Source organism: Lacimicrobium alkaliphilum (genome assembly GCF_002591895.1).
Taxonomy (GTDB): Bacteria; Pseudomonadota; Gammaproteobacteria; order Enterobacterales; family Alteromonadaceae; genus Lacimicrobium; species Lacimicrobium alkaliphilum.
The window spans coordinates 1-56381 of record NZ_NISX01000025.1 but is presented as its reverse complement, the minus strand read 5'-3'; the positions used below and the strand labels follow the sequence as shown (position 1 = coordinate 56381).

General features: G+C 50.5%; 45 protein-coding genes. 33 read left to right on the top strand and 12 right to left on the bottom strand.

Translation table 11 applies throughout. From position 1 onward, the window contains the following. Positions 1-465 precede the first annotated feature (465 nt). Positions 466-1989, top strand: coding sequence for a S10 family peptidase (locus CDA54_RS18220; RefSeq protein WP_099036479.1), 1524 nt, complete (start codon positions 466-468; stop codon positions 1987-1989). Positions 1990-2346: 357 nt separating this feature from the next. Then, positions 2347-2874 (top strand): helix-turn-helix transcriptional regulator, encoded by a 528-nt coding sequence (locus CDA54_RS18210; protein WP_099036477.1) that lies wholly within the window; start codon positions 2347-2349, stop codon positions 2872-2874. 26 nt (positions 2875-2900) lie between these two features. Here the strand turns inward: CDA54_RS18210 and CDA54_RS18205 are convergent, their stop codons facing one another. Continuing rightward, positions 2901-5585, bottom strand: a complete 2685-nt coding sequence (locus CDA54_RS18205) for a cation-transporting P-type ATPase (protein WP_099036476.1) — start codon at positions 5583-5585, stop codon at positions 2901-2903. Positions 5586-5825: 240 nt separating this feature from the next. Between CDA54_RS18205 and recC the strand changes: the two genes are divergently transcribed. The 6 genes from recC to CDA54_RS18170 all read left to right on the top strand — a co-directional run bounded on the left by recC (position 5826) and on the right by CDA54_RS18170 (position 16233). Continuing rightward, positions 5826-9110 carry an exodeoxyribonuclease V subunit gamma gene (gene recC, locus CDA54_RS18200; RefSeq protein WP_099036481.1) on the top strand — a complete coding sequence of 1095 codons (3285 nt, stop codon included), beginning with the start codon at positions 5826-5828 and terminating at the stop codon, positions 9108-9110. Beyond that, the gene (gene recB / locus CDA54_RS18195) at positions 9107-12631 is read left to right on the top strand and encodes an exodeoxyribonuclease V subunit beta (RefSeq protein ID WP_099036475.1); all 3525 of its coding nucleotides are present in this window, start codon (positions 9107-9109) and stop codon (positions 12629-12631) included. The genes recC and recB overlap by 4 nt, the downstream gene beginning before the upstream one ends. After that, positions 12625-14508: an exodeoxyribonuclease V subunit alpha gene (recD, locus tag CDA54_RS18190; RefSeq protein ID WP_099036474.1), complete on the top strand. Its 1884-nt coding sequence runs from the start codon at positions 12625-12627 to the stop codon at positions 14506-14508. Before recB ends, recD begins: the two co-directional genes overlap by 7 nt. Positions 14509-14888: 380 nt before the next feature. After that, complete coding sequence (locus CDA54_RS18185) at positions 14889-15140, top strand: hypothetical protein (protein WP_099036473.1); 252 nt, start codon at positions 14889-14891, stop codon at positions 15138-15140. A gap of 128 nt (positions 15141-15268) precedes the next feature. Beyond that, entirely contained in the window at positions 15269-15814 is a 546-nt protein-coding gene (locus CDA54_RS18180) for a GNAT family N-acetyltransferase (RefSeq protein WP_099036472.1), read from the top strand. Between the two features lie 104 nt (positions 15815-15918). Next, positions 15919-16233: a HigA family addiction module antitoxin gene (locus CDA54_RS18170; RefSeq protein WP_099036471.1), complete on the top strand. Its 315-nt coding sequence runs from the start codon at positions 15919-15921 to the stop codon at positions 16231-16233. Positions 16234-16276: 43 nt separating this feature from the next. Here the strand turns inward: CDA54_RS18170 and CDA54_RS18165 are convergent, their stop codons facing one another. Then, the gene (locus CDA54_RS18165) at positions 16277-16798 is read right to left on the bottom strand and encodes a DUF2062 domain-containing protein (protein WP_062480432.1); all 522 of its coding nucleotides are present in this window, start codon (positions 16796-16798) and stop codon (positions 16277-16279) included. 56 nt (positions 16799-16854) lie between these two features. On the opposite strand from CDA54_RS18165, the gene CDA54_RS18160 reads away from it, so the two are divergent. From CDA54_RS18160 to CDA54_RS18130, 7 genes are all read left to right on the top strand, one after another. After that, positions 16855-19110 carry a DNA internalization-related competence protein ComEC/Rec2 gene (locus tag CDA54_RS18160; RefSeq protein WP_099036470.1) on the top strand — a complete coding sequence of 752 codons (2256 nt, stop codon included), beginning with the start codon at positions 16855-16857 and terminating at the stop codon, positions 19108-19110. An 87-nt stretch (positions 19111-19197) separates the two neighbouring features. After that, on the top strand, positions 19198-20952 hold the full coding sequence (gene msbA, locus CDA54_RS18155; RefSeq protein WP_099036469.1) for a lipid A export permease/ATP-binding protein MsbA: 1755 nt from the start codon (positions 19198-19200) through the stop codon (positions 20950-20952). Next, positions 20952-21920 (top strand): tetraacyldisaccharide 4'-kinase, encoded by a 969-nt coding sequence (gene lpxK / locus CDA54_RS18150; protein ID WP_180237276.1) that lies wholly within the window; start codon positions 20952-20954, stop codon positions 21918-21920. Before msbA ends, lpxK begins: the two co-directional genes overlap by 1 nt. After that, entirely contained in the window at positions 21910-22110 is a 201-nt protein-coding gene (locus tag CDA54_RS18145) for a Trm112 family protein (protein ID WP_099036467.1), read from the top strand. The genes lpxK and CDA54_RS18145 overlap by 11 nt, the downstream gene beginning before the upstream one ends. Before the next feature lie 5 nt (positions 22111-22115). Further along, positions 22116-22868 carry a 3-deoxy-manno-octulosonate cytidylyltransferase gene (gene kdsB / locus CDA54_RS18140; RefSeq protein WP_099036466.1) on the top strand — a complete coding sequence of 251 codons (753 nt, stop codon included), beginning with the start codon at positions 22116-22118 and terminating at the stop codon, positions 22866-22868. A 20-nt stretch (positions 22869-22888) separates the two neighbouring features. Beyond that, positions 22889-23551 (top strand): SDR family oxidoreductase, encoded by a 663-nt coding sequence (locus tag CDA54_RS18135; protein WP_099036465.1) that lies wholly within the window; start codon positions 22889-22891, stop codon positions 23549-23551. A gap of 129 nt (positions 23552-23680) precedes the next feature. Beyond that, entirely contained in the window at positions 23681-24316 is a 636-nt protein-coding gene (locus CDA54_RS18130) for a PilZ domain-containing protein (protein WP_099036464.1), read from the top strand. Between the two features lie 22 nt (positions 24317-24338). On the opposite strand, the gene CDA54_RS18125 is transcribed toward CDA54_RS18130, so the two are convergent. Then, positions 24339-24803, bottom strand: a complete 465-nt coding sequence (locus tag CDA54_RS18125; protein ID WP_099036463.1) for a DUF1418 family protein — start codon at positions 24801-24803, stop codon at positions 24339-24341. Positions 24804-24849: 46 nt separating this feature from the next. After that, positions 24850-25128, bottom strand: a complete 279-nt coding sequence (locus CDA54_RS18120) for an ElaB/YgaM/YqjD family protein (protein WP_180237275.1) — start codon at positions 25126-25128, stop codon at positions 24850-24852. Between the two features lie 201 nt (positions 25129-25329). Here CDA54_RS18120 and nagZ point away from each other — a divergent pair, with 201 nt between their 5' ends. The 9 genes from nagZ (at position 25330) to CDA54_RS18075 (ending at position 38320) form a co-directional block, all read left to right on the top strand. Then, positions 25330-26343, top strand: a complete 1014-nt coding sequence (gene nagZ, locus CDA54_RS18115; protein ID WP_099036461.1) for a beta-N-acetylhexosaminidase — start codon at positions 25330-25332, stop codon at positions 26341-26343. Then, positions 26333-27700: an SLC13 family permease gene (locus CDA54_RS18110; protein WP_099036460.1), complete on the top strand. Its 1368-nt coding sequence runs from the start codon at positions 26333-26335 to the stop codon at positions 27698-27700. Before nagZ ends, CDA54_RS18110 begins: the two co-directional genes overlap by 11 nt. 156 nt (positions 27701-27856) lie before the next feature. Then, positions 27857-28885 carry an efflux RND transporter periplasmic adaptor subunit gene (locus CDA54_RS18105; protein WP_099036459.1) on the top strand — a complete coding sequence of 343 codons (1029 nt, stop codon included), beginning with the start codon at positions 27857-27859 and terminating at the stop codon, positions 28883-28885. Between the two features lie 6 nt (positions 28886-28891). Then, a complete protein-coding gene (locus tag CDA54_RS18100) occupies positions 28892-31990 on the top strand; it encodes an efflux RND transporter permease subunit (protein WP_099036458.1) in 3099 nt (1032 codons plus the stop codon). Positions 31991-32248: 258 nt separating this feature from the next. Then, positions 32249-32905 (top strand): hypothetical protein, encoded by a 657-nt coding sequence (locus CDA54_RS18095; RefSeq protein WP_099036457.1) that lies wholly within the window; start codon positions 32249-32251, stop codon positions 32903-32905. Positions 32906-32924: 19 nt separating this feature from the next. Continuing rightward, positions 32925-33443, top strand: a complete 519-nt coding sequence (locus CDA54_RS18090; RefSeq protein WP_143452323.1) for a hypothetical protein — start codon at positions 32925-32927, stop codon at positions 33441-33443. A 16-nt stretch (positions 33444-33459) separates the two neighbouring features. After that, positions 33460-34299 carry a fimbrial biogenesis chaperone gene (locus CDA54_RS18085; RefSeq protein WP_099036455.1) on the top strand — a complete coding sequence of 280 codons (840 nt, stop codon included), beginning with the start codon at positions 33460-33462 and terminating at the stop codon, positions 34297-34299. 218 nt (positions 34300-34517) lie between these two features. Continuing rightward, positions 34518-37640: a hypothetical protein gene (locus tag CDA54_RS18080; protein WP_143452322.1), complete on the top strand. Its 3123-nt coding sequence runs from the start codon at positions 34518-34520 to the stop codon at positions 37638-37640. An 8-nt stretch (positions 37641-37648) separates the two neighbouring features. Continuing rightward, complete coding sequence (locus CDA54_RS18075; protein ID WP_099036453.1) at positions 37649-38320, top strand: SPOR domain-containing protein; 672 nt, start codon at positions 37649-37651, stop codon at positions 38318-38320. Positions 38321-38573: 253 nt separating this feature from the next. On the opposite strand, the gene CDA54_RS18070 is transcribed toward CDA54_RS18075, so the two are convergent. Further along, complete coding sequence (locus CDA54_RS18070) at positions 38574-39191, bottom strand: FlgO family outer membrane protein (protein WP_099036452.1); 618 nt, start codon at positions 39189-39191, stop codon at positions 38574-38576. A gap of 24 nt (positions 39192-39215) precedes the next feature. Beyond that, positions 39216-39812 (bottom strand): FlgO family outer membrane protein, encoded by a 597-nt coding sequence (locus CDA54_RS18065; RefSeq protein ID WP_099036451.1) that lies wholly within the window; start codon positions 39810-39812, stop codon positions 39216-39218. 284 nt (positions 39813-40096) lie between these two features. On the opposite strand from CDA54_RS18065, the gene CDA54_RS18060 reads away from it, so the two are divergent. Both CDA54_RS18060 and CDA54_RS18055 read left to right on the top strand, forming a co-directional pair. After that, positions 40097-40849 (top strand): SPOR domain-containing protein, encoded by a 753-nt coding sequence (locus tag CDA54_RS18060; RefSeq protein WP_143452321.1) that lies wholly within the window; start codon positions 40097-40099, stop codon positions 40847-40849. 81 nt (positions 40850-40930) lie between these two features. Beyond that, entirely contained in the window at positions 40931-41476 is a 546-nt protein-coding gene (locus tag CDA54_RS18055; RefSeq protein ID WP_099036480.1) for a hydrolase, read from the top strand. 26 nt (positions 41477-41502) lie between these two features. Here CDA54_RS18055 and CDA54_RS18050 read toward each other — a convergent pair whose 3' ends face one another. The 5 genes from CDA54_RS18050 to CDA54_RS18030 form a co-directional block, all read right to left on the bottom strand. Then, a complete protein-coding gene (locus tag CDA54_RS18050; protein WP_099036449.1) occupies positions 41503-41706 on the bottom strand; it encodes a hypothetical protein in 204 nt (67 codons plus the stop codon). Positions 41707-41767: 61 nt separating this feature from the next. Beyond that, positions 41768-42283: a cob(I)yrinic acid a,c-diamide adenosyltransferase gene (locus CDA54_RS18045; protein ID WP_099036448.1), complete on the bottom strand. Its 516-nt coding sequence runs from the start codon at positions 42281-42283 to the stop codon at positions 41768-41770. After that, positions 42280-43581 (bottom strand): CsiV family protein, encoded by a 1302-nt coding sequence (locus CDA54_RS18040; RefSeq protein ID WP_099036447.1) that lies wholly within the window; start codon positions 43579-43581, stop codon positions 42280-42282. The genes CDA54_RS18045 and CDA54_RS18040 overlap by 4 nt, the downstream gene beginning before the upstream one ends. Next, positions 43581-47054 (bottom strand): transcription-repair coupling factor, encoded by a 3474-nt coding sequence (gene mfd / locus CDA54_RS18035; protein ID WP_099036446.1) that lies wholly within the window; start codon positions 47052-47054, stop codon positions 43581-43583. The genes CDA54_RS18040 and mfd overlap by 1 nt, the downstream gene beginning before the upstream one ends. A gap of 98 nt (positions 47055-47152) precedes the next feature. Further along, positions 47153-47755, bottom strand: a complete 603-nt coding sequence (locus CDA54_RS18030) for a PilZ domain-containing protein (RefSeq protein ID WP_099036445.1) — start codon at positions 47753-47755, stop codon at positions 47153-47155. Positions 47756-47865: 110 nt separating this feature from the next. Here CDA54_RS18030 and CDA54_RS18025 point away from each other — a divergent pair, with 110 nt between their 5' ends. From CDA54_RS18025 to CDA54_RS18010, 4 genes are all read left to right on the top strand, one after another. Beyond that, positions 47866-49074, top strand: coding sequence for a lipoprotein-releasing ABC transporter permease subunit (locus CDA54_RS18025; protein WP_099036444.1), 1209 nt, complete (start codon positions 47866-47868; stop codon positions 49072-49074). A gap of 12 nt (positions 49075-49086) precedes the next feature. Beyond that, the gene (gene lolD / locus CDA54_RS18020) at positions 49087-49770 is read left to right on the top strand and encodes a lipoprotein-releasing ABC transporter ATP-binding protein LolD (RefSeq protein ID WP_099036443.1); all 684 of its coding nucleotides are present in this window, start codon (positions 49087-49089) and stop codon (positions 49768-49770) included. Then, positions 49767-51005, top strand: a complete 1239-nt coding sequence (lolE, locus tag CDA54_RS18015) for a lipoprotein-releasing ABC transporter permease subunit LolE (protein ID WP_099036442.1) — start codon at positions 49767-49769, stop codon at positions 51003-51005. The genes lolD and lolE overlap by 4 nt, the downstream gene beginning before the upstream one ends. A 146-nt stretch (positions 51006-51151) precedes the next feature. Then, positions 51152-51502 (top strand): hypothetical protein, encoded by a 351-nt coding sequence (locus CDA54_RS18010; RefSeq protein ID WP_143452320.1) that lies wholly within the window; start codon positions 51152-51154, stop codon positions 51500-51502. Between the two features lie 55 nt (positions 51503-51557). On the opposite strand, the gene CDA54_RS18005 is transcribed toward CDA54_RS18010, so the two are convergent. Further along, positions 51558-52229, bottom strand: coding sequence for a DUF599 domain-containing protein (locus tag CDA54_RS18005; protein ID WP_099036440.1), 672 nt, complete (start codon positions 52227-52229; stop codon positions 51558-51560). Positions 52230-52531: 302 nt separating this feature from the next. Between CDA54_RS18005 and CDA54_RS18000 the strand changes: the two genes are divergently transcribed. The 3 genes from CDA54_RS18000 to CDA54_RS17990 all read left to right on the top strand — a co-directional run bounded on the left by CDA54_RS18000 (position 52532) and on the right by CDA54_RS17990 (position 56275). Beyond that, positions 52532-53473, top strand: a complete 942-nt coding sequence (locus CDA54_RS18000; protein ID WP_099036439.1) for a tRNA-dihydrouridine synthase — start codon at positions 52532-52534, stop codon at positions 53471-53473. Positions 53474-53603: 130 nt separating this feature from the next. Next, positions 53604-55007, top strand: a complete 1404-nt coding sequence (locus CDA54_RS17995; protein ID WP_099036438.1) for an amidohydrolase — start codon at positions 53604-53606, stop codon at positions 55005-55007. Further along, positions 55004-56275 (top strand): amidohydrolase family protein, encoded by a 1272-nt coding sequence (locus CDA54_RS17990; RefSeq protein ID WP_099036437.1) that lies wholly within the window; start codon positions 55004-55006, stop codon positions 56273-56275. The genes CDA54_RS17995 and CDA54_RS17990 overlap by 4 nt, the downstream gene beginning before the upstream one ends. Positions 56276-56381: the final 106 nt, after the last annotated feature.

Below are 56381 nucleotides of genomic sequence, written 5' to 3'. Positions count from 1 at the left end.
TACACAGATATTTTTACAGTCTCAAAGTTTATGATTTGTCCTCAGGGCAGGACGTCCTGATAGCTTCACCATCAATCGTTGCAAAACACCAGAAGAAAGCTGAGATACATTTTGGTAACTTTGAATTATCACTAACTCCGAACATGTAGGCTTAATAAGTGACTGTGCTTCTGTATTAATAAACCAGGCTAGTTTTCACGCCATTTCTCCTCGTTCATCAACAGGATAACCCTGTATAACTGATATCATCAACGTCCAGGTTCTGACTCGATGGTGTTTGTCATGTATTCTGATTTGGCGTTGGAACAATAGGATCACATTGGTTACAGGCCAGTGAGCAGAAGGTTTAAAAACGTCGGGCGACGGGTAGGGTGCGATAAACTTTGTCTGTTACTGTGCAGACCTGTTGCCGCTGCTGTTATGATGATGTCGTTAATCTGTTAATAACCAGAAGAAGAGTAACCTATGTTGAAATCAAATTCCCTGGCACATGGCCTGGTCTGTGCCTTGTTGGTGTTTGGCAGTGTTGCCGTCAGCGCCAATACCCGTGAAATCGAAGTAGATAGCCAGGTGGTGACGGAGCATAAAACCACCATCAAAGGTAAGCGTGTCAGCTACTCTGCCACCACAGGTACACAGCCGGTATGGGATGAAGAAGGCAAAGCCGTGGCCTCACTGTTCTATACCTACTATCAGCGCAGTGATGTAAAAGAGCAGGAGAACCGCCCGCTGATCATGTCATTCAACGGTGGGCCTGGTTCGGCTTCAGTATGGATGCATGTGGCCTATACCGGCCCGCGCACACTTAGAATCGATGAAGAGGGCTACCCGGTGCAGCCTTATGGTGTGCAGACGAATCCCTATTCGATTCTGGATGTGGCAGATATTGTCTTTATCAACCCGGTCAATACCGGTTACAGCCGCGTGCTGAAAGACGAAGAAGGCAAGCTACCGTCAAAAGAAAAACAAAAGGAAATGTTCTTTGGGGTTAATGCCGATGTGAAATATCTGGCCGAGTGGCTGAATACCTTTGTCAGTCGCCATAACCGCTGGCCATCTCCTAAATATCTGATTGGCGAAAGCTACGGTACTACCCGCGTATCCGGGCTGGCGCTGGAGCTGCAAAACAGCCAGTGGATGTACCTTAACGGTGTGGTGCTGGTATCACCCACAGATATCGGTATTGAGCGCAACGGCCCGGTCAAGTCGGCCAACCGCCTGCCATATTTTGCCGCCACGGCCTGGCATCACAACAAGCTGGAGCCGGCATTACAGAATCTGGATCTGGATGAATTATTGCCACAGGTAGAAGAATTCACCCTCAACAAACTATTACCGGCACTGGCCAAAGGCGCGTTTATTTCAGCTGAGGAAAAGGCGGAGATTACCGCCACTATGGCCCGTTATTCAGGCCTGAGTGAAAAAGCCATTGAGCAGAATAATCTGGATGTCAGCACCGCTTTTTTCTGGAAAGAACTGCTGCGCGATGAGGGTAAAACCCTGGGCCGACTGGACAGCCGCTATCTGGGCATTGATGAAAAAGAATCCGGCGATCGCCCTGATTACTGGGCCGAATTGACCTCCTGGCTGCACTCTTTTACTCCTGCCATCAACGACTATATCAAGAATGAACTCAAGTATGAGACCGACCTTAAATACAATATGTTCGGTCCGGTTCATCCCTGGGACAGAAGCAATAACAACACCGGTAAAAACCTGCGTCAGGCTATGGCTCAGAATCCCTACCTGAAAGTGATGATCCAGTCTGGTTACTATGACGGCGCCACCAACTACTTCGATGGTAAGTACAATATGTGGCATATCGACCCCAGCGGTAAAATGCGCGACAGACTCAGTTTCAAAGGCTATCGCAGCGGCCATATGATGTACCTGCGCCGCGCCGACCTGGAAGCCTCAAACGAAGATCTGCGTGAATTTATCAAAGCCTCACTGCCTGGTGAGGGCGTACCAGCCCAATATCCCCGTTAAAGGATTATATTGATGTAACTGCCTTGCCAGACAGGGTTGTCAGTTGACAACTCTGTCTGGCAAGGCTAAACTTCAGCTAAAAGAGTTTATCAATGACACGGAAAAAACACTCCAAAAAGGAAGTTGAGCAAGCCCTCGTGTATGCAGAAAAACAAGGGTGGCGAATTGAAGTGGGTGGAAGTCATGCTTGGGGGAAAATTTATTGCCCATACAATGACAGGGATTGTCGTTGCGGAGAATTTTGCATTGCCTGTATCTGGAGTTCACCGAGAAATGCGGCAAATCATGCGAAGCAGATAAAAAGAGTCGTGGATAATTGTATGGTTCACAGTAAAGGGGCCACTGAGGAGTGAGGCGATGAATGAATATGATTTTACTCTGAAATTTGCATATGTAGATCAATCCGTCGATGACGAAAACCTTATTGAGCAATTAGGTGAAGTTGGTTGTGATGACGCCATTATTGGCCTTGGCCAGAAGGGACGAATTGCTCTGCAATTTACCCGGCAGGCAGAGAATGCTGCAAATGCAATAACTTCAGCAATCAGACAGGTTAAAAGTGTTATCCCGGATGCAAAATTAATAGAATCAACGCCTGATTTGATGGGACTGTCTGATATGGCTGAATTGTTGGGATTTAGTCGTCAGAATATGCGTAAGTTAATGGTTACGAACATCCAGTCTTTTCCGACGCCGGTACATTCTGGTAACACGGCTATTTGGCATCTAGCCAGTGTTTTGCAATGGTTTGAAGGTAAACAGCGTCGGGTGATAGAGTCCGGTATCAAAGAAGTCGCTTTGGTGAATATGCACATCAATGTTACACAAGAATATGCCAGACTGGATAAAAGCGGCCAGGCTCAATTGTCTGCATTAAGCATCTGAAGCCAATCCAACAGAATTTAACCCGCCTATGGCTTATCCTGTACCAACCGTAGTCGAATTTGCTTTTCCAGTTCCACCACTACAAACAAGCCAATACCAATCCCTATGATGATCAGCCCGTCCGTGAGAGATACCGGGCGGGTGTCGAATATTTTTTGCATAAAGGGCAGGTAAGTAATGGCCAGTTGCGCGACGATGACGATACCCACCATCAGCCACACCACCGGCGTGCCTTTAATAGCCTGCCAGCTGAATGAAGTGCTGTAGCTGTGACGGATAAAAAACAGGTAAAACATTTCCATTATTACCAGAGTATTCACGGCTAAGGTGCGGGCCAGTTCCAGACTGTCACCGCGGGCGTTGGCATAACTGAAAATGCCGAACATACCGGCCAGAAACAATAAACTGACCAGCACCACCTGCCAGGCTAATACGCCCGATACTATCGGCGCATGACGATGCCTTGGCGGGCGCTGCATCGTACCAGCTTCGGTGGGTTCAAAAGCCAGCGCCAGCCCCAAGGTAGTGGCAGTAATCAGGTTCACCCACAGGATTTGCAGCGCCGTAATCGGCAGGCTCATGCCCAGCAGCAGGGCAACAATAATGGTTGCTGCTTCACCGCCATTAGTGGGCAGGGTCCAGCTGATCACCTTTTTAAGATTGTCATATACGGTGCGGCCCTGTTCCACGGCAGCGGCAATGGTGGCGAAATTATCATCGGCAAGAACCAGGTCCGCGGCTTCCTTGGCTGCTTCGCTGCCTTTTAAGCCCATGGCGATACCGGCATCGGCACGTTTCAGTGCCGGCGCATCGTTAACACCGTCGCCGGTCATGGCCACGGTGAGGTTATGGGATTGCAGCGCCATTACCAAACGTAACTTATGTTGCGGGCTGGTGCGGGCGTAGATGTCCACGTCGTTGACCAATAAGGCCAGTGCGCCGTCATCCATGGATTCAATCTCTGCACCGGTAAGCACCTTGTCAGTATTTTGCAGGCCTATTTTTTTACCTATGGCCTGGGCAGTACCAGGATGATCGCCGGTGATCATTTTTACCTTGATGCCCGCTGACAGGCAGTGTGCCACGGCATCCACAGCTTCTTCACGGGGCGGGTCCATAATGCCAATCAGGGCCTGTAAGCACAGCCCCTCATCCAGATCCTGCATCTTCAGCAGGTTATGTTCCCCGGGCACTTCTTTTACGGCCAGCGCCAGTACCCGCTGGCCCTGTGCGGCCATAGCCTGGGCCTGTTGAGCCCAGTAGTCTCTGTTTATTTCGTTCGTGCTGTCAGCACCCTGTACTCTGGTGCACAGATTAATCAGTTTTTCCGGGGCGCCTTTAACCAGAATGCGCCCGTTGCCCCGATGATCATGGTGCAAACTGGCCATAAACTTGTGTTCGCTGTCAAAGGGAATGGCATCGGTGCGTGGCCAGGCTTTGTGGCTGTCCTGCTGATCCAGCCCGGCCTTAAGAGCAAAGCTTAACAGTGCCGCTTCCATGGGGTCGCCCTGTATCGACCATTGGCCCTGCTGTTCATGCAGCGCCGCATCATTACAGAGCAGGGCGGTAAGGGCTGCAGACTCCAGCTCCGCCGGTGTACTTTGCAAGGGTTTTTGCTGTTCATCGAGAATGGCCCCTGTGGGTGCATAACCAGAGCCTTCTACCTGATAGTTCCGGGCTGGCATCTGCACCTGAATGACCGTCATCTCATTGCGGGTCAGGGTGCCGGTTTTATCGGTACAAATCACCGATACTGCCCCCAGGGTTTCGATACTGGGCAGCCGTCTGACAATGGCATGGCGTCTGGCCATGGCCTGTACGCCAATGGCCAGAGTAATAGTCAGCACAGCGGGCAGGCCTTCGGGGATCGCGGCGACGCTGAGACCGACAATAATCATAAAGAGTTCGGTAAAGGGGTAATTTAACAGGCTGTAACCGACGATCAGCAGTATGCCTGCCACCACCAGAATCAGGGCACTCAACCATTTGGAAAAACTGGCCATTTGCTCAACTAAAGGCGTGGTAAGCTGCTCTACTTCGCCCAGCATGCGGTTGATCTTACCAATCTCTGTGGCTGCGCCTGTTTCCACCACCAGTCCGCGGCCCTGGCCTGCGCCGACAAAAGTGCCGCTGAAGGCCATGCCGCTTCGCTCTCCTAAGGGCGCATCGGTGCTGACCGCATCAGTATTTTTGTTTACCGCCACCGATTCGCCGGTGAGTATGGCTTCCTGAATACTTAAGTTATGGGCTTTTAGCAGGCGCATATCGGCCGGAACCTTGTCACCGGCTTCGAGTAAAACCAGATCGCCGATGACCAGATCCGTGGCCGGAATGGTCTGGCGTTTATCATCGCGGATCACTGAGGCGGTAGGCGCCAGCATATTACGCAGTGACTGCATGGCCTGCTCGGCCTTGCCCTCCTGCACATAGCCGATTATGGCGTTCACCAGCACTACGGCCAGAATCACTGTGGTATCCAGCCAGTGACCGAGCAGAGCCGTGATCAGCGCGGATATCAGCAGTACGTATATCAGGATATTGTGAAACTGCAGCAAAAAACGCAGCCAGGCGGGTTTGCCTTTGACCTCGGGCAGGCGGTTGGGGCCGTTCTCTGCCAGCCGTTGTTGTGCCAGCTCAGAACTTAAGCCCTCTGCGGTACTTTGCAGTGAGTCTTTTACCTCTTCGCCGCTTTTAGTGTGCCAGTCAGTCATATTCTTGTTCTGGTCCGTGAATGTGGTGAGTTTCCGGGTACAGTATCAGTCTAACCGGTTTGTGCGCTTCGGCTCTGATCCAGGTCATATTTTCCTATTCTTGCCGGTCATTTCGCCTGATGTCACAAAGGCTTAACCTGTAGCAATTGATATTAATTATCGCCACGTGCAGATCAGGTTGTTAAGATTATCAGTCTCAGGTGACACTTTGAGATAACAGGCAGTTTGGAGGCGTTGGCATTGTTGTATCTGGTACAGTCAAATAAGATGGAAATTCTGGCCGGCCAGCTTTGCCAGGCCATGGCTGTCAAATCACAAAGCGCACAGGCCTTGTTTCAGCCCCAGGTGGTATGGGTGCAAAGCCCGGGTATGGCCCAGTGGCTGAAACTGCAGGTGGCCGAGCATGCTGGTATTGCCGCTAATCTGACCTTTCCGTTACCCTCAAGCTATATCTGGCAGTTGTACCGCCAGTTGTTACCGGATATTCCTGAATCCTCAGCCTTTACCAAAGACAATATGACCTGGAAGCTGATGGCCTTGCTGCCGCAGCTATGCTCGCAGGATGTGTTCGCGCCGGTGGCCGATTACCTGGCCGGTGACGGTGAGTTAAAACAGTTTCAGCTGGCACAAAAAGTGGCGGATTTATTCGATCAGTACCTGGTGTACCGGCCGGACTGGATCCTGGCCTGGGAGCAGGGTGATGATGCTGTTATTACCGAAGACATGCATAAACACGCCTGGCAGAGCGCACTGTGGCGGGAGTTGGTGGCCTACAGCAAAATCCTGGGGGAATCACCCTGGCATCGGGCCAATCTGCATCAGGCGCTGCTGGATACACTCAATGAGCAGGATTGCTGGCAGAAATTACCCTCCCAATTGATGGTGTTCGGCATCTCGGCGCTGCCGCCTCAGCAGTTGCAGGTACTACAGGCGCTGGCGCAGCAGATCCCGGTTTATCTTTACTGGCTGAACCCCAGTTGCCATTACTGGGGGGATATTATCGATCAGAAGGGCCATGCCAGAGGTCAGTTGGTGGCGCTGGAACAACAAAACACCGATGCCGATTATCTGGATGTGGGCAATCCGCTTTTGGCCTCCTGGGGTAAGCAGGGGCAGGATTTCCTCGATTTGCTGTTACAGCTTGAGCCACAGCAGCAGGATCTGTTCGTTCAGCAGGTACCTGATACCTTACTGTTGCATCTGCAGGATGAGGTGCTGGAACTGACGCATCGGGGCAGCGCCGAGCCTTTGGCGGCCGATGAGCTGGTGCAGCCCGCGGCTTATCCCAAAGTTGAGCTTAAGGGCAACGATAACAGCCTGCAGGTGGTCAGCTGCCATTCCCGGCTCAGAGAGCTGGAAGTGCTACAGGACAATCTGCTGGATTACTTTCGCCACAATCCACAGGCGCATCCCGGTGATGTTATCGTGATGATGCCGGATGTCAGCGACTATGCACCATTGATCCCTGGTGTATTCGGGGCCCATAAGGGCGAGCGAAATATTCCTTTTGCGATTTCCGATCGCGGCGCTATGCAGGAATCACCGCTTCTGATCAGTTTCTCCAATCTGATGCGCCTGCAGCTTAAACGCCTGTCACTGACCGAAATCCTCGATATTCTTGAGGTACCGGCGGTGATGCGCCGCTTCGCTCTGGCGCAGGCCGAGTTTGAACAGCTCAGATTCTGGCTGGCCGATGCAGGCATACGCTGGGGGCTGGATGCAGAGGATAAAAGCCGCTGGCAGTTGCCACAAGAAGGGCAGAACAGCTGGTTGCAGGGGTTAATCCGGCTAATCAGCGGCTATGCCATGTCGGTACCCCTTTATCATGGAAGATCATCTGAGGGTAAATCTGAGCCGGGTACCAGCGGCCTGATTGCCCCCTATGCCGATATGGAAGGGCAGGACAGTCGCATACTGGCCAAGCTGCTGGATTTTCTGCGCGAGCTGGGCTTGTGGCTGGAGTTTTGCCAATATCCGCGCGCCCTTAAAGACAAAGTCGCCTGGCTGGATCAGCATCTGGAAAACATCTACGCCGCAGAAGAAGACGAAGAGCCCTATCTGCTCAGGCTGCGCCAGGCGCTGGAAAGCCTGGCCCGGCATCAGAACCAGTATGATGGCGAAATTGAACAGCGGGTGTTCTGCCAGGCGCTGGAGCAACAATTACAGGAAAGCGGTGTGGGCCAGCGCTTTCTGGCCGGGGCGGTAAATTTCTGTACCCTGATGCCCATGCGCAGTATTCCATTTAAGCGGGTGTGCCTGCTGGGCATGAATGACAGTGACTATCCCCGCCAGATGATGCCCATGGGCTTTGATTTAATGGGCCTGACGCCTCAGCGCAAAGGGGATCGTTCCCGGCGTCTGGATGACCGCTATTTGTTTCTTGAAGCGCTGCTGTCGGCGCGCGATGCGGTGTATATCAGTTATCTGGGTCGCAGCCAGCGTGACAACAGCGTGCAGGTACCCAGCGTACTGGTGGAAGAATTACTGGATTACTGTGAGCAGGTGTATGCAGCCGAAGAGGGCAGTTCTGTGCGCGAGCGCCTGCATCAGCAGGCCCATTTGCAGCCCTTCCATCCGCAGTATTTCAGTCAGGATCCTGGCCGCAGTTATGACCCTCAGAGCCTGAATCTGGCCAGATTGCTGGGCCAGCCTGCGACATCACAACCCTTTTTTACCTCGTTGCAGCCTGTGGAGCCACAATCTCAGGTGAGCACAGAAGACTGGCTGAGATTTTTCCGTAATCCGGCGCTGGGCTTTTTTCAGTTGCGCTGGCAGGCCCGTTTCGCCTCACTGGAACAACAGCTCGAAGATGAAGAGCCTTTTGCGCTGGACGGCCTGAGCCGGTATCAGTTGCGCCAGAGACTGGTAGAAGCCGAAGACATGCAGGGCTGTTTTGTGCAGATGCGTGCCGAGGGCGTATTGCCAGTGGGTAACAGTGCCGGGCTGACCTTTAATCAGGTTCGACAGGACAGCGAGGCGCTGAATCAGCGACTGGCCGCGTTCCGGCGAGAGCATAGCCCGCACAGGGTATTGCTGGAGCTGGAGATAGACGGATTATTGTTACAGGGCGTGCAGGATCATCTGTATCAGGATCAGTTAGTGCTGTGGCGCTCCGGTAAGGTACGTGAGCAGGATAAGCTGGATCTGTGGCTGCGTTTACTGCTGCTCAGGGCTCAGCAAGAGCCGGTCACTCAGGCGGTATTTGTCGGCACCGAATCAGATCCTTTTGTGGTTGCAGCACCAGACCCGCAGCAGGCGCAGGACTATTTACAGCAGTTTGTTGCAGCCTGGCGCAGTGGCCACAGCAGGCCCTTACCCCTGCTGATTGCCAGTGCCTGGTGCTGGCTGAAAACCGGCGATAAAGATAAAACCCTAAGTACCTATGTGGGCAATGACTTTAAACCCGGAGAAGGGCAGGAGCAGCATATTGCGCGTATCTGGCCCGATCTTGAGGCTGTTTTCGATGAATTTGCCGATGTCAGTGAAAAGCTGGTCGGGCCCTTGTATGCAGGGAGTGAAGCATGAAGCCACTGGATTTACCGAGCTTTCCCTTATCCGGTCAGTCGCTGATCGAGGCCAGCGCGGGCACAGGTAAAACCTTTACTATCGTCCACCTGTACCTGCGTCTGTTGATTGGTCATCAGTGCGCACCCTTAAAAGTGGATCAGATTCTGGTGGTAACCTTTACCAATGCTGCCACCGCCGAACTGAAGCACCGTATTCGCAGCCTGATCCATCGCTGTAGTGTGGATTTTTATGCCGGTAAAAGTGATGACAGCTTGATTCAGCGCCTGATCGATGAGGTTGAGGATCCTCAGCAGGCCTTCCAGCGCCTGCAGCTTGCCAGCCGGCAGATGGATGAGGCGGCCATTTTCACCATTCACAGTTTCTGTCAGCGGGCGCTGGTACAACATGCCTTTGAAAGTGGCGAACGTTATCAGCAGGTGCTGATCCTGGATGAGTCTGAACATTTGAATCTGGCGGTAAAGGACTTCTGGCGCAGTGAAATTGCCTCGTTACCGGCGCCGTTGCTGGAACTGGTGTTGTCGTTCTGGGCGGAGCCTGTGGCCCTGCAGAAAAAACTGCGGCCGCTGTTAAGTCAGTCGGTACAGGTGCAGGAGCCCGATGAGGATCCTCAGCAGCTGTTTTGCCGCTATCGACAGTGCCTGCAGCAAACCCGTGACTGGTGGCTGCAGGAGCAGGTGGCTGAGCAGTTATTACAGGCCGGCTTAAAGAAAAATACACTGTTAGGTAAAGGCGAGGTGATTTACCGGCTGGATGATTTTTTCCGCTCTGAAGAGGTTTTTTTCAGTGGTCACAAGGATGGCTGGCAGGTGCTTTTCCCCCATAAAGTACAAAGTGCAGCGGCTAAAACCAGCAAAGACTTATCCCATTTGAATTTCGGCCCCTTTGAGCTGTTGCATAAGCTGGAAGGCGAGTTACGCCAGGCCCTGCAGGTGAGTCTCAGCCTTAAGGCGCTGGCCGAGGTGCGCCAGCGGCTAAGTAATAACAAAGATCAGGCTAATCAGCTCAGCCCCGATGATCTGCTCAGCCATCTGCAGAGGGCCCTTGGCAGCAGACAGGGTGCCGATCTGGCTGGTGCCATACGTAATCAGTATCCGGCGGCACTGATTGATGAATTTCAGGATACCGACGCTACCCAGTTTGAGATTTTCTCGACCCTGTATCCGCCACAGGGCCAGCACTGCCTGATCATGATTGGCGACCCCAAACAGGCGATTTATGCTTTTCGTGGCGCCGATATCTTTACCTATATTCAGGCCAAGCGCCTGGTGGATGAGCAGCGCCGTTTTACCCTGGACACCAACTGGCGCTCACGCCATGAACTGGTAGAGGGGGTTAATCATCTTTTCGCGCAAAGCCGCGACGGCTTCTTATTTAACCGCGATATTCCCTTTATGCCGGTTAAAGCGGCTGACAAACAAACCCGTTTACTGGTTCAGGGCCAGCCACGGGCCGGTATCTGCTTTAATTATCTGGCTACCGAAGATCCCAAAGCCTTATCTGCGGTGCAATCCCCTCTGGTGCAGGATTGTGTGAATCAGATTGCTGGCCTGCTGCAAATGGCGGAACAGGGCGAGGCGGTGATTCAGGCAAAAGATCAGCAGCGGCCGCTGCAGCCCGGCGACTGTGCGGTACTGGTGCGGGATAAAATTGAAGCGGATATGATCCGCACCGGCCTGCGCCAGGCCAATATCGACAGCGTGTTTTTAGTGCGCCGCAGTGTGTTCAGTACACAGATGGCCCGCGACCTCTACATTCTGCTTAAGGCCATACACAACCCCGCCGATGAGCGTCTGGTCAAAGCTGCCATGCTCACTGAAATGGTGGGCCTGGATGCCGCTGAATTTGAACAGTGGCTTTTAGATGAACTGCGCTGGCAGGATCTGCTCTGGCAATTTTTCCACTGGCAAAAGCTGTGGCAGCGCCAGGGGATCGCCAGCGCGCTGGCACAGATGCTGGATAGTCTGGAGATCCAGGTATCGCTGATGCGCCGCTTCGATGATGGCATGCGCCGGCTGACAGACCTGCGCCATTTGCTTGAATTACTGCAACAGCAGGAACAGCAGCACCGGGGCGAAAGCCAGTTATTGCGCTGGTACCACCAGAGCCTGCTGGAGCCCGATGATAATCATGAAGCCCAGCAATTGCGTCTGGAAACCGATGACAAGCTGGTGCAGATAGTGACCATGCATGCCTCTAAAGGGCTCGAATATCCGCTGGTGTTTATTCCTTTTGCCTGTAAATACAGTGCCACCAAAGAGGCCTTGTATCATGACGATGAAAACCAGCTGCGGGTGGATTTTACCAATGCCGACAGCGCCCTGGAACGGGCCGCCTATGAGCGTTTAGCCGAGGATATCCGCTTGTTTTATGTGGCGCTGACCCGGGCTGAGCATTATTGCAGCCTTGGTGTCTGGCACCCCAACACCGGCGGCAATACTAAGGCATCAGGGCTGTTGCAGACGGCGCTGGGTAACCTGGTTATCGGCGGTACAGAGAATCTGCATAGTACGATCCTGGCCGATAAGCTCGACGCGCTGGCCGATGGGGTGAATATTCAGTACCGGCTGATTGAACCGGCGCTGCCAATCATCCTCAACCGACAGGCACAGCAACAGGAGCAGCAACTGAGCTGTGCGGTGCCGGGTAACAGCCATTATCAGCGCTGGCGCCTGACCAGTTATTCGGCCATCAGCCAGCAGCAGGATAAATTACCGGCCCCCGGTTATGACGAGGCGCCAATCACTGTGATGCCGCCGCTGCCGGAAATGCATTCTGAGCAGGATGACAGGTTTAGCTTTCCCCGCGGTGCGCGGCCCGGTTCATTTTTACATGATGTACTCGAACATGCCCTGCAACCCGACAGCCCGCCACTTGCAGAGCTGGTTGAGGCGCAGGCCATGCGTTACGGGATTGAACCGCGCTGGTGGCCGGTAGTGACCAGCTGGTTATCTGATGCAATGCAAACCCCCTTTGCTGAACCTGGCTTGTGCCTGAGTAATCTTGAACAGTTACTGGCGGAAATGGAATTTCATTTGCCGGTGAATCAGATCAAGGCAAGTGCCTTTAATGCCGTGCTTAACCGTTATCGCTCCGATCTGAACGCCCATTATGATTTTGAGACCTTAAACGGTGCCCTGAAAGGCTATGTGGATTTGATTTTTATGTATCAGGGTAAGGTCTATGTGGCGGACTATAAGTCCAATCATCTGGGTGACAGCTTTGCCGATTACAACACCGAGGCAATGGCCCGGGCCATGCAGGAGCATGACTACGAGCTGCAGGCGATTCTGTACTCTCTGGCCCTGCATCGCTGGCTGCAAAGCCGCCTGCAGGATTATGACTATGATCGCCATGTGGGCGGTGCCTGCTATTTGTTTTTGCGCGGTATGACGGCGGAGCAAAAGGACAGCGGCTGTTATTTCACCCGCCCGCAGAAGGCACTGATCATGGCGCTGGATAAGCTGTTCAGCGGCCACAGCCGGGATGATAATCAGATGGAGCAACTGGAACTATGTTAAGCGCCGGGCATTATCTGCAACCCCTGCAGGAAAAGGGCTTTGTTGATGCGCTGGATACCGCGCTGGGGCTGTTTATAGCAGAGCAGGAAGAACAACAGGCACAGGAAATGGGTCTGGTGGCCTGTATTCTCAGCCAGCAACTGGGCGCCCAGCATTTGTGTGTGCAACTGACCGAGCTGTGCCGTTTATATAACCTGTGGGTGGCTGAATTGCGTGAGCCACTGCCGATGTTATTCGAATCTCAGCTTTTGAGCCTGTTGCAGCAAAGCCGCACTGTTACCGAACCTCAGCCGCAGGGCAGTGTCAGTACGCCACTGGTGCTGGATAATCAGGCCCTGTACCTGCAACGCTACTGGCAGTATGAAGTGAGCCTTTGCAATAAGCTTTGCCGGCTCGCAGAGGTGCAGTTGCAGGTGGATGAACAGGCCTGCAAACCGCTGGTGAAAAGCTTATTCGAAAACGGCTCACAAAATGGCCCGGACTGGCAGCAGATAGCGGTGGTACAGGCCGCCAGCAAGGCCCTGTGTATTATTACCGGTGGCCCGGGAACAGGTAAAACCACCACAGTAACCAAACTGATGGCGCTGGTACAGGCGCTGGCCCGTGAACAGGGTAAAACCCTGCGCATTGCCATGGCGGCGCCAACGGGTAAAGCCGCCATGCGCCTGAGTGAATCGATGAATCAGGCCCGTAAGTTACTGCCCGAGGGCATGCAACTGGCGTTGCCCGCCCAGGCCGCAACCCTGCACCGGTTACTCGGCAGCATTCCTAACCGTAAGCATTTTCGCCACAATCAGGATAACCCGCTGGCGCTGGATATGCTGATCCTGGATGAAGCCTCGATGGTGGATTTGCCGCTGATGGCCAGGCTGTTGGATGCCTTACCGGCCCATTGTCGCCTGGTGATGCTCGGCGATCGCCAGCAACTGGCCTCGGTGGAAGTGGGCTCGGTGTTAAGTGATATTTGTGCCAGCGTGCCCTTATGGGGAGAACAGCAATTCAGCCGCAGCACCACTGAGCGCATTGAGAGGATCACCGGGCTCAGCCTCACCCCCTGCAGCGTACAAAAAAGCCGCTTACAGGATAATCTGGTGATGCTGAGCAAAAGCCATAGATTTGATATTAAAAGCGGTATCGGCAGGCTGGCGGCGGCGGTGAATCTGGGCAGCCTGACCCAGGTACTGGAGTGCCTGGCGGTAGGGGAGTTTGACGATCTTGCCTGGAACGGTGAAGCCAGTCCCGCAGAGCTGGTAGAACTGGCCTGCCGTGGAATGAGCGATTATTTTGCCGCAGTGGCCGGCGAAGACATTAAGGCCGCTTTTGCTGAACTGGCCAAACAGCAGGTGCTCTGTGCCACCCGCAAAGGCCACTGGGGCAGCGAAGCGCTGAACCGACAGATAGCCCTGAGTCTGACCCGCCGCAACTGGATCAAACCGCAGCAGGAACTCTACCCCGGCCTGCCGGTAATGGTGACCCAGAATGACTATCAGGTGCAGCTTTTTAACGGTGATACCGGCATCTGCCTGCCCGATGAAAACGGCCTTTTAAAGGTCTGGTTTGAGCAGGACAACGGCGAACTGCGCGCAGTACTGACCAGCCGTCTGCCCGCCTGGCAGCCCTTGTATGCCATGACCATTCATAAATCCCAGGGCTCAGAATTTGAACATGGCATATTGTGTTTGGGGGATAACCCGGGCCAGTTTGTCAGCCGCGAGTTACTCTATACCGGCATCACAAGAGCCCGTAAAAAACTGACCCTGTTTGCCCCCACCCAGCAACTGCACAACGCCCTGGATACCGTCAGCCAGCGCGGCTCCGGCCTGACCTGGCGACTGCAAAAAAAAGCTTATCCGGAGTTGAGTAAAAGTAGTGTGTAGAGAGCACTCATAGCGTTGTCAAATATAGGCTCGGCGGCGATGTAGCGATTGAAAACACGCGGTGAATCCTCTTACGCTGCGCTGTCCTGCTTCGCTAAGAGCCCAGCCATGTCATCCATGACATGTCGTTCTCTGAACTGCGAAGCTACGCTTCGGTTTCAGATCACCCCTGGAGGCTCCGCCACAGCATCCCTGCTGTGGAGGGTTTTCAACCACAACATTGCCACCAGGTCACATAGTTCGGAACTGCTATTCATGGTGGTGCAGGGTAGATAAACATGCTACAAAAACCAAAACAAGGAAGTCTTCTGCACTTAAACACCGAATTCTTCCAGATAAGAATATTGCTATATGCCAGTAAAAATTTTAGGGAGCTTTGAATGATTGCAAAAGGAACCATTATTTTAACTATTGTGTTATTGCTATCTTCATGTGGTAAAAGCGAAGCAGAAAAGATTGCCCAGCAGAAAGAAGAAAAAGAACTTTACAATCGCTGCGTGAGTTTAGGAGTAAAATACTTTAAGGAAATTGGTTCTTATCCAACCCTAAAATCAGCTCCCAATAAGGGTCGTCATGCCATTGAAGTTGCTCGGGAAAGATGTAAAAAAGCACCCAAAACCGCATTTCTATAATAAATGACATATAACAATCCAATGTTATTCAGCCAGCAAGCTGGCTTGGGAAAATTACTCGCTGCCACCTCGTGGCAAACCTCTCGCAATTCCCCAAATTGGTGCGTTATGCAAAGGAGTAGCAAACAATGCGGCTGATCACGGAAACCAAACGTTTGAAGTTGATTAAGGTGACAGCCGCCGACGTTGATTTGGTATATTTGCTGACTGGGAACAAAAATGTGATGGAGTTCTTCCCGAAGGTGCTCAGTTACGACGAGACCCAACAAATGGTTGAGAAAATCCTCTATCAATACACAGAATACGGTTATAGCTATTGGAAGGTCCTGCTCAAACCAGGAGAGCAGTTTGTCGGCATTGCCGGTCTTTTACATCAAGAAATTAATGGTGAAGTGGAAACCGAGATATCATATCGTATGCTACCCATGTACTGGAACAATGGCTACGCAACCGAAGCCGCGAAGGCCTGTAAAGAGTACGGGGAAAATACATTGGGAAAGAGGAAGCTCATTTCTCTGATTCATCCGAGGAACCATGCCTCCGTACGAGTGGCGCAGAAGCTTGGTGCCAAAAAGACAAAATCAGTGTTCTTTATAGGCGAAGAACACGACATTTATGTCTACGGGATACGGAGTCAGGTCTTGCACCGTGCACATTATCCGTTTCTGGCCTGAATCGAATAAACAATAAATGATCAGTGGCGTATCTGTTTTCGTTTTGAAGATGGTGATGCGTACGAGGTCGAAGTGTGTGACTACCACTGAGTGAGGTGATGACTATGACTATTCTTAACACTGCCGGCATGCAGCGCAAACCGACCCATCCTGGCGAAATGCTCAGAGAAGATTTCCTGGTGGACTACGGCCTGACCGTTGCCGGGTTGGCTAAATCTCTGGGCGTCTCACGTCAGTCAGTTAACGAATTGCTGCGCGAGCGTCGTGCTGTCAGTCCTGAAATGGCGCTCCGGCTTGCCCGTTTGTTTGGTAACTCGCCGGAATTCTGGCTGAACGCGCAGCGATCTGTTGATCTTTGGACTGCCGCTCAGTCAGTCAAGGATGAAGTGGAGCGGATCAAGCCGCTGAATGCTGCATAACCAAGTCCTGCACAGGATAAAGCCTGGCTAAGTCCTGTTTGTTTTACTTCTGCTGGCGTTTTTCACGACGGGCTTTCCAGGCTTTGTTGACGGAGAAGCGCCATAGCAGGTTCATGGCAAAATAGCCCAGCGCGCCAAAGACTACCGCACAGACACCACACCCGAGCAAAAAGGCCGGGCCGATGGTATTGAGGCTGGAGACTACCCATTCCCAGCTCAGTTCAAAGTAAAAGGGTTCGGCCGGAGCGCCGAGCAGCCATACACCCACCTTATAGGCAGCAAAGAAGATCGGCGGCATGGTCAGCGGGTTGGTGATCCAGACGGTGGCCACAGACAAGGGCAGGTTAACGCGCATAGGAATGGCCAGTGCCGCCGCCAGCCACATCTGAAAAGGCACAGGCCAGAAAGCGAAGAACATGCCGATACCAAAGGCGCCAGAGGCTGAACGGCGATTCAGATGCCACAAATTGGGATCATGCAGCAGGCTGCCAAACACGGCCAGGGCTTTTTGTCGCTTAATTGTTTTGTGATCGGGCAAAAAACGCCCGATAATTTTCTTTGGCATAAGGCTCTCTGATTCACGTCATTCCGGCCAGGGAATGAACAGATAAGGCTGCAAATATGGATGTTTGGCGTTTCAGTTTCATTACACTGAGTATGACCGTTTTACTCTGGTCTGCACTGCCGCCTGTGTGGATCTTGCCGCCTTTATTTATTCTGGCAATTATCCTCGCCCTTTACTACCAAAGATGGTGGCTGTCAGGGGCGCTGGCTGCCATATTCTGGATGGCGAGTGTAGGGCATTGGCAGCAGGCTTGGCAACTGCCTGAAGAAAAGATTCAGCAAACTGTCATGGTAACAGGCTGGATAGAGACTCTGAGCCGCCCTGAATCGACTCAGCGCTTTAATTTGCGTCTCAATACACTGGATAATCAGCCGGTACCTGCAGGAGTAAAGGTGCGGCTAAGTTACCGGCAGCCGGATTGGGATATTAAGCAGGGGCAGCAGGTCAGTCTGGCGGTACGCCTGAAACCTCCCCATGGCAGCCTTAACCTGGGCGGTTTTAATTATCAGCGCTGGTTATTTGCCAGTGGTATCCGCGCAACCGGCTATGTGGTCGCCAGGCCGTCCAATCAACTGTTGCAGAACAACATCAGCCTGCGTCAGCAGGTGCTGGATAAGATGTTGGAATTGGATCTTACACACGGCGCCTGGCTACAGGCGCTGACGCTGGGCTATCGTGGCACCCTGGAGCAATCTGACTGGCTACTGGTGCAGCGTACCGGTATCGCCCATCTTATTGCCATCTCCGGCTTACATCTGGGGATCATCAGTGGTCTGAGTTTGTCTGTGTTGCTGTGGTGCAGCGGGTATCTGTTATGTGGTCGCAGTGAGCGAATTAACCTGTTTAAAGTGGCTATGGGTGGTGCACTGGTGGCGGCCTTTGGCTATGCGGCGCTTGCCGGTTTCAGCCTGCCAACGGCCAGAGCCTGGGTCATGCTGGTGCTGGTAACCTGGCTGTGGTTGAGCGACAGGCACTGGCGGCCCCGGCAGATTTTCCTGACTACTTTGCTGATTTTTATTCTGCTGTTCCCCTTAAGTCTGTTTTCCTTAAGTTTCTGGCTCAGCTTCTGTGCCATTCTGATTATCTGGCTGGTGTTCTGGCGCTGGCCGGTCGCCGGCGCCAGAGTGGACTGGCGCACGGCTTTTATATCTTTGCTGCGTATGCAACTGGCCCTGAGCTTACTGATGTTGCCACTGGTGGCCTGGGAGTTTCATCTGGTGTCGCTGATTTCACCTCTGGTGAATATGCTGGCGGTACCTTTGGTAACTCTGCTGCTGGTGCCTCTGTGTCTGCTGGGGTTGTTGCTGCTGTTTATCTGGCCTGCCGCCGGTAGTCTGGTGTTTAGTCTTGCCGATTTACTTATTGGCCTTGGTATTGAGGGGCTTAACTGGTTTGCCAGCCTGCCACCGGCCTTTTCGCAGGTCAGACAGATTCCGTTGATGGTCTGGGTGTTGATGGTCGCGGCGTTAGCATTACTGACTCTGCCAGTTTGCCGGCGCCGCTGGCTGCTTTGCGCTTTGTTTATTATGCCTTTGCTGAGCTGGACGTTTCCGTCACGGGACCCCAACTGGATTGTCAGAGTGCTGGATGTGGGCCAGGGGCTGGCTGTGGTGATTGAAAAACAGGGCAGGGCCATTCTCTATGACACCGGCCCGGCTTACCCATCGGGTTATAATAGCGCCGATAATCATATTTTGCCGCTGTTAAAAGTCAGAGGAATTAACCAGTTAGATAAGGTCTTTATCAGCCACAATGATAATGACCATGCCGGCAGTCTGCCTCAACTGGCTAAGGGTATTCCTCTTAAGCAGGTAATTAAACACGATGATCTGTGCCAGGCAGGCTGGCAGCAACACTGGCAGGAGCTCACCATCCGGGTGCTGTGGCCGCCGGCCGGCTATCAGGATTCTGAAAATAACCTTTCCTGTGTGCTGAGCATTACAGATGGCAGGATTACCCTGTTGTTGCCGGGGGATATTGACAGTGACATTGAGCGACTACTGGCCACCAATGAGGATATTCAGGCCAATATTCTTATCGCTCCTCATCATGGCAGCAATACTTCGTCATCTTCAGAGTTTATCCGTGCGGTGGCACCAGAGTATGTGGTATTCAGCCAGGGCTACCTTAATCGCTGGCGTTTTCCCGCTGAAGCTGTGGTGCAACGTTACCGGGAACATGACGTGAAGATGTTACAGACTTCCATAGAAGGGCAGACAGATTTTGTGATCGGGGATGGTGGCATCAGAGTGCAGACATACCGGCGTTACTATCACCCATACTGGTACCAACCACCACCGTTTCATTTCTGACCAATCAGATTGGTAGTTGGGTAATCCGCATCGGGACGGTACAATGTGGGCATTCTGCCCGTCAGGGGCCTGCCAAATAGTGAATAAATGAATAAAAATAAGCCTTCACCTACGGTATTCAGGCGTTTTCTGCGCTATCAAAAAGACTACAAGCTGGCTTTCGCCGTGGCGATCCTCGGGATGATTGGATACTCGGCCGTGGATGCCTTTGTGTTTTCCCAGCTAAAACCCCTGATTGACGACAGTCTGGTTAAAGGGGATTTTGGTTATCTGCGCATGGCCGCGTATCTGATTGTACCGATTTTTATTCTGCGCGGTATTTTCAATTTTATGGGTACCTATACCCTGGCCTGGATCGCCAATCAGGTGGTGATGAAAATGCGTCGCCAGTTGTTTGATCAGTTTATTCACCTGCCGGTGGCCTTTCATGACCGTAATTCTTCCGGCCAGATGATCTCCAAGGTGATTTATGACACTGAGCAGGTTACTAATGCCGCGGGCAAGGCCCTGCTGACACTTGTGCGCGAGGGGGCACTGGTGATTGGTCTGCTTAGCGTGATGTTTTACTACTCCTGGCAATTGTCGCTGATCTTTATGCTGATCGGCCCGGTGGTGGCGGCAATCGTGTATGTGGTCAGCAAGCGTTTTCGCATTGTCAGCCGCAGTATTCAGCAGGCCATGGGCAATCTGACCAGTACCGTTGAGCAGGTCATCAAGGGCCATAAAGTGGTGCTGATGTTTGGTGGTCAGGAAATGGAAAAAAAGCGTTTCGATCAGCGCAATAATCATAACCGCCAGCAAAATATGAAACTGGTGGTGTCCAGACTGTTCAGTGAATCTTCGATTCAGGTTATTGCTTCGATAGCCCTGGCGGTGGTGCTGTATATCTCCAGCCTGCCGGATATGCTCGAACAACTGACCGCCGGTATCTTCACCACAGTGGTATTTTGCATGACCATGCTGTTAAAACCCCTGAAGCAACTGACCACGGTAAACAGTGAATTTCAACGTGGTATGGCCGCCTGTGGCAGTATTTTTGAGATCCTCGATCAGCAGCCTGAGCCGAATACCGGCTCCTTACATCTTGATCGTGCAAGAGGCGATATTCTGTTTGAGCAGGTCACCTTCAGCTATCCGGGCAAAGAGCAGGAAGCCCTTAAAGATATCAGCTTTAATATCAATGCCGGTCAGACCCTGGCACTGGTTGGCCGCTCCGGCAGCGGCAAGTCGACCATTTCCAGTTTGCTGACCCGATTCTATCAGGTGGAGCAGGGCCGTATTCTGCTCGATGGTGAGGATCTTAATAAGATCAATCTCGAAGATCTGCGCCGCCAGTTTGCGCTGGTCTCTCAGCACGTGACGCTGTTTAATGACACCATTGCCAACAACATTGCCTACGGTGCCGAACACAGGGTAAGCCGGGAAGATATTGTCGAGGCGGCGCGTATTGCTCATGTGCAGGAATTTGTTGATGTTCTCCCTGAGGGGTTGGATACCAATATTGGTGAGAATGGTCTGATGCTCTCTGGCGGTCAGCGACAGCGTATTGCCATTGCTCGGGCTATTCTCAGGGATGCACCAATACTGATCCTGGACGAAGCCACATCGGCGCTGGACACTGAGTCTGAGCGATTAATCCAGGATGCGCTGGATAAGTTACAGCAAAACCGCACCAGCCTGGTGGTGGCACATCGTTTATCCACCATCGAGAATGCCGATAAAATTCTGGTCATCGATCAGGGTTGTATTGTCGAGCAGGGCGATCATAAAACTTTGCTGGAAAAAGATGGCGCTTATGCACAGCTGCATAAACTGCAATTTAAAGATGGATTGAGCATTTAGTGACGGCACTCGAGAAAGCCTGGTATCAGGGCGGCATTTGGTTGTGGTTGTTAGCGCCGCTGGCGCTGCTGTTTTATCTGGTCTCAGCACTGCGGCGCTGGTGTTACCGGGCTGGCCTGAAAAAATCCCATAAGGTCGGTGCAACGGTTATTGTGGTGGGAAATATTACTGTAGGCGGCAGTGGTAAAACCCCGCTGGTGATCCGCCTGTGCCAGTGGCTGAAGCAACAAGGGTATCATCCCGGAGTGGTCAGCCGTGGTTATGGTGGCAAAGCACCGGCTTACCCATACACTGTGTTGCCAGACAGTGATGCGGCCACAGTAGGCGATGAACCTGTATTAATGCGTCAGCATCTGGGCTGCCCTCTGGTGGTGGATCCTGACAGGGTGCGAGGGGCCGCTTATCTGGTTGAAAAACATCATTGTAATATCATACTCTGTGATGATGGCCTGCAACACTACCGCCTGGCCAGAGATGTAGAAATTCTGGTGATGGACGGCGAGCGTCGTCTGGGAAACCGTCATTTGCTGCCTATGGGGCCGCTGCGGGAGGGAAAATGGCGATTATCGACAGTAGATTTTGTGGTGGTCAATGGCGGTATTGCAGCCCCGGGGGAGCATCTGATGTCACTGGAAACCGGTCAGCTGGTGAATCTTAAATACCCGAGTAAAACCCAGTCTTTGTCGGCACTTAAAAAGCCTGCCATTGCGCTGGCCGGAATTGGTAATCCGGAGCGATTTTTTAATCTGCTCAGGCATCGTCAGGTCAGGCTCAAAGAGACCCGTGTGTATGCAGATCACTATGCGTTTAAAACCGGAGATATTCCCGATGATCTGGTGCTGATGACCGAGAAAGATGCGGTGAAATGCCGCGCCTTTGCTGGTTCCCAATGGTGGTACCTGCCGGTAAGTGCTAAGTTAACGGAACAATTTAAACAACAACTGCTGGAAAAGATTCATGGCCTTTGACAAGAAGTTACTCGATATCCTCGCTTGCCCCGTATGTAAAGGGGAGTTGTACTGGAATGCTCAGGAGAGCGAACTGGTTTGCCGTTTTGACCGCCTGGCCTACCCCGTGCGCGATAATATTCCGGTGATGCTGGAGAATGAAGCACGGCAAATGAGCAGTGAAGAAGTGGAAAAACTTAAAGGTAAGTAACAACCATGAAATTCACCGTTATTATTCCTGCCCGTTATGGCTCGACCCGCTTTCCGGGCAAACCGCTGGCCGATATTCATGGCAAGCCGATGATCCAGCATGTGGTAGAAAGGGCGCTTGATTGCGGTGCCGCTCAGGTGATTGTGGCGACAGATGATGAGCGTATCGCTGAAGCGGTGAGGGATTTTGGTGGTCAGGTGTGTATGACGTCAAGGCACCATGAATCCGGCACCGAGCGGTTGGCTGAAGTGGTGGATATACTCGAACTTGATTCTGATGAGGTGATCGTTAATGTGCAGGGTGATGAGCCCTTTATTCCGTCTGCCAATATTCAGCAGGTGGCAGAGAATCTTCATCTCCATCCTCAGGCAGAAATGGCCACGCTGGCCGTGAGGTTGCGCGACGTGGAAGAGGTGTTTAACCCCAATGTGGTTAAAGTGGTGACCGATAAACTCGGCTATGCACTGTATTTCAGTCGCGCCACTGTGCCCTATGATCGCAGTCGTTTTTTAGACGAAGACAATATTGACGAAGTAGGTGACTATTATCTGCGACATATAGGCATTTATGCCTATCGTGCCGGATTCATCCGCCAGTATGTGAATATGGCACCCTCAGGGTTGGAGCAAATTGAGTCACTGGAGCAATTGCGGGTACTCTGGCATGGTGAAAAGATCCATGTGGATATCGCCGCTGAAACACCACCGGCTGGCATAGACACACCGGCAGATCTGGCGCGCATTGTTAAGCGTTTTTAACCTCTGATAAGGAGAATACCGTGGCGACTATTGTCATTACCGGAGCAGGCCGTGGTATCGGACTGGCACTGACAAAACATTATCTTGACCGTGGCGATATGGTGTATGGCTTGTGTCGCAAGGCGACAAAGGAACTGAGTGAATCAGGCGCAGAGGTGGTTGAAGGAGTGGATGTTGCCGATACTGAACTCCTGGCCAGCGCACTGGCCCCGTTGTCGAATGTTCAGATTGATGTGCTGATTAATAATGCCGGGATACTGGGCAGGGAGTCACTGGAAAATCCTGATACACAGAGTATTGAACGCCAGTTCAGGGTTAATGCCCTTGGCCCGCTGCAGATTACACAGATTCTCGCGCCACATCTGCACAAGGGCTCCAAGGTCGCCATGATAACCAGCCGTATGGGCTCCATGTCCGATAATGGTTCTGGCGGCTATTATGGTTATCGTATGTCCAAGGCGGCACTGAATGCTGCGGGTGTATCATTGGCAAGAGATCTCGAGCCTCGAGGCATTGCTGTAGCACTGTTACATCCAGGTTATGTGCAGACAGAAATGGTCAGCTATGGTGGTGATGTGTCAGCACAGGTGTCTGCGGCGCGCCTGATTCAGCGTATTGATGAGTTAAATCTAAACACCAGCGGAAGCTTCTGGCATGCTAATGGCGAGGTACTGCCATGGTAAATATTGATTTAAGTGGCTTGTAAATATTGGAATTACTGTTTAATTTGGTTATAGCCCTGCAAAACGTCTGCCGGGTATATCCATTGTCAGGGATAAATACCAACTACATTAAACAATTGGTCACCTTATATGCAAAAGGTAGTTGTTCAGACCTTCTCTGAACGGGACAAGGACTGGTTTAGTCAGGTTCCAGTAGGGACACGGCTTGAAGTACAGTTTCTCGATCATTTTGACAGTCGTTTTCATAGCGAAATGGTGGGGTATCGTTTTGGTCGCTATCTGATTATCCGATTTGAAGATATTAACTTCCCGCAGAAAGATGGCGTGGCGGGCATGGTGGCTATTTGCCGTTTTCTGATTGAAGACAGCTTAGGCGAATGTTTCGCCTTTAAAACCGAAATTGTGAATATGATGCGGCGCCCGGACCGTCTGTTGTTTCTCAACTTTCCGAAAGAAATACACCGCCGCGCACTCAGGGATAAGAAACGCGAAAGTGCCAATGTTATCGCCACTATACAAATGCTGAGTGAGCAGGGTTTACGGGGCAAACCCTTTAGCGGTCTGGTGCAGGATATCTCAGCGGGCGGTTGCCGGTTTCAGTTTGAAGAGTGCCATACCGGTCGTAAAGTGAATCTGTTGCCTGTTGTGATTACCTTGCTTGGCAAAGATGGTGAAGTGGATAAAGAGGTGTTTGGCAAAGTGCGCAATTCTCGCTATCAGGATAACTTGCTCAGTGTTGGTATACAGTTCGACGAACTGCAGTGATATGCTTTACGGTCGACAAACATCAATTCTCTTCGTTGTCGTTTCTTCGTTGTGTCTCAGCTTCAGAGTAACGGATATACATATCCATTAACGCTTGTCGCACCGCTTCGCTGTAACCCGCTGCTACGCCCAGCAATAAAGTGGTTATGGCCGCTTTATCGGGATTATCTCCTATCCATTTTGCCAGCACCGGGTCGGCGTGTTCGAGCAATAGTTTCTCGAAATCCTGTTCCGGCTCAGAGGTACGCTGGGGTGCTCGTCTGATTGTGGAACGACGATATGAGAATCTGGCAAGCACCTGCACGATCGCAATCACTACAATACCAGCGGCAGCGGTCACCAGTGCTGCCAATGGTGGCGACAGTGTTTCGCGCAAGCTCAGGTAGCATGCCAGAGCAAGAAACGCGATGACAAAAAAGATCATCGGGATGATGATCACCGATGCAACGGCCTGCGTTTCAAGCTTTTTCTTAAACCGTTTCAGCACCTGGTTTGCTTCGCTCTGAACGGACGGTTACAGGACTGCATATCGGTCACTTGCGATCGAGCAACCGGCCAAGTACAAAACCAAGCCCCAATGCGATAGCGAGACTGGTCATTGGCCGCTCTTCAACCTGCTTCTCAACGGTGTGCACGCCATCACGAACCTGTTTTTTTGACTGTTCTGCTGCATTGCGAAGGGTTTCGCGTCCGTCATTGGCACTGTCCCGGGCAAACTTTGACAATGTTTTCCCGAGTGACGAAATATCTGCTTTAAGGCTATTCAGTTCTTCTTTAAGTTCCTTGATATCGTTGTCTGTTGCGGTTGACATCATCTCTCCTTTTAACAAAGTTCATACTAACCCTAGCATAGATAGCAGTGATTGAAAGTATCCCTTTTCTTCGTTAACGACGAGCGGGAAATACCATTAAGCTCATCACACTGGCTTGCAGGACTATCTGGAGTCGTGTGACTTTGCCTTTTTGCGTTAATCACGTAAAGTAACGCTCCCTTTGTTTAGTACATTCATTCTATGGGCCCATTAATGTTGGATCTGGCCGCAGGCCGGTTATCCGCAGAAGAAAAAGAGTTGTTGGCGCACCCCCTGACGGGTGGCGTGATTCTGTTCAGTCGAAATTTTGAAAGCTTGTCACAGTTACAGCAACTGATCAGAGACATTCGTACCTGTGCCTCTGACTCTGTGTTGATCGCGGTGGATCACGAAGGCGGAAGGGTACAGCGATTTCGTGACGGTTTCAGTGCCATTCCTGCTATGGGAAGCCTGACAGAGAAAGCGTGTGGCGACAGTCACAAGGCCGCATTTTGGGCTCAGCAATTTGGTTGGCTGATGGCATCAGAGGTTCTGACCATGGATATGGATATCAGCTTTGCTCCGGTTGTGGATATCAATGGCGTGTCACAGGTTATCGGGGATCGAGGTTTTTCTGCAGAGCCCGCACAGGTGGTTCATCTGGCAGGGCACTTTATGCAGGGAATGCACAAAGCGGGTATGAAGACGACCTGTAAACATTTTCCCGGCCATGGCAGCGTTTTAGAGGATTCTCATATTGCCATGCCCGTAGACAAGCGCTGTGAAGCCGATATCCGCAATCTGGATATGCAGGTTTTTGTTGCTCTTCAGCAACAAGGGTTAATGGATGCAATAATGCCTGCCCATGTTATCTACAGCGAAGTGGATGATTTGCCCGCTTGTTTTTCCCGGCGCTGGCTGCAGCAGATATTACGTGATGAACTGAGGTTTGACGGGGTGATTTTTTCCGATGATCTGTCCATGCAGGGGGCAGCGATGATGGGAGATTATGCAGACCGGGCCTGCGCGGCGCTGAAAGCGGGTTGTGACATGCTGCTGATTTGTAATAATCGTGAAGGGGCGATCAAGGTTGTGGATACACTACCGGCAAATTATCCAGCGAATCAGCGCCTCTTAACTATGCGGAAAAACCGGTGCTCAGACCGGAAAAGCCTGGAGCGCAGCGATTTATGGTTGCAGGCTCAGCAAGAACTTGCGGCGTTTTATGCAGACTAAAGGGCTGTTGATCGTTTCCGGGCCACTTTTGGCACTGCTACTAGGGTTGATACTGGCGTGGCAGGGGCAACCCCTTCCGATTGTGTGGACGGCCAGTATTACTTTGCTGACAGCCTTTTACTGGATCACCGAGGCCCTGCCGATCCCGGCGACATCTTTGATCCCTTTTGCGGCTTTTCCACTTTCAGGCGTATTAACGCATCAGCAGGCGGCTTCTTCTTTGGGCAGTCATGTGATTATCCTGTTGATGGGGGCGTTTATGCTCTCCAAAGCACTGGAAAAGTCTAATGTACACAGCCGCTTTGCCTTTTATATGGTAAGCCTGACCGGTGCCCACAGTGCGCGAAGACTGGTGTTGGGCTTTATGCTCACTGCGGCGTTCTTATCAATGTGGATTTCTAATACTGCGACTACCCTGATGTTGCTGCCCATTGCCATTGCGGTAATTCAGCGGTTGGAAAATCCGCGGCTGGCGGCCGCAATTTTGTTGGGTATCGCCTATTCAGCCAGTCTTGGTGGCGTGGGGACACCCATTGGTACACCGCCGAATATTATTTTTATGAGCGTGTATGCTGAAGTGCAGGGGCAGGGGCTGAGTTTTCTGGAATGGATGCGTTTTGGTCTGCCCATTGTACTCATTGGTATTCCTTTAATGGCACTGTGGTTAACCCGGGGACTGGGGCGTCTGGATAATCTGAAATTGCCCGTGGCGGGGCAGTGGCAGAGTGAGGAAAAACGGGTATTGATGGTGTTTGCTACAGTGGCAATGGCGTGGATATTCCGGCCTTACTGGACTGCATCGCTGGGCATGGAAAACGTGGGAGATAGCACGATTGCACTGGCCGGTGTGGTAGCCATGTTTATGACCCCAACAGGTAAGGTTGCAGGCGAAAAACTGCTGGACTGGCAGACGGCCAATGATATTCCCTGGGGAATGCTGCTGCTATTTGCCGGTGGCATCTGTATTGCAAAAGCCTTTGAAGCATCAGGTTTGAGCGTGGCGATGGGGGAAGCTCTGACCAGCTTGTCTTACTTACCGCTGATCATGCTGATACTGTCTCTGTGTTTGTTTGTGACGTTTTTAACTGAAATTACCTCCAATACCGCTACTGCAACATTGTTGATGCCTATTCTGGCAACCGCCGGAGTCGCGGTGGGCGTCGATCCTAAATTACTGATGATCCCGGCGGCAATCAGTGCGAGCTGTGCGTTTATGTTACCTGTTGCTACGGCCCCCAATGCCATCGTTTACAGTACGGGAAAAGTGTCAATTCGCACTATGGCCAAAGAGGGATTGATACTGAATGTGGTTATTGCCCTGGTCACTACAGCGGTGGTCTATATTGTTTTAGTCTGATCCCATCTCTGAGGCCTGAACAACGCAACGAATCTGGCAGGTTATCCACTCTTATGCCCTGTTGGTCGTATATTCTGTAAGAATATGATCACCTCTGTGGCATAGTACGTACCCCCTCCTTCTGTGTACCCGAATTAAGTAATTAGAGGATTTTGAATGAAGCTGTCGCTGGCATCGGTAACCTTTTCCCTGTTTTTTTTGTCACTCTTTGCCGGACCTGTACAGGCGCAATCAGGAGAGGCTCGCCCTGTACAGGTGGTTGTTAAGCCCGTCCAGTTTGAGCGTCAGTCTTCCAGGGTGGATGCCGTAGGTACAGCTGAGGCGACTAAGGCTGTGGTTTTGTATCCGGCAGTGACTGACAAAGTCACCGCGGTGCATTTTGAGCCCGGTGACTGGGTGAAAGCCGGTGATACGTTGCTGGAGCTTGATGCCAGGCGACAGCGTGTGGCTCTGAATCGGGCAGAGATCCTGCTGGCGGATGCCGAGCGTACGGTTAAGCGTCTTAAAGAAAGCCGTAAGGAAGGAGCGATAGCACAAAGCCAGTTAGATGATGCAATAACCCTCAGAGATATTGCGAAAGTGGAGCTCAGTGAGGCTGAAGTAGAGCTGGAAGACAGGCAGATAGTGGCACCATTCGATGGGGTGATGGGGCTGACCGATATCGAAGTTGGTGACAGAATTAATCAGCAGACAGCTATTGCCAGTATTGACAGCAGAAAGGAGCTGTATGTGCATTTTCAGGCGCCAGAGGATGCGCTGAATATGCTCCAGGCGGATAGCGCGCTGACACTGCGTCCCTGGAATAATCCTTCGCAAACCATTCCGGCGGCACTGTCTCAGGTTGATTCCCGTATCGATCCTCAGAGCCGCACGGTCAGAGTACGTGCAATTATCGACAATGGTGAAGATAAATACAGACCCGGAATGAGTTTTCGGGTCAATCTGGAGCTTAAAGGTGATCGATACGCCGTAGTCCCTGAAGCCGCGCTGTTGTGGGGCGAAACCGGAGCGTATATCTGGGTCGCGGAGAATGACAAGGCAAAACGAGTGGATGTACAGATTAAGCAGCGTTTTAAGGGCTACATTCTGGTCGCCGCAGACCTTTCATCAGAGGACTTGCTGATAGTGGAAGGCGTGCAGAGTCTGCGTGAGAATCAGCCTGTTTTCTACTCCACCGAGGTATAAATCAGAATGAGCTTAAAACAATATCTGCAAACCAGTGATTTACCCTCATTAGCGATTCGTCGCCCGGTGCTGATCGTTGTTCTGAATCTGCTGATCATTATTGCCGGCTTCGCCGCTATTAATGGCGTAGAGGTGCGCGAATTACCTGATGTGGACCGACCCATTGTAACGGTGACCGCGAGTTTTCCGGGAGCATCACCTGAAACCGTAGATACTGAGGTGACCAGTCATCTTGAAGGCGCCGTGGCCAGGGTCAGTGGGGTGAAGTCTATTCGTGCCCAGAGTGAAGAGAACAGCTCCAGAATCGTAGTAGAATTCCGCCCCGGTATTGATTTGGATACGGCCGCAAACGAAACCCGGGAATCGGTGAGCCGGGTACAGCGACGTTTGCCGGAGGATGTTGAACAACTGGCTATCATTAAAGCCGACAATGATGCCCAGTCTGTAGTGAGCCTGGCGGTTTCCAGTGAAACACTGAACCTGGAAACCCTGACAGAGAGAGTTGAAACGGATTTAGCACCGCAGTTTTTGAGTATTCCGGGAGTGGCCGATGTGCGTCTCAATGGTGACCGGCGGCGGGTCTTGAGGGTACGCCTGGATCCCCTGCGCCTGACCAGTTTTAATCTTGCCGTAACGGATGTTGCCGGTGCGTTAAGACAGGCCCCCTTTGATGTGCCTGCGGGTAGCCTGAAATCCACTGATCAGCAATTGATTGTGCGCGCTGATGCCACATCTGTGACAGCCGAACAGGTGAAGAATATTATTATAGCCGGGGATACCCGGGTAGGCGATGTGGCCGATGTGTATTTCGGCCCGGCCGATGCCCGCTCAATGGTAAGACTAAACGGCAAACCGGTTTTAAGTATCGGCGTGATCCGCCAGGCCCGTTCCAACACCATAGAAATCTCTGACGAAGTGTTGAAAATGGTCGGGCAGTTGCAGCAACGCTTCCCCGAAATCACACTCCAGGTGACCTCTGATGACGCTGAGTTTATTCGCGGCTCAGTGACCGAGGTCATTACCTCTCTGGGACTCACGATATTATTGGTGATCGCCACCCTGTGGGTTTTTATCGGTTCCTGGCGTGCCACTATTATTCCCGCCTTATCGATTCCGGTGTCTTTGATTGGCGCTCTGGCGATTATCTGGGCAATGGGTTTTTCTATCAATATTCTTACTCTGTTGGCGCTGGTATTGGCAACGGGTCTGATTGTGGATGATGCAATTGTTGTGTCGGAAAATATCCAGCGACGCAGGGCGATGGGGCTTGGCGCAAGGGCAGCAGCAGTTATCGGTACCCGGGAAGTGTTTTTTGCGGTGGTGGCTACCACCGCAGTGCTGGCGGCTGTATTTGTGCCTATCGCTTTTCTGCCTTCTACCGCAGGCAGGTTGTTCCGGGAATTTGGCGGAGTGCTGGCTGGCGGGGTCATTATTTCTTCTTTTGTGGCGTTATCACTGGTGCCGGCATTAACCGCTCGACTGCCGATTAAAAAGCATAGTGATCACCTGTTTGCCGGCCTGGGGCGCAATTTGTTAGGCCTTTATTCCCGTTCACTGCACTGGACACTGGATAACGCCAAACTTGTGTTTTTACTTTGTTTAGTGGCTGCGGGCAGCGCAGCGGGGATCTATACGAAGCTTGAGAATGAACTTTTGCCCACAGAGGACAGGGGCAGTATCCGTATTTTTGCCAGAGGCCCTGACGGAGTCGGGCTTAACTTTATGGATCGTCAGGCCCGCAAGATGGAAGAGATTTTATTACCCTATGTAAATCAGGGCGAAATCGATTCCATCTATACCAGAGTCGGCCAGTGGGATCCTAATATTGTGTTTATTACGGTGCCATTAACCGACTGGGATAAACGGGAACGGTCGCAGCAGCAGATTATTGATGAGATTCGCGGGCCGTTATCTGAAATTCCCGGGGCTCCGGCACGGGCTGGTGGCTCTAACAGCCTGAACCTGCGGGGGCAGGGGGGCGGATTGGAATTAGCGCTGACCGGGAATACGTATGAACAAATCTATGTAGCAGCGAGGGAGTTTGCCAAACAGATTGAACAGAATCTGCCCAGACTGGGGCGGGTGGAGATCTCCTACAAGCCGACTCAGCCTCAGTTGAGAGTCAATATAGACCGCCGTCGGGCACAGGATCTGGGTGTCGCCTTGTCGGACATAGCCAGTACATTAAGAGTGGCAATTAACGGTGATGATGTTGCCGATCTGAATGTGGGTGACCAGTCTGTACCCATTATGCTTCAGGCGCAGAACCTGATTATTAATGATCCCGGTGACCTGGCTAATTTGTACGTTAAGTCTGCATCAGGAAACCTGATTCCTCTGTCAAGTCTTGCCAATATCTCCGAGGAAGGAGTGGCAGCAGAGCTGGAGCGCTATGCGCAGCGCCGTGCCATTGAAATGGATATGGATCTGCCCGACGAAGTGGCGATCGAAGATGCGGTCGAATCCTTGCGTCAACTGGCCCAGCAACATCTTCCTGATGGGGTGAATATGGTTTTCAAGGGTGAAGCCCTGACCTTTGAAGAAACCGCTCAGGAGGTGATGCTGACCTATGTACTGGCGTTTGTGATTGTGCTGTTGGTGCTGGCCGCTCAGTTTGAGAGTGTTAACAGTGCGGTAGTGGTGATGCTGACCGTGCCTTTTGGTATTGCGGCGGCATTGTTCGCACTGTTTCTGACTAATACATCGATTAATATCTACTCACAAATCGGGCTGGTGATGCTGATAGGTCTGCTGGCCAAAAACTCTATTTTGCTGGTTGAGTTTGCCGATCAACTGCGGGATAAAGGCTTTTCGGTACGAAAAGCCGTAGAAGAAGCCGCGAAGATTCGTTTACGTCCCATTGCCATGACATTGGTATCCACCATTCTTGGTGGGCTGCCGTTGATCCTTTCCTCAGGTGCAGGGGCTGAGTCACGCAATGCTATAGGCTGGGTGGTATTTGGCGGGCTGGGACTGGCGGTGGTGTTTACTTTGTATCTGACGCCGGTACTGTATCTGGCACTCGCCAGATTCACCAAACCCCGGGCCGACGAAAGCCAGCGACTGGAAAGAGAAATGGAGGCTGCACAATCGAGCGAGCACTAGATAGACAGGTTTCAGACAAGCTAATAGTTTGCCTGTAGTTGACCATTGCGTGATTCCCACGTACTTTTACAACTGCAACACTTGGTAGCAATTAGATCGGTTAAAAAATAATCTAAATATTTGTTTCACCGAGATTTTTCTAATCATGGACTTTTTTCTGCCGATAAATATGTACATCCTGACTTTTTGCATTACGTCATGTTGAAAGAACGGGTGGAGCTAGACTAAAAACAACCTTTAGGTATAGGAAGAATAACAATGATGAAAATGAAGTTAATAGCAAGAAGTCTCGGTGCGGCGGCGTTAGTTGCCACATCAGGTGTAGCAGTGGCTGAAACACTGTCAGTACCGGCTACTGTTACCGTCGATAACACCATCGACTTTCAGTTAACCGGTTCACTGGATTTTGGTACGCTTCGAGGCGCAGCCGATAACGCAGGTACTACCTGTGTTGGTGTAACGATGCCAGCGAACCCGGCTTCAGCCCTGACCAGCACATTGACTGGTGCTGCTAGTACTGCATGTACTACTGGTTCTGGTAACGCAATACTGGCCACCGTTGGTGGTACGCCGGCCCGCCCTGAATTTGCAGTAGCCGGCCTTGCTGCCTTTGCAACATTAGATGTTACTGTACCAGTAACAACAGACGAAACTGATGGCATCGAAATGGCACTGGCGACACCACCTCCCGGTTCACCGGTATTTCAGTTACATGATTTTACGGTATACCAGTCATCTGGCACACCTGGTGCTGTAGCCTTAACTGCAGGCGTGGGAACATTAAACGCTAACGGTACAGGTGATATCGCATTTAACGTGGGTGCAACCATCATTACCGATCCAGGCACACCTACCGCGACGGATTATCAGAACGCCGCTTATACAGCCAGTTTTGACGTTGAAGTGGCCTACTAAGAAAACAGGCCCGGTCCCGGTGGTTGCTGCAATGTTTAGCTTGTCAGAGCGTGTTGATAGCAATCAGCCGGGGCACATTTTTATGTATTTAAAATTTCTTGGACTCGTTTGTTTAGTATTTCCGAGCGCAGGACTTTCAGATTTACTGACGGATACCGCGCTCTCATTTGGTAAAATTGCTATTCGTGACAATGATTCGGTAAGCGCCGTCCACTTACCCCGCAGCGGTAATCAATTCCCTACCAATAAAATTCTTATTATTGAACCTGGTACCCCCGGAGCTTATACCCTTACCGGGCTGCCCCCGTTTGTTGAAGCCAGCCTGAGTGCCGATGTACCGGCTTTCTCGGCGGTGCCTGTGGCAGGTACTGAACAGTTCACCATCAGCGCGGTAGATATACCATCGACCATCAAAGCAGATGCTTCAGGCAATGCTCATTTTAAAGTCGGTGGTGTACTGGAAACCTCTGGAAACGGCGGTACTTACCTGGGCCCGCTTGATTATCAGATCATGTTGAATATTAATCTTGTTTTTTAACGGAGATGGCAGATTGATGTATAAGTCATTGCTTGTTTTGTTATTCGTTTTAGGTGTTGTGCAGTCGGGCCTGGCACAGGCCAGTTTGTTGATTTATCCGACCCGTGTCACGTTTGATGAGAAAGATCGTAGCCAGCAGGTAACTCTGACCAATACATCTCAGACCACCAATACCTACCGGCTCGAGTGGCGCGAAAAGCGCGCATTGCGTGAAGGAGGGTATGATGATATTGCGGCAGAAGAGGCAAAAGACCTTCCTGTTTCCAGCAATATGATTCGCTTTTCTCCGAGGCAGGTGACGCTCAAACCCGGTGAACGTCAGGTTGTTCGACTGGCTTTGCGCCGACCGCGAAATCTGGAAGTAGGCGAATACCGCTCCCATTTAATGTTTAAGGCCCTGCCTCCAAACGAGGAAGAGAAAGAAGAAAGCTCTCCCTCTTTGAATATTCGGATGGTAATAAGCTTTGCCATACCGGTGGTCGTCAGGGAAGGGGCGCTGGATGCCAGCTTGCAATTGAAATCGGCTGAAATTGTCTACAACCCAGCCACTGAGTCGGGCACTGTGCATGCAAGCATAAAACGTGACGGGCCTCATTCACTGTGGGGTAATTTGTCGGCTTTCTGGACACCGGCTGGTAGTGATGAGCAAGTACTGATCGCTAAATTAGGCGAATACAGTCTCTGGGCTGAGTTGGAACAAATCAACGCCAAACTAATATGGGCAGAGGCGCCCTTTGTACCTTCGGACGGTACACTCCATATCCGCTATGACGGGGTCAGAGATTTTCATGGTACCACCTATATTGATGAGAAAATCCCGCTCAGCAAAAGTGACATTAAAGTTGTGACCGAATAACTAACGTATAACGCTGTTAAATCAAGTCTCTTGTGTTGATAGTGATTACCGGTAAAATCGCTTGCAGAATAATAAATAAAAATATGGGCTGCATGTATTAAATGGCGGGGAACAGGTGCGGAGCAAGTAAGCGCATACCCAGCATAGCTGTGCTGTTTGTGTTACTGACTACTTTATTCAGCGCTGTTGCTTCTTCGCAGGATACCTCCGCAGCAACATTGTCTGAAATAAAAAAAACCTTATCGGTTATCAAACGAAAGTATGCCGGTCGTCGTCAGTCAGATATTGAAAACACCAAACCGGAAAATGTTTCTGCACCCGATAAGATGATGCAGACACCCCCAGAAGCAGCTTCCACTGATGCAACTGCAGTTACACCGAAGCTCACTGACGCCCCTGTCCTTAATACGAATGCTGATGACATTGCGATGTCAGAATCCTCTCCGGATGTTGTCATATCCCCCAGCGAAGTACCTGAGACCGCTATTGGCAGTCGTTTTGCTGAAGGGGAGGAATTGATACTGAGTTTATCATTAGGCGATATCTATCTGGCTGACATGTTTGCGTTTAAAAGCCGCCGGGGGCTGAAGGTAGGCCTGATTGAGTTTTCGGAACTGATGGAGTTTCCCATAGAGGTGGATCTTGACCCGGTATCCGCACAAGGCTGGTTTCTAAGTACTGATAATCAGTTCAGCTTAAAAAAAGGGGATGCAGAGCAGTTGCTGGTGGATATTGCTGGGCAGAAAGCCACTGTCGCAGAAGATGCGTATTTCATCGACGATGATATTTACCTGGAACTTACTGATCTGGCCGATTGGTTTGAGTTTGCCATAGCACTTAATGAGGCTCAGTTAACCTTAACATTAACGCCCTCCACGCCTTTTCCAATACAACAGCGTATGGCCAGACGTGGTAACGAAGTCTACAGAAGTGGCACCACGCCTTCTGTGCTGCCGCCGATTGACTCTGGCTATCAGTTGTATTCATCGCCGTTGCTGGATGTTCAGGCATCGGTACAAACCGACGAGGATGACACATCATCAAGCTACTCTTTGCTGTCCAGTCAGGATATGGCGTATTTTAACAGCCAGTTATTTTTGGCCGGAAATGATAGAAATGGCTTAAACAATGCCAGGCTGACATTTTCCCGCCAGTCTGCGCAAGCTGATTTGTTAGGGGCATTGCAAATGACAGAGTTTGCATTTGGTGATGTGGTCCCGGTAAATGTGGGCGCGGGTCAAACAAAGGGGTTAAGCCGCGGGTTCTCAATGAATAACGCAACCCGCGGTCTGGTAGACAACCAGAGAGTGAATCTGACCGGAGAAGTACAGGCTGGCTGGGATGTAGAGTTACACAGAAACGGCGTGTTGATTGACCGTAGATTGTCAGTCGATGATGGGCGATATGCATTTAACGATATTGAACTGAGTTTTGGTGAGAATAATTTTGAACTGATTCTGTATGGGCCGCAGGGCCAGGTTGAGACCCGTCAGGAGTCATATTTTATTGATAGTAATACGGTGTCTCAGGGAGAGGGACTGTTGCAGTTCTCACTGGTAGATGCGAACCGCTCTTTGCTAGGGGTGTCTGAAGACACCCAGGATTTAACGCAACGCGGAGTGGATGCCAGCGCGGTATATGATTATGGCGTGTCAGACTGGCTGTCTGTGGGTGTCGGCTCATCATTTTTTGAGCCTGAGCTCGGAGACACACAGCAGCAGTATTCTTTGAGAACGAATGTTGTGGTAGGCGATATAGGATTATATAACGCCACCTATAAACTGGATAAAGATAACCGTGCCAACTTCAGCCAGAATTTCAGAACCCGAATCGGTCAGACAAGCTGGTCGCTGGGTTATCGCCACAATGAAATATTGGATGAAGAGCGTCGCGATACGGGTTCCGGAGATACTGAAGTTATAACACTGCGAATGACTGGCAGGCTCTTTCATGATTTGGCGTTCCCGTTGAGCTACGAGAACCGATATCAGCAAGTACAATTTGAAAATGGCAAAAAAACGGAGCAGATTCAGAACATTCTTGGCATTAATTCCCGGTATGGCTCAGTAACCAACGCGCTTATCATGCAAAGAGGAGAAGGAACAGGCGACCAGGAAGAGAATACCAGCGATGAAGATTGGGATCTTGGTGGTTCACTGTCCTATAAAAATCGTTTCGGTAAAGCCTTTACCCGTTTTTTTATGAATTATCGAATAGAACCCTTCAGTGAGCTTTCTTCGGTAGGGAGTGCGGTAACGTTTCCTATTACAAGTTATCTTAAGTCAGAGTTCCGTTATTCTCATTCGCTACAAACTGATGAGGATCAGTATGACCTAAGATTAAACTGGCTTGGAGATACATTCACTCTATCCGGGCTGCTTAATTATGATACTGGTAACGACTGGAGCGTTAGTTTAAATGCCCGCATGAGCCTGGGCTACGAAAGTGAGTTGGGGCGATTTTTTGCTTCAGGCCGTTCGCTGTCTCAATCTGGCTCCTTATCCGTCAGGGTGTATGAAGATAGTAACCTGGATAAACAATATACGCAGGGTGAACCTGTGCTGGACGACGTTGAAGTGGAAGCGGTGCAGGCATACCGACGGGAGAGAACAGACGCTTCAGGTGTTGCTGTGTTAAAAGCACTGCCCAATCATCGCCGTACTGATATTGTTATTGATAAAGCCAGCCTGCCTGATTTTACGCTGACACCGGTTGATCCCGGATTTTCTGTCAATGGCAGAAAAGGCCTGATTCAGCACGTTGATATTGCTGTTGTCAGAGCCGGTGAACTGGATGGCGTAATATATCTGAAAGATGAGCAGGGTGTGGAATCTCCGGCGCCAAGAATGAGAATTAATTTAGTCAATATGCAAGGCGATGTGGTCGCTTCAACCCGCAGTGAATTTGATGGGTATTATTTATTTGACAGTATTATGCCCGGTGATTATCAGTTGCAAATTGACAGCGCGCTGCTCAGCCGCCGTTCTTTGCGTCAGAAGACTAAAAAGCAGTTGATTGTTTCTAACCGGGGCGATCTGATTACCGGGGTTGATTTTGTTCTGAGCCCGTTAAAAAAGGCGCGGGGCTTTGTGGTTAATGCCGGAGAGTTTCGTTCTGTCGGGTTACTGAAGTTGTATTATCAGTTGTTACAAAAACGTCTGGGTAAATCAATGTTGCAGGATGCGTTTTATATACGCCCTACAGACATGCAGAGCTATGTGATAGGGCTGGGTTACTATGAAGATAGTGAAAATGCTGAGGTTTTGGCGGAGGAACAATGTCAGATGTTCTCTCAGTCAGAAGTAAAGTGCAGTGTTGATTATTTCGAATTTGAATATTGAGGACAATAATGGGAAGCATAGTCAGACTGAAGCGTGAATTGAGTGCCACTGTGTGTTTCCTGTTACTTTTAACGGGTTGCCAATCTACTTTTAAAGGGGATGATCAGACGTTATCGCTGTCATCACTTACACCTGCACAGCAGGCAGAACTGATTAATCTCCTGCAGAATCAGGAAGAAAATGAGGCGTTACTGGAAAGCTGGAAAGAGAATCGTGATGGGGTTGAACGGCTATTGTTGATTGAGAGCGAATTAGTGTTGTTAATGGAGCAGCTGGACAACCTGGCTACAGAGCAGTCACAGCGCGATGCTGAGCCACCTGAAGTGAAGTCCGCCGAGCCAGCGTCCTCTGAAGTATCCTCTGTGGTTGAGCAAACAAAAAGTAATGTTGGCCTTAGTGCAACGGAAAAACGTTATGCTCTGCAACTCGGGGCATTCTCTGAGCCTGATAGTTTACTTGAACATTGGCAGAATCTTAGTAATGCACATGCAGTGTTAGTAGCTGAAAAAGAGGCCAATTATGAGATAGTCAGGCGCAATGGTGCCAATTTGTACCGATTGAAAATTGGCGTTTTTGCCTCCAGTGACGAGGCCTACACTTTCTGCAGGAAGTTGCAGAACCTGGAGTTGAAATGCATCTTAATGCAGTACAATGAGTCTGATATCAACCAGCTGAAATAATCATAGAGCGCCATATAGCTAAAAAACCCACTCCAGAGCTGCGAGACTGTAAAAGTCTCAATCAAGGCGTGGTTGCGCAGGAATAGTGATGCTCTTTACTCCGGGCTTCCTGCCCAGCGCCCTTCGGGCCAGCCTGTGGCTGTTCAAAAACACTCCTGATGTTTTTGTCAGGCAATTAGAATGAAGAGTGAGGCTTTTTCAGGCGCGCTTTTGGAACTCTCGCTGGTGTTGTTTAGTTAAACTATATGGCGCTCTAGCGGTATTCTGCGCTTCCCAGGTGTTTAATAACAAAGTAGGGAATGACGACGCTTGATGCGCTCATCACCTTTTGTGTGTGTCGGTCAATTACCCTGCCATTGACACGAACGCCACTGTGCTCATAGATCAGGGTTCCGGCGACGATGCAGCAGTATTGTTCCTTTCTTTTTATTTCCCGTGAGAAGATAAAGTCACCACCTTGTGTTACCTGCACATGCTCATCGGTTTTAACATCAACAACCTGATAACCCAGGCTGCTCATCTCTGTCAGTAATGCTTCCGCGAACTGGTTTCCCAGAGTATTCGTGGTTTTCAGGTTGTCATCAAATTCTACAAAAGAGGTAATAGCAATAGACTCATTATTGTAGTCAAGGTGCTGTTCCTGGAATTTGTGAACCAGCTGCTGGGCGTAGTCGTTTAATGCCTTGAAATGCTTTTGAGGGGAGTATTGATTGTATCTGGCGGTTCCTCCCCAGGCCTTTTCCTGCTGGAGGTTCGGTTGTGGCTGAGGATGGCTTGGTTCATTTTCTTTCCATGGTGTGCTTATTCCAGGCAGGCTTTGACACGCGCTTAGCAGAACAACAGAAAGAGTGATTAGAAAAACGGATTTCATAGATTAGGCTCCTGAATGCTCATATTACATCGCACTGCCACTAAATAACGCATTGACCTGTCTGTGCGGAATCAACGACGTTCCGGCTGACAATATTGACTTTGTTTCAATATCAACAATTCGGGTCTGAACCAATATGCCGTTAGCATGTTTGGTCATGGTGCCCACCAGAGCGAGCTTTGCGCTGATTTCCTCATCAAGCTCAAGGTAATCCCGGGTTAATATAAAATCCCCTTGTGGCGTTACCCGAATATAATCTGACACCTTGTAATCAAGGGTGTTGATGCCGAAACGATGCAGCTCCGCCATAAATGCCTCAGACAGTTGTTGACCCAACAGCGATGAGGATTGGTAGCCGGAATCAAGTAAAACGAAACTGGTCACGGCAACAGAAGCATCCGGGGCGACATTTTTCATATTGAGCGCCATTTCGGCGACGGTTTCTCTGACATAATCCTGAAGCTGCACACTATTGATAAATTCATTTTCCGCAGCATTCGATGATTTGAAGGTCGCAGGTTGAAATGCCCCATTGCTATGTTCATCAGGAGTCTCAATATCAAAGGTTGCGCAACCTGCGAGCATAATAATCAGGATCAAAATAGTAAAAAGCTGCGTCATTAGGTACCCCTGGTGGCCAGTAGCCATGTCATTGTTTCGTGTTGTCTTAAACCGTTTGTGTTGATAGCCAATTACTGTTGCTGTACGAAGAAAGTTTACTTTTGAAGAATAAAGCAATTATTAAGCCAGTTTTTAGTTCCGAAGCTCGCATCTGATATTGTTACACTGGCTTGATACTTGCAGTTCTGAGACCAGTGCTAATAGCAGAAAATGTGACCTGTTGGTTTGCCAGACTGAATGACATGTTTGTTGATTTGGTAAATATTAATGTGGATTAATTTGCAATGTATCTTATAAGACACACCAACGCCTGGATTATAACAATCTTGTTCCTGGCGATGATGTTGAGTGCGTGTTCAAGCTATTTTCAGAACGCAGAAAATACAGATGATAACCAGTCTGATGAAGCGATCTCTGAACAACAAATTCAGCAAATAGTGGAAGAATGGCGGGAGACCAGGCCCGCTATCCGACGCTTGTCAGAACTTGAGTCTGACTTTATGTTGGTGTTAAGTGAAATAGAAAAGCTTTCTGTGATTCCTGATGCTCCGCGGGACTATGCTGTTAAGCAGGAGTTAGAAATCGTCGAGGCGGAACAACGTCAACTGTTCTCGTCTGACGACTCAGAATCTGCAGACGTCGTTGATGATCAACCTGCTATGGGTGTCGCTGATCAACCTGCAATGAATGTTGTTAATCAACCCGCAATGGATAGCGCCCCCTTACAGCAAACAGCAGATAATCAACCTTCAGAGAGCGAAACATTGCAGCGGCAAAGATATGCCGTCCATATTGCCCTGTTCCTGCAAGAAAATACCGCTCATGTGGGCTGGAAGGTTCTGAACAGACGATACGAAGCGCTGTTTAGTGGTCTGCAACCGCTACTGGAAAAAATAGAGCACCCGGAACAACGGCTGTATAGCCTCAGAGTGGGGCCGTTTTTTGAGGCAGAACAAGCTGATCATTTTTGTTCGGTGTTAAAGCGCCGTAAGTACAAATGCAAACTGACTGCCTATATCGGGACGCCAATAAGCTAAAGAATATTTGCTCACTCTTCCTGCTCTCAATGTTATAAGCTGTTAAAACCCTTACTGAACCCGGACATACGGGCAATGATTATGTTACTTGAGAAAGCTCAGAGTCTGCTATTGCTGGTTGATGTGCAGGAAAAACTACTACCTGCAATTGATGCCGGTAATGAACTGGAGAATGCTGCCGCCTGGGCTATGCAGGTGGCATTGCAGCTGGGTGTGCCGGTGCTGGCAACTGAGCAATATCCTCAGGGGATTGGGCATACCACACAGAAGCTGGCAGAACTGTTACCCGAGCAGGGCGTTATCTCCAAGCTGAGTTTCAGTGCCTGGCGGGAGCCTTTATTTAAGCAGCGGCTTGAGCAATCCCAGCGCCACCAAATCATCATTATGGGCACTGAAGCTCATGTCTGTGTATTGCAGACGGCACTGGATTTGATTTCAGCTGGGTATCAGGTGTTTATTCTGATTGAGGCGGTGGGCTCAAGACAACAGGCGCACAGGGCACAGGCACTGGCCCGCATGGACCAGGCTGGTGCTGTTCTGATTAATAAAGAAATGCTCGCTTTTGAATGGCTCGAACGATCCGATACCGAGGTGTTCCGTACAATTCATCGGGGCTGGATCCGATAACACTGAGTGTTGGTTCCCAGGGCCCACTATCCCGTATTTATTCCTTTCCCGGGCGCAGCTTCACTGGCACCGCTGAGTATCTCTAACCATTGTACCGACATTGACCTCAATTCCACGAGAGCCTGATCAGTGGTTATCTGATTGGTCTGACGGCCACCGCCAGAGCTGATAAATTCGCGGCACCGGATATTCAGAACATAGTCTTTGTAGTCCGGGGCAGGTTGAGACAAAAATATGAACCTTTGGGGCCAGAGACGTTACCTTTAGGTATAGCCGGAAAATGGTGTCGGGTTACACCTTAAGCTCAGTATGGTTGGCCTGTTGGTTAAGATAACGGGCGAACATAAACAGCCAGTCTGATAAGCGATTGATATACTTAAGGCAAACAGGTGGTACATCCCGGCTTTTACTCATCGCTACTAACTGGCGCTCAGCCCGTCTGGCGATAGTCCGACAGACATGACACTGAGCGGCGTCAGCACTGCCGCCGGGAAGAATAAAATGGGTTTGAGGAGGAAGCTGACTTTGCCAGTGGTCAATTTGTTGCTCCAGAGCATGGATATCCTCATCTTTAAGGCTGTTATTGGCAGAAAGCGCAAAGCCAGTCTGAAACAGTTGCCTTTGCACCTGCTGCAACAGGGCAAGGTCCGTAGTGCTTAAATGGCTGCCCAAAAGCCCAAGCTGGGCATTGAGTTCATCCAGGCTGCCATAGGTTTCCAGTACGATATCGTGTTTATCCAGTTTTTCTGGCTTACCGGCATAAATCTGAGTGGTACCCTGATCGCCGTTTTTTGTATAGATCTTCATTCTGCTTGTAATTCCTCAGTGGGCGGGTCAGGTTTGTGGAAGCGACGAATCTGAACCACCATACCGAACATGGGGTGGTCAAAGTAATGGATTTGGGTGCTGATCACCCGTCGCAATTGTTTAAAAGGCAGTGCATAAAGATGACTACGACCACCTGAGTCTGTTGAAGACCTGGTATCACCCATATACTGTGATTCGCCAGCAAGGCTATGGGATTGCATGAGTCCCGGAGGCCCCTCAGCCCGATACAGCAACTCAGAATCAATGTGCAGGTAGGGCACCCGGTTAATATATTCAAGGTAAACCTTAAACCAGCCATCCAGTTCCCATAACGCATTGGTTTTTGAGCCTTGGGGCGTGGTTTCAATATCTTGCTCTGCTAAAACAAGCGGTTGGGAGAGGGCTTCTTCCACTTGCATGATCAGGTTTTTATCCTGGCTTTGTGACGCAAGAGCCGGAACTGATTCTAATTCGGTTTCTGACTCTAATGGATTTCCCAGATTGTCATAGCTAAGGGCGAAATTAGTGCCGCCAAACAGGCGATATTTTTGCGCTTTGTCACGCCCAAACAACACAGGCTGGCGCCAGACCAGATGCAACAGGGGGCGAATTCCACGCTGACGATGCAGGTCACGGGCAATGCTTTTAAGGGTCATCTGACTGGCAGGTAGCAAATAGGGCTGATTGTTAAAACGACGCTCAATCTCATCGATCACGTCCGGTACCGATGAAATCAAAGGCTTACTCTCTTGGTCTGGGGCCAGGATATCTTTAAGCCATCGTTGTTCTTTGGCAAATACACAGTCACTGCGCAGCCAGCGGTTAGGATTAAAGCGATATGCCAGGGTATTCTTTGTTGGCTGTTCTGAAGCCGACAGCTTGCCGACGATTTGGGCGCCTGCATCAACCCCGTTTACTGTTCGGGGTATGACGGCAGATTGTTCGGCCTGTTGTTTTAACGCTTTAATCTCATCCAGTATAAGATCAATACCCGGCGTGGTTATCTGAAGTGGGCTATTGGGGAAATGCTCAGTTGTGGACTCATTTTCCTCACAGCGAGTAAGATTATTGCGCAGAGCACGAATATCCGGGCGCAGAAAGGAGCTGAGTAGATCGGTGCTATCGCCGGTCTCCACGCGCGCCGGTTGTGGAAAGTTCTCCTCTAAGCGCTCCAGTGATTGATCCTGTTTGTACAGGAGAACTTCAACATCAAACCACCAGTCGTTGGCCAGTGCAGGGGAGCTGAATGTAACTAATACGGTCAGCAGCAATACCGATTTTAATAACAAGTGCGTCATCAGGCCGCCTGTAATTTCCGTTTAAATTGATTAAGCATATCCTGAACCAGTGTAACACGCTGTTGATGCTCTTCGGTTTTGATATTGAACCTGAGTTTTTGTGGTCCGTCCAGCTTATAGATTGCTGGCTGGGACTGTAACAACTGGATAATAAACCCGGGGTCGATGGGGGTGTCCTGCTCAAACTCGACAAATCCGCCCTGGGCACTGGCTTCAATTTTGCTGATACCAAGATTTTTCGCGTCCTGTTTCAGTTCGCTAATCATCATCAGATTTTTGGCGGCATCGGGTAACAGACCAAAACGGTCAATAAGCTCTACCCGAAGCTCATCCAGGTCATCTTTTGTTTTGCAATTGGCGACTTTTTTATACAGTGACAAGCGGATATTAACATCAGCAATATAGTCTTCCGGCAACAGTGCCGGTATTCGCAGTTCGATTTCCGTATGTGAGGAAAGCGATTCCTCCAGGGACGGCTCTTTGCCTTCTTTGAGTGCGTCGACGGCTTTATCCAGCATTTCCATGTACAAAGAAAAGCCAACGGTGGCAATCTGACCTGACTGATCATCACCCAGCAGCTCACCGGCACCACGAATCTCAAGATCATGGGTGGCCAAAGCAAAACCGGCACCCAGATCTTCAAGCGACGCGATAGCTTCGAGGCGTTTCCGGGCATCTTTGGTCATGCGCTTAGGGTGAGGGGTGAGCAGATAGGCATAGGCCTGATGGTGTGAACGACCGACCCGGCCCCGCAGCTGGTGCAATTGTGCCAGCCCCAGATGATCCGCTCTGTCCATAATAATGGTGTTGGCGGAGGGAATATCGATGCCGGTTTCAATAATGGTACTGCATACCAGCACATTAAAGCGCTGATGGTAAAAATCTGACATTACCCGTTCCAGATCCCGTTCGCGCATCTGACCATGGCCAATGCCGACTCTGGCTTCGGGAACAATTTCTTCGATTTCAGCGGCGGTCTTGTCAATCGTTTCCACTTCGTTGTGTAAAAAGTATACCTGACCCCCGCGCAGGATTTCTCGCATGATAGCCTCGCGGAGCAGCTGTTTATCGCGCTGGCGAACAAAGGTCTTAATTGCGAGTCGCTTGGCCGGTGCGGTAGCGATAATGGACAGATCACGCATCCCGGATAACGCCATATTCAGGGTTCTTGGAATAGGCGTGGCGGTCAGGGTCAGTATATCCACATCGGCGCGCAGGGCCTTGAACTTCTCTTTCTGGCGCACCCCAAATCGGTGTTCCTCATCGATGACTACCAGTCCAAGTTCAGCGAATTTAACGTCATCCTGCAGTAGCTTGTGGGTGCCGACAACAATATCAACTTTGCCCTCTGCCAGTCCCTGAATAATGTCTTTGTGGGCCTTGCCACTGCCAAAGCGGGATATGACTTCAACGCGAAAGGGCCAGTCGGCAAAACGGTCTTTGAAATTTTCATAATGCTGCTGGGCGAGCAGGGTGGTGGGAACTAATATTGCTACCTGCTTTCCGCCATTGGCCGCCAGGAATGCCGCACGCATGGCCACTTCTGTTTTACCGAAACCCACATCGCCACAGACCAGCCGGTCCATTGCTGTAGGGCTGCCCATGTCCTGAATCACGGCATTGATGGCTTGCTGCTGATCTGCTGTTTCTTCGAATGGAAAACTGTTAGCAAAGCTCTCGTACTCATCCCAGTTGATCTTTATCGCGAATCCGGGCTTGGCGGCACGGCGGGCATACACATCCAGTAACTGTGCCGCCACATCACGCACTTTTTCGGCTGCTTTCTTACGTGCTTTGGCCCAGGTTTCAGTGCCAAGGTGGTGCAGTGGAGCTGAGTCGAGATCACCGCCGCTGTAACGGCTTATCAGGTGCAAAGACGAAACCGGTACATAGAGCTTAGCCTGATTGGCATATTCAATCGTCAGGTATTCTGTGGTAATCCCTCCGGCATCCAGCGTTTGCAAACCTTTGTATCGGCCGACACCATGTTCCAGGTGCACCACTGGCTGGCCAATACTGAGCTCGGCCAGATTACGAATGACCGCAGCTTCATCGGTGGCCTGCTGTTTCTTGCGCAGGCGCCGCTGGCTGATCTTATGACCGAGTAAATCGGTTTCTGTGACCAGCACCAGCCTGGAATCTGTTTCTTCCAGTACAAAACTGTGCTCCAGATCACTGATGAAGATGCCGGTTTGTTGATGCCCGATCAGAAAAGACTGCAGGTCGGAAACTTCTTTGGGGCTGATCCGGATCTTCTTCAGCATCTCCAGCAAGCTTTCCCGTCGCCCCTGTGATTCAACACTGAACAGTACCTTAACCCCTTGCTGCTGCCAGTCATTAAGTTGTTGCTGTAGTGATGCCATGGGGCTTTTAAGCTGCGGTTTGATAGCAATATCCGGCAGCGGTGTAGTGGCAAAATTAGCGCGGCCGGCTTTAGGCTCCAGACTGTGGTGGCTTATGCTGACCCTTGAGCGTTGTTTGATCAGATTAAACAGCTCCTCCACCCTTAAGAAGATCTCAGCGGGTGTCAGCAAGGGTTTAAGCGGATTGTATTTGTGCTGTTCATAGCGCTCCTGAACATCGGCCCAGTAAAACTCAGCGGCGTTAAGGAGATCGCCATGCATCAGCACCAGGCTGTCGTGATGCAGGTAATCAAATAAGGTGGCGGTATGGTCAAAAAATAGTGGCAGATAGTATTCGATACCGGCAGGCATTATCCCTTTGCTGACCTGATAATAGATCGACTCACGGGCATTGCTGGCGTCAAATCTGTCAAGAAACTGCACCCTGAATCGATCAATCGCTTCTTTATCTGTGGGAAATTCGTGCGCCGGGAGCATACGGATCTGGGTGACTTTTTCCTCTGAGCGTTGAGAATCGGGATCAAAAATCCGGATGCTGTCAATCTCGTCGTCAAATAAATCTATGCGATAAGGCGTTTTGCTACCCATCGGATAAAGGTCAATAATACTGCCCCGGACACAGAATTCACCGTGACTCATTACCTGGCTGACCGCAGTATATCCTGCACGCTCCAGTCCCTGGCGAAAACCATCCAGGTCAAGCCGCTGGCCCTGTTCGAGTAACAATAAGTATTTCGCCAGGTAATCTACCGGTGCCAGACGCTGTAACAGGGTATTGACCGGTACAACATAGATGCAGGGCTGCGGTTGTGTCAGGTGGAAAAGGGTTTCCAGACGCTGGGATATAATGTCCTGATGAGGAGAAAAGTTGTCATAGGGAAGTGTTTCCCAGTCAGGGAACACCTTCACATCAATATCACTGACAAAACTCTGAAGTTCACGGGCGAGTTTCAGTGCACAGGGTGTATCAGCGGTGATAAGCAAAACTGAACTGTTAATCTTTTGGGCAGCGTTAGCGATAGTCAGGGCCAGACTGCTGCCATGCAGATTACCCCATTGCTGATGATCACCTGCTTTAGTGGGCAGGTCGGGACTGAAAATACTGCTCATGCTGTGTTAATTATTCTCTTTGCCGGATAGTGATACAGGACGACTGATCTGATAAATGTGTTGAGGTTTTTGCACACAGACAATCATCTGTGTTGGATTCACCTGTCAGCTTTTTGATCAGACTGCTTTCTCTTCTTTAACTGTTGAGTCTGAAGATGCAGGCTGGCACGTACCAGCAATTCCTGATCCTCTTCTCTGATGCTACTGAAAAACAGCGAGATATGGTACTGATCCTCCACTTTCTCGCAAGTGATAACTTCGCCATAGCAGAAAATGCCACAGGCTTCCTCTTCCAGAAAGAGTCTCAGTTCGCATTGTGTCTGCAAATCCAGCGGTTTCTTGCTGATCAGGATGAGTCCGCCACCGCCAAATGAGGCTGTATCATACTGGTGTTCATCGGCCATCTGTTGTTGCAATACATAGGACATCATAAGATCAATTTTACGGGACTGATGGTTAAGAAATTTAACCAGCTCACCGGCATGTTCACCAAGATTGCGAAGCGGACGCAGTGCTGCGGTTTCCAACGCCGACATTTCACTGGCAATGCGAAATGCATAAGGCATTGAATCGTTCAGATGCTCAGGGTCAGGTGGAGAAAAATCTTCTCCCAGCTCACGCATTGCAGCTTTGATCGGGTGTTTAATGCGGAAAAAATCATTAAATTGCTGTTGTTTTTGCTCCAGCGACAGCTTTTCCATAGAGACTCCATTAAAATGCGGGCCTTGATTGTGCACTAGCTTACACCTATTATCGGCCAACAATAAATATTCAGCCTCTGTCAGGCTTTATTCCGGGCCTATTCTCTACAGTGTATTACCCAGTCTCAGCATTTATCGGATTCCGTTACGCCAGAGCCAGTAAAGGCAATCCCTTTATTGCCTTTATCAATTTTTTTTCGGTTGCCGGCATCACACTGGGGCTGGCGGCACTCATTACCATTTCCTCTGTGATGAACGGTTTTGAAGCGGATCTGAAAACTCGCATTTTAGGCATAACCCCGCATTTTATCGTCGACAGCGAAAATAAAAACGACGCTCAACGCGCGCAACTCTCTGAGATAAGACATGTAAAAGCCCAGTCCCGGGTTATAGAATCCGAAGGCTTACTGCAGTCCCCGGCAGGTCTGAGGGGGGTAATGGTACAGGGGATTGAACCACAAACACTGCCACCCGGGGATATCATCAGTAACAGTATGCTGGCTGGTGATCTGACGGATTTGGTGGCCGGAGAGTACGGTATCGTATTAGGTCGGCCTCTGGCTGCGGCATTATCATTAGGGCTGGGCGATAAGGTGCGGCTGATCTCTGCCGATGCAAGCGTGTATACCCCCTTTGGACGAATACCGAGTCAACGGCAATTCAGGATAACGGGGTTGTTTGATGTAGGCTCTGAGTTAGATGATAAAGTCGTGCTGATGCATTTGCACGATAGCGCCAGATTACTGCGAACTGCGGTGCAAAATGCGGCCTCAACGCGTCTCTACCTGGACGATCCCTTTGCCTGGCAGGAGGTTAAAAAGGTTCTGGATAAGCAAGGCTGGGACAGTCAGAACTGGAGACAACGTCAGGGGCCGTTGTTTGATGCTGTGAAAATGGAAAAGAATATGATGTCCCTGATGTTATTGCTGATTATCGCTGTGGCGGCTTTCAACATTGTGTCTTCTCTGGTGATGGTAGTAACAGAGAAAAAGGCTGATATTGCCATATTACGTACACAAGGCATGACGGGCCCCGGTCTGATGCGCATATTTATGCTTAATGGCTTGTACAATGGCATCAAGGGTACCTTGTTTGGTTTGATTCTGGGGATACTGCTGACCAAACAACTGAATAATATTCTGGGGCTGTTTGGCGTGCAGGTGATGCCGGGCAAAGGCGCGGGGTTGCCTGTCGATATACAGTGGTCACAGATTAGTCTGACGGTAATGTTGTCAGTGATGCTATGTGTACTCGCCACGCTGTACCCGGCTATCCGGGCTATCCGAGTACAACCAGCCGATGCACTTCGGGCCGAATAATAGGAATGGTTAATGTCTGAAACTCAGTTATTGGTTTGTGAGCAGATCGCTAAACAGTATGACGAAGGGCCTGCACCCGTTCAGGTGCTGGAAAACATCAGCTTCAGCCTGAACCGTGGCGAACAACTTGCCGTAATGGGCAGTTCAGGATCCGGTAAAAGTACCCTGTTACATTTGCTAGGAGCACTGGATAATCCCAGTGCAGGTAAGGTGTTATTTAAAGGGCAGGACATCTATCAATTTAACGCCGCACAGCAAGCTTCTTTTCGTAATCAGAGCCTTGGTTTTATTTATCAGTTTCATCATTTGCTACCGGAGTTTACAGCCCTTGAAAATGTTGCTATGCCGCTGCTGATAGCCCGCGTAAGCTCGCGGCAAGCTAAGGATAAAGCCCGTAAAATGCTGGAAAAGGTAGGTCTGGCGCAGCGCTGCGAGCACAGGCCTTCTCAGCTTTCCGGCGGTGAGCGCCAGCGCGTGGCGATAGCCCGGGCACTGGTGAATGATCCGGCATTAGTCTTGGCAGATGAGCCCACCGGTAACCTCGACAATAAAACAGCAGAATCGGTATATGAGTTACTGCGCGGCCTGACCCGGGATCTGGGTACCAGCTTTATTGTCGTTACTCATGATTTGCATCTGGCACAGCGTTTAGATCGCTCACTGACTCTGCACGACGGTAAACTGGTAGCAGCATGAATTCATTGGGTATCCGGCTGGCGTGGCGGTTTCGACAGGGCAAAGGTCAGAATGGATTTGCTTCGTTTATCTCTGCTTCTTCCACCGTAGGTATTGCACTGGGTTGTTTTGTGATGATCTTGTTGCTTTCTGTGATGAATGGCTTTGAAAAAGAGCTAAAAGATCGGTTTTTGGCTGTAATTCCTCATGGTGAACTAATCGCTGTATCGCCCGGTGGAATGCAGAACTGGCAGCATCACATCACGCGTTTCGAACAGGATCAACGTATTACCTATCTGGCACCTGTAACTAAGATGATGGCCATGGTTCAGACCGGGGCGAAGATGAAAGCGGTTGAAGTGACCGGCATCCAAACCAACAGTATGAGACAGTCCAGGATCCGTGAGATGACAGAACTGGCTCAATGGCAACAATTTTCAGCAACATCAAACGCGATTCTGCTCGGGCAGGGGGTTCTGAAGAAGCTGGATGTAAAGATCGGCCAGAAGATTCAGCTGCTGATGCCACAACAAAGTATGGAGCAGGGGTTCAGACCTCCAAAATCAATCTGGTTTGAAGTGGCCGGCGTATTAAAAATCGGTGGTGAGCTGGATAATCACCTGGCTATGGTACACCTGGACAAGGCTTCAGAGATTCTGGGCATCCAGTCTGGTGCGCAGGGGCTGGAGTTCGGTTTCGAAGATCCCTTTGCGGCACCGGCTTTGATGAGGGAGCTTGGCTTTGCCTTTGACCAGCATGTCTATATTTCTGACTGGACACGCACCCATGGTCATCTTTATCAGGACATTCAACTGGTGCGTACGGTAGTTTATCTGGCCCTTACTTTATTGATTGCCGTCGCCTGTTTTAACATTGTATCGACCCTGGTTATGGCCGTTAACGATAAACGCCGGGAAATTGCCATGCTCAAAACCCTGGGAGCCAGAGATAGCCTGATTATACAGAGTTTTATGTTGCAGGGCATATTCAACGGTCTGATTGGTACTCTGGTGGGTATTTTAAGTGGCGTTGTAATCTCAGTTTACCTGTCTGAACTGGCTTTGTGGCTGGAAAAACTGATCGGAATCCAATTGTTGTCCGGGGATATCTACTTTATAGACTTTTTGCCCTCACAGGTTAACCCTGCTGAGGTGATTATTACCGCGTTGATCGCTTTGTCTCTGAGCGTTCTGGCGACCCTTTACCCTGCCATTAAAGCCGCCCGGATTGAACCTGCCAAGGTACTTAACCACTGAAGCACAAGGTATTCAATTAACTAGTGAAATGCTGGACTGTTTCTTGCTTTGTTTTCCTCTGCACTTTTGAAAATTACCATCAATGTCAACAACTCGTCATATAGCGGAGGACGATAATGAAGGGGGACAGGGCTGTCAGAATCTGGATGATTATACTCGCAATCAGTTGCTATATCACTCAGGGTGTACTTTTTAACCTGTTGTTTCCTTGGGTTATTTCCCCTTTAATTGTGGCGTGGTTGTGGCTCAAGCATGAACAAAGTCTTAAAGAAGAGGGGAGTTATGCTGCCGTAATGGGCTTTGTTAGCGGAAGCAGCCTCGTATTGATCTATTGCCATGTTATGTGGTTATCACAGGAAAGTGTAAAAAGTGTAAGTCTCGCTGCAGCGAACATGGATTTTATCTTGTCCCCCCTATACGCCTTTGCGCTTGGCACTGTGGGGGCCATTATCGGATATTCCACCCGTCGTTTAAGACGGGACTCCTGCCATAAGTAGGTGTAAAGATTAGTGACATACACCTCGAACACAGGTTCCCGGATCAGAATAACTGCTAAGCCTTCAAAGCCTTGAGTACTCTGGAGTGAAACTCCCGAAGATAGAGAATCAGCATCGTCACTACACACGCCAGCATAAGTAATCTGGGATCTACAAACCAGGTCAGGGCTGACAGCGAGAAATAGATAGAACGCAGCCCATAATTAAATGAATGTCCGGCCTGGTCAACGACTTTAGCTGCGCGATTGGCATAGCTTTTCACTTCTTCTTCTGAAAGTTTTCTACCGTCAGGGGCAGCCCCTACCAGCACACCTGCAAAGCCGTATTGGCGAAGCGACCAGGTAAACTGAAAAAACGCGAACACAAAGATACCAATAAGTAGTAGCAGCTTGAGTTGTATCTGCAGGTTGGTATTGGGTGAAGACAATGCCAGCTGTTGCAACATGGTACTAAGCTTGTCCACAGAAGCCATGGCCGTGAGTAACCCCGCCAGAATCAACAATGAACTGGAAGCAAAAAAGGTGATATTTCGTTCAAGTGTGGAGATAATTGACACATCAGCAACCCGGTTTTCCCGTTGTAGCATTTGTGTCATCCACTGGTTTCGTTTTTCTCTTAATTCTGCTGCAAGGCAGGGTCTGCGTCTTGCCTGTTTTTTGGCAAATAACGTGTAGCCGATCCAAATAGTTAAAAACCAGCCAAGGGCCACAAAATCCAGCGTTGTCATTGTTAAGCGAGTCTGTACTGTCAGGTCTTGCCCGACATGCTACACTGCGCGCCTTTTCAGACCAAGCACCTGGGCGTGTTTATCTTTCATAGGCACGCTTTGTCAGAAGCCATCTTTTCATCCGGCAAAGCAGACGGAATGACGTTGGCGGGCCTGAATAAACGACTGACAACGCCGCAGCCTGTAAAAATAATCCGGGTTTTCAGGTAAAGGCAAAAATGTTAAACCACACCGCTTGCCCCCTGATGGAAGCCGTTTTTGATCTCAACAGTGACAAATATGAAAGATAAACAGGTCTGATGATGCAAATTTCACTAGCTCCGATGGAAGGTGTTGTTGATCACCTTATGCGCGATATGTTGACGCAGATTGGTGGATACGATCTGTGCGTGACTGAGTTTGTCAGAGTGGTGGATCAATTACTGCCCGCTAAGGTCTTCTATCGTTTGTGCCCGGAACTAAAGCAACAAGGACTGACCCGAGCCGGCACGCCGGTCCGGGTCCAGTTACTGGGGCAGGATCCCGTGAGTCTGGCTGAGAACGCTGTGCGAGCTGTCAGTCTCGGCTCTCACGGTATTGACCTGAATTTTGGTTGTCCGGCAAAAACGGTGAATAAGAGCAAAGGCGGCGCGGTGTTGCTTAAACAGACTCAGGGCCTGTATGACATTGTTAGTGAGGTGCGCAGGGCTGTTGATAAAAAGCACAAAGTCACCGCCAAGATGCGTCTCGGCTTTGAAGATAAGGCCCTTGCAATCGACAATGCCATGGCCCTGGAGGCAGCTGGCGCCGATCTGATCACCGTGCATGCCAGAACCAAGGTTGAAGGTTACAAACCGCCCGCCTATTGGGATTGGATTGCCAGGATCCGCGAGCATGTCCGTATTCCGGTGGTAGCAAATGGTGAAATCTGGAGTGCGGAGGATGCGCTGGCCTGTCAGCAACAATCCCATTGTCAGGATATTATGCTTGGCCGCGGCGCTCTGGCGCTGCCTAACCTGGCTCAGGTGATACGCGGTGCCTCGCCGATGAGCTGGGAACAGGTTAAACAATTACTGGCGGATTATTCAGGCTACGAAATCTATGGTGATAAGGGGCGTTACTACCCAAACCGAATCAAGCAGTGGCTCGGCTACCTTAAGCGTCAGTACACTCAGGCGGACGCATTGTTTGAACAGATTCGCACCTTAAAAACGGCACAACAAATACTTCCCCACCTAATCGGCGAGACTGGTTTTAAACCTTAATTAGCACACGTTTATCTCAGTGTTATTGAACAATGCGCGTTATTTTGTTCTATTGATTGTCGACAGACAAAAGTTGTTGAGCGGCGCTGCAAATCGTTCACCAGCAAACACCTTTGAGGAAAATAACAACATGAAAGGTTCAACCCGAATACTGCTTACTGCGATGTCAGTAGGTATGCTCAGTGCCTGTGGGCAGCAGGGCGAAAAAGACCAGCCTGCGCTGGTAGAAATAGACAAAGACCCATACCCCAGTACCTACACCCCGTTGCCTTCTGCCACTACAGCGATCACTAATGTGACGTTGTTAGATGGTATAGGCGGCAGAATCGAAGGGGCTTCGGTATTGTTTGAAGAAGGCAAGGTGGTCTCTTTGGGCACCGATATTCAGATCCCGGAAAATGCACAGATCATAGACGGCACTGACAAATGGGTTACCCCCGGGATTATTGATGTGCACAGTCATCTGGGCGTCTACCCTTCACCGGGAACGCGTTCCCATTCAGACGGTAACGAAGCGACCAAACCTGTTACCGCTCAGGTGTGGGCTGAACATTCCGTGTGGGTACAGGACGCCGGATTCAGCCGTGCACTGGCTGGCGGAGTAACGGCTTTGCAGATTTTACCCGGCTCCGCGAATCTGGTGGGGGGAAGGGCGATAACCGTTAAAAACCTGCCTGACCGGACTATGCAGTCAATGAAGTTTCCGGATGCGCCCTATGGTCTGAAAATGGCCTGTGGTGAGAATCCTAAACGGGTCTATGGCGATAAAGGAGGCCCGGCTACCCGTATGGGTAACGTGGCAGGATACCGCCAGGCCTGGGCCGATGCCCAGGATTACAAGCGTAAATGGGAAAAATATCGCGCTGAGCACAAGGCAGGTAAAAATCCGAGCCCACCGAAACGGGATTTAACCATGGATACCCTGGTTGGCGTACTGGACGGCGAGATTATGGTTCATATGCATTGTTACCGTGCCGATGAAATGGCCATAATGATGGATTTAATGAAGGAATTTGATTATCAGATAGCGTCTTTCCAGCATGCTGTTGAGTCATACAAAATAACCGATTTGCTGGCTGAAAATAATGTCTGTTCAGCTATGTGGGCCGATTGGTGGGGCTTTAAAATGGAAGCTTATGATGGCATCCGTGAGAATGTACCGATGGTACATCAGGGCGGTGCCTGCGCTATCGTTCACTCAGACGATGATCTGGGAATACAACGTCTGAATCAGGAGGCTGCCAAAGCATTGGGTGATGGTTTGCGTGCAGGAATTGAAATTTCCAAAGCGCAGGCATGGCAATGGTTGTCTGCTAATCCGGCGAAATCACTGGGGATTTTTGAGCAGACCGGGTCTTTAGAACCTGGCAAAAATGCTGATCTGGTACTCTGGAGTACGGACCCTTTCTCCACCTATGCGCAGGCTGAGCGTGTTTATATCGATGGTGGCCTGGCCTATGACCGCCAGGATCCGAAGAGCTGGCCGGTACAGGACTTTGAGTTGGGCCAACCCGGCGAAGGAGATGTAAAATGAAACACCTTAGTATTGTATTACTCACGGCTTTGGGTTGTGCCTCGGCACAAGCAGAGAATCTCGCCATCGTTGGTGGTTATGTGCACACTATGTCACAGCAGGGCAGTGTGGAAAAAGGTACCGTACTGATCAGCGATGGTCGTATTCAGTCAGTGTCAGACCAGCAAAATGTACCTGAGGGCTACCGGATCATTAACGCAACCGACAAAATTGTTACGCCGGGGCTGATCGGTGCACAAACCTCACTGGGCCTGGTTGAAGTGGGCATGTCTGCCGGTACGGTAGATGCCAGTGCCAGGAGTGAAGACTATTCTCCCTATGGGGCTGCCCTTGATGTCAGTTATGCTTTCAATCCCGATTCAACGCTGATCCCTGTTACCCGAATCGAAGGCTTTACGGTAAGTGCCTCGGGGATGTCTGGTACGCATAGTCTGTTTGGTGGTCAGGGCGCAGTATTTAGTTTGGGCAATGCTGATAACCTGGTGAAACGTGGTGCCTTCATAACCCTGGCAGTGAACAATGATGGTGCTGATGACAACGGTGGCAGTCGTGCAGTTTTGTGGCCAAAAATTGAGGATGTACTGGCCGAGGTGAAATCCTTGCAAGGTCGTGCTCTGACCGCTGAGGATGAGTGGCACGGGCGGTTGAGCAAAGAAGATGCAAATGCGTTATTGCCGGTGGTGACCGGTGACATGCCATTATTTATCGATGCCAGACGTACAGCAGACATTCGCCAGGTGCTGGCCCTTAAGAAGCGCCATCCGCAGCTCAGGCTTGCTCTGCTATACGCTACAGAAGGTTGGCGGGTTGCCGATGAAATAGCAGCAGCACAGATTCCTGTGGTACTGGATCCTGAAGTTAATCTGCCTGGCAGTTTTGATCAATTAGGGGCCACCATGGCCAATGCAGGCCGATTAGATGCGGCTGGTGTGAGTGTGTCGATTGGCATGGATACCCATAACCTGCGTTTAGCAACGCAACATGCGGGTAACGCTGTGGCCAATGGATTACCCTGGCAGCAGGGTTTGGCGGCGCTGACCATTAATACCGCCAGATTGCTTGGAATTGATCAGGATTATGGCAGTATTGAGGCGGGTAAAGTTGCCGATGTGGTGATCTGGTCCGGAGATCCGCTGCAGGTGATGGAAGCGCCAGAGAAGGTCTTTATCAATGGCGAAGAAATCAGGCTGGAGTCACGTCAGACCAAACTCAGAGACAGGTATCTGACCCTGAGTGAGGACAAGCCTCAGGGCTATATCAGACCCTGAGTTAAATAAGACAGGTGTTTGCTGTAATGCCAGTCAGTTAAGCTGACTGGCATTTTTATATATCTTCAAACTTTCCAGTAAAGCAGATAGTTTGGCTTTCCCTGCA

Excerpts from the sequence above, each read along its gene's own strand:
- CDA54_RS18220 (WP_099036479.1), top strand. The coding sequence starts at position 466 with ATGTTGAAATCAAATTCCCTGGCACATGGCCTGGTCTGTGCCTTGTTG.
- CDA54_RS18210 (WP_099036477.1), top strand. The coding sequence starts at position 2,347 with ATGAATGAATATGATTTTACTCTGAAATTTGCATATGTAGATCAATCC.
- CDA54_RS18205 (WP_099036476.1), bottom strand. The coding sequence starts at position 5,585 with ATGACTGACTGGCACACTAAAAGCGGCGAAGAGGTAAAAGACTCACTG.
- recB (WP_099036475.1), top strand. The coding sequence starts at position 9,107 with ATGAAGCCACTGGATTTACCGAGCTTTCCCTTATCCGGTCAGTCGCTG.
- recD (WP_099036474.1), top strand. The coding sequence starts at position 12,625 with ATGTTAAGCGCCGGGCATTATCTGCAACCCCTGCAGGAAAAGGGCTTT.
- CDA54_RS18185 (WP_099036473.1), top strand. The coding sequence starts at position 14,889 with ATGATTGCAAAAGGAACCATTATTTTAACTATTGTGTTATTGCTATCT.
- CDA54_RS18180 (WP_099036472.1), top strand. The coding sequence starts at position 15,269 with ATGCGGCTGATCACGGAAACCAAACGTTTGAAGTTGATTAAGGTGACA.
- CDA54_RS18170 (WP_099036471.1), top strand. The coding sequence starts at position 15,919 with ATGACTATTCTTAACACTGCCGGCATGCAGCGCAAACCGACCCATCCT.
- CDA54_RS18165 (WP_062480432.1), bottom strand. The coding sequence starts at position 16,798 with ATGCCAAAGAAAATTATCGGGCGTTTTTTGCCCGATCACAAAACAATT.
- CDA54_RS18160 (WP_099036470.1), top strand. The coding sequence starts at position 16,855 with ATGGATGTTTGGCGTTTCAGTTTCATTACACTGAGTATGACCGTTTTA.
- msbA (WP_099036469.1), top strand. The coding sequence starts at position 19,198 with ATGAATAAAAATAAGCCTTCACCTACGGTATTCAGGCGTTTTCTGCGC.
- CDA54_RS18145 (WP_099036467.1), top strand. The coding sequence starts at position 21,910 with ATGGCCTTTGACAAGAAGTTACTCGATATCCTCGCTTGCCCCGTATGT.
- kdsB (WP_099036466.1), top strand. The coding sequence starts at position 22,116 with ATGAAATTCACCGTTATTATTCCTGCCCGTTATGGCTCGACCCGCTTT.
- CDA54_RS18130 (WP_099036464.1), top strand. The coding sequence starts at position 23,681 with ATGCAAAAGGTAGTTGTTCAGACCTTCTCTGAACGGGACAAGGACTGG.
- CDA54_RS18120 (WP_180237275.1), bottom strand. The coding sequence starts at position 25,128 with ATGTCAACCGCAACAGACAACGATATCAAGGAACTTAAAGAAGAACTG.
- nagZ (WP_099036461.1), top strand. The coding sequence starts at position 25,330 with ATGGGCCCATTAATGTTGGATCTGGCCGCAGGCCGGTTATCCGCAGAA.
- CDA54_RS18110 (WP_099036460.1), top strand. The coding sequence starts at position 26,333 with ATGCAGACTAAAGGGCTGTTGATCGTTTCCGGGCCACTTTTGGCACTG.
- CDA54_RS18105 (WP_099036459.1), top strand. The coding sequence starts at position 27,857 with ATGAAGCTGTCGCTGGCATCGGTAACCTTTTCCCTGTTTTTTTTGTCA.
- CDA54_RS18100 (WP_099036458.1), top strand. The coding sequence starts at position 28,892 with ATGAGCTTAAAACAATATCTGCAAACCAGTGATTTACCCTCATTAGCG.
- CDA54_RS18095 (WP_099036457.1), top strand. The coding sequence starts at position 32,249 with ATGATGAAAATGAAGTTAATAGCAAGAAGTCTCGGTGCGGCGGCGTTA.
- CDA54_RS18085 (WP_099036455.1), top strand. The coding sequence starts at position 33,460 with ATGTATAAGTCATTGCTTGTTTTGTTATTCGTTTTAGGTGTTGTGCAG.
- CDA54_RS18075 (WP_099036453.1), top strand. The coding sequence starts at position 37,649 with ATGGGAAGCATAGTCAGACTGAAGCGTGAATTGAGTGCCACTGTGTGT.
- CDA54_RS18070 (WP_099036452.1), bottom strand. The coding sequence starts at position 39,191 with ATGAAATCCGTTTTTCTAATCACTCTTTCTGTTGTTCTGCTAAGCGCG.
- CDA54_RS18065 (WP_099036451.1), bottom strand. The coding sequence starts at position 39,812 with ATGACGCAGCTTTTTACTATTTTGATCCTGATTATTATGCTCGCAGGT.
- CDA54_RS18060 (WP_143452321.1), top strand. The coding sequence starts at position 40,097 with ATGTATCTTATAAGACACACCAACGCCTGGATTATAACAATCTTGTTC.
- CDA54_RS18055 (WP_099036480.1), top strand. The coding sequence starts at position 40,931 with ATGTTACTTGAGAAAGCTCAGAGTCTGCTATTGCTGGTTGATGTGCAG.
- CDA54_RS18045 (WP_099036448.1), bottom strand. The coding sequence starts at position 42,283 with ATGAAGATCTATACAAAAAACGGCGATCAGGGTACCACTCAGATTTAT.
- CDA54_RS18040 (WP_099036447.1), bottom strand. The coding sequence starts at position 43,581 with ATGACGCACTTGTTATTAAAATCGGTATTGCTGCTGACCGTATTAGTT.
- mfd (WP_099036446.1), bottom strand. The coding sequence starts at position 47,054 with ATGAGCAGTATTTTCAGTCCCGACCTGCCCACTAAAGCAGGTGATCAT.
- CDA54_RS18030 (WP_099036445.1), bottom strand. The coding sequence starts at position 47,755 with ATGGAAAAGCTGTCGCTGGAGCAAAAACAACAGCAATTTAATGATTTT.
- lolD (WP_099036443.1), top strand. The coding sequence starts at position 49,087 with ATGTCTGAAACTCAGTTATTGGTTTGTGAGCAGATCGCTAAACAGTAT.
- lolE (WP_099036442.1), top strand. The coding sequence starts at position 49,767 with ATGAATTCATTGGGTATCCGGCTGGCGTGGCGGTTTCGACAGGGCAAA.
- CDA54_RS18010 (WP_143452320.1), top strand. The coding sequence starts at position 51,152 with ATGATTATACTCGCAATCAGTTGCTATATCACTCAGGGTGTACTTTTT.
- CDA54_RS18005 (WP_099036440.1), bottom strand. The coding sequence starts at position 52,229 with ATGACAACGCTGGATTTTGTGGCCCTTGGCTGGTTTTTAACTATTTGG.
- CDA54_RS18000 (WP_099036439.1), top strand. The coding sequence starts at position 52,532 with ATGCAAATTTCACTAGCTCCGATGGAAGGTGTTGTTGATCACCTTATG.
- CDA54_RS17995 (WP_099036438.1), top strand. The coding sequence starts at position 53,604 with ATGAAAGGTTCAACCCGAATACTGCTTACTGCGATGTCAGTAGGTATG.
- CDA54_RS17990 (WP_099036437.1), top strand. The coding sequence starts at position 55,004 with ATGAAACACCTTAGTATTGTATTACTCACGGCTTTGGGTTGTGCCTCG.